The sequence below is a fragment of the Caldisphaera sp. genome (genome assembly GCF_046536515.1).
In the GTDB taxonomy this organism is placed as follows: domain Archaea; phylum Thermoproteota; class Thermoprotei_A; order Sulfolobales; family Acidilobaceae; genus Caldisphaera.
On the sequence record NZ_JAWDMQ010000006.1, the window covers coordinates 1 to 47851 of the forward strand.

56 protein-coding genes, 2 tRNA genes and 1 pseudogene are annotated in these 47851 nt (G+C 31.9%); 21 read left to right on the forward strand and 38 right to left on the reverse strand.

Annotated elements, in window-relative coordinates; all coding sequences use genetic code 11:
• Positions 1-263 precede the first annotated feature (263 nt).
• On the forward strand, positions 264-920 hold the full coding sequence (locus tag RXO53_RS01740; protein WP_410712554.1) for a phosphatase PAP2 family protein: 657 nt from the start codon (positions 264-266) through the stop codon (positions 918-920).
• 8 nt (positions 921-928) lie between these two features.
• Here the strand turns inward: RXO53_RS01740 and RXO53_RS01745 are convergent, their stop codons facing one another.
• A complete protein-coding gene (locus tag RXO53_RS01745) occupies positions 929-2710 on the reverse strand; it encodes an APC family permease (RefSeq protein WP_410712555.1) in 1782 nt (593 codons plus the stop codon).
• A gap of 268 nt (positions 2711-2978) precedes the next feature.
• On the opposite strand from RXO53_RS01745, the gene RXO53_RS01750 reads away from it, so the two are divergent.
• On the forward strand, positions 2979-4178 hold the full coding sequence (locus RXO53_RS01750) for an acyl-CoA dehydrogenase family protein (RefSeq protein ID WP_410712556.1): 1200 nt from the start codon (positions 2979-2981) through the stop codon (positions 4176-4178).
• A 56-nt stretch (positions 4179-4234) separates the two neighbouring features.
• Here the strand turns inward: RXO53_RS01750 and RXO53_RS01755 are convergent, their stop codons facing one another.
• The gene (locus RXO53_RS01755; protein WP_410712557.1) at positions 4235-5008 is read right to left on the reverse strand and encodes a DUF2192 domain-containing protein; all 774 of its coding nucleotides are present in this window, start codon (positions 5006-5008) and stop codon (positions 4235-4237) included.
• A 303-nt stretch (positions 5009-5311) separates the two neighbouring features.
• On the opposite strand from RXO53_RS01755, the gene RXO53_RS01760 reads away from it, so the two are divergent.
• From RXO53_RS01760 to RXO53_RS01785, 6 genes are all read left to right on the forward strand, one after another.
• Positions 5312-5899, forward strand: a complete 588-nt coding sequence (locus tag RXO53_RS01760) for a stage II sporulation protein M (protein WP_410712558.1) — start codon at positions 5312-5314, stop codon at positions 5897-5899.
• Between the two features lie 12 nt (positions 5900-5911).
• Complete coding sequence (locus RXO53_RS01765) at positions 5912-6652, forward strand: hypothetical protein (protein WP_410712559.1); 741 nt, start codon at positions 5912-5914, stop codon at positions 6650-6652.
• A complete protein-coding gene (locus RXO53_RS01770; protein ID WP_410712560.1) occupies positions 6636-7334 on the forward strand; it encodes a 3,4-dihydroxy-2-butanone-4-phosphate synthase in 699 nt (232 codons plus the stop codon). The genes RXO53_RS01765 and RXO53_RS01770 overlap by 17 nt, the downstream gene beginning before the upstream one ends.
• Positions 7335-7356: 22 nt before the next feature.
• Positions 7357-7773 carry a riboflavin synthase gene (ribC, locus tag RXO53_RS01775; RefSeq protein WP_410712606.1) on the forward strand — a complete coding sequence of 139 codons (417 nt, stop codon included), beginning with the start codon at positions 7357-7359 and terminating at the stop codon, positions 7771-7773.
• Positions 7774-7901: 128 nt separating this feature from the next.
• Positions 7902-8348, forward strand: coding sequence for a DUF2286 domain-containing protein (locus RXO53_RS01780; protein WP_410712561.1), 447 nt, complete (start codon positions 7902-7904; stop codon positions 8346-8348).
• A 22-nt stretch (positions 8349-8370) separates the two neighbouring features.
• Positions 8371-8970, forward strand: coding sequence for a MarC family protein (locus tag RXO53_RS01785; protein ID WP_410712562.1), 600 nt, complete (start codon positions 8371-8373; stop codon positions 8968-8970).
• A gap of 69 nt (positions 8971-9039) precedes the next feature.
• On the opposite strand, the gene RXO53_RS01790 is transcribed toward RXO53_RS01785, so the two are convergent.
• On the reverse strand, positions 9040-9897 hold the full coding sequence (locus tag RXO53_RS01790) for a transposase (protein WP_410712563.1): 858 nt from the start codon (positions 9895-9897) through the stop codon (positions 9040-9042).
• 38 nt (positions 9898-9935) lie between these two features.
• The gene (locus RXO53_RS01795) at positions 9936-10403 is read right to left on the reverse strand and encodes a hypothetical protein (protein WP_410712564.1); all 468 of its coding nucleotides are present in this window, start codon (positions 10401-10403) and stop codon (positions 9936-9938) included.
• Between the two features lie 258 nt (positions 10404-10661).
• Here RXO53_RS01795 and RXO53_RS01800 point away from each other — a divergent pair, with 258 nt between their 5' ends.
• Positions 10662-11063 (forward strand): translation initiation factor IF-5A, encoded by a 402-nt coding sequence (locus tag RXO53_RS01800; RefSeq protein ID WP_292321032.1) that lies wholly within the window; start codon positions 10662-10664, stop codon positions 11061-11063.
• Here RXO53_RS01800 and RXO53_RS01805 read toward each other — a convergent pair.
• Positions 11060-11839 carry a GTPase gene (locus RXO53_RS01805; RefSeq protein WP_410712565.1) on the reverse strand — a complete coding sequence of 260 codons (780 nt, stop codon included), beginning with the start codon at positions 11837-11839 and terminating at the stop codon, positions 11060-11062. The genes RXO53_RS01800 and RXO53_RS01805 overlap by 4 nt on opposite strands.
• A 209-nt stretch (positions 11840-12048) precedes the next feature.
• Between RXO53_RS01805 and RXO53_RS01810 the strand changes: the two genes are divergently transcribed.
• Complete coding sequence (locus tag RXO53_RS01810) at positions 12049-12993, forward strand: transcription initiation factor IIB (RefSeq protein ID WP_410712566.1); 945 nt, start codon at positions 12049-12051, stop codon at positions 12991-12993.
• Here RXO53_RS01810 and RXO53_RS01815 read toward each other — a convergent pair whose 3' ends face one another.
• On the reverse strand, positions 12994-14829 hold the full coding sequence (locus RXO53_RS01815) for an aldehyde ferredoxin oxidoreductase family protein (protein ID WP_410712567.1): 1836 nt from the start codon (positions 14827-14829) through the stop codon (positions 12994-12996).
• Positions 14830-14993: 164 nt separating this feature from the next.
• On the opposite strand from RXO53_RS01815, the gene RXO53_RS01820 reads away from it, so the two are divergent.
• From RXO53_RS01820 to RXO53_RS01835, 4 genes are all read left to right on the forward strand, one after another.
• A complete protein-coding gene (locus RXO53_RS01820; RefSeq protein WP_410712568.1) occupies positions 14994-15428 on the forward strand; it encodes a DUF2153 family protein in 435 nt (144 codons plus the stop codon).
• A gap of 44 nt (positions 15429-15472) precedes the next feature.
• Complete coding sequence (locus tag RXO53_RS01825) at positions 15473-15748, forward strand: 30S ribosomal protein S25e (RefSeq protein WP_410712569.1); 276 nt, start codon at positions 15473-15475, stop codon at positions 15746-15748.
• A gap of 79 nt (positions 15749-15827) precedes the next feature.
• Positions 15828-17114, forward strand: coding sequence for an NAD(P)/FAD-dependent oxidoreductase (locus RXO53_RS01830; protein ID WP_410712570.1), 1287 nt, complete (start codon positions 15828-15830; stop codon positions 17112-17114).
• A gap of 64 nt (positions 17115-17178) precedes the next feature.
• Positions 17179-18510 carry a hypothetical protein gene (locus RXO53_RS01835; protein ID WP_410712571.1) on the forward strand — a complete coding sequence of 444 codons (1332 nt, stop codon included), beginning with the start codon at positions 17179-17181 and terminating at the stop codon, positions 18508-18510.
• 31 nt (positions 18511-18541) lie between these two features.
• Here RXO53_RS01835 and surE read toward each other — a convergent pair whose 3' ends face one another.
• A complete protein-coding gene (gene surE, locus RXO53_RS01840) occupies positions 18542-19366 on the reverse strand; it encodes a 5'/3'-nucleotidase SurE (RefSeq protein WP_410712572.1) in 825 nt (274 codons plus the stop codon).
• Between the two features lie 127 nt (positions 19367-19493).
• On the opposite strand from surE, the gene RXO53_RS01845 reads away from it, so the two are divergent.
• The 3 genes from RXO53_RS01845 (at position 19494) to RXO53_RS01855 (ending at position 22639) form a co-directional block, all read left to right on the forward strand.
• Positions 19494-19853, forward strand: coding sequence for a hypothetical protein (locus RXO53_RS01845; RefSeq protein WP_410712573.1), 360 nt, complete (start codon positions 19494-19496; stop codon positions 19851-19853).
• 44 nt (positions 19854-19897) lie between these two features.
• Complete coding sequence (locus RXO53_RS01850) at positions 19898-20923, forward strand: bifunctional phosphoglucose/phosphomannose isomerase (RefSeq protein ID WP_410712574.1); 1026 nt, start codon at positions 19898-19900, stop codon at positions 20921-20923.
• Positions 20924-21019: 96 nt separating this feature from the next.
• Positions 21020-22639 carry an HD domain-containing protein gene (locus RXO53_RS01855; protein WP_410712607.1) on the forward strand — a complete coding sequence of 540 codons (1620 nt, stop codon included), beginning with the start codon at positions 21020-21022 and terminating at the stop codon, positions 22637-22639.
• Positions 22640-22685: 46 nt separating this feature from the next.
• On the opposite strand, the gene RXO53_RS01860 is transcribed toward RXO53_RS01855, so the two are convergent.
• The 6 genes from RXO53_RS01860 to RXO53_RS01885 all read right to left on the reverse strand — a co-directional run bounded on the left by RXO53_RS01860 (position 22686) and on the right by RXO53_RS01885 (position 28708).
• Positions 22686-23426 carry a uroporphyrinogen-III synthase gene (locus RXO53_RS01860; RefSeq protein WP_410712575.1) on the reverse strand — a complete coding sequence of 247 codons (741 nt, stop codon included), beginning with the start codon at positions 23424-23426 and terminating at the stop codon, positions 22686-22688.
• Complete coding sequence (cobA, locus tag RXO53_RS01865; protein WP_410712576.1) at positions 23411-24151, reverse strand: uroporphyrinogen-III C-methyltransferase; 741 nt, start codon at positions 24149-24151, stop codon at positions 23411-23413. Before cobA ends, RXO53_RS01860 begins: the two co-directional genes overlap by 16 nt.
• Before the next feature lies 1 nt (position 24152).
• Entirely contained in the window at positions 24153-25052 is a 900-nt protein-coding gene (hemC, locus tag RXO53_RS01870; RefSeq protein ID WP_410712577.1) for a hydroxymethylbilane synthase, read from the reverse strand.
• Positions 25053-26318, reverse strand: coding sequence for a glutamate-1-semialdehyde 2,1-aminomutase (gene hemL / locus RXO53_RS01875; protein WP_410712608.1), 1266 nt, complete (start codon positions 26316-26318; stop codon positions 25053-25055).
• Between the two features lie 64 nt (positions 26319-26382).
• On the reverse strand, positions 26383-26655 hold the full coding sequence (locus tag RXO53_RS01880; protein ID WP_410712578.1) for a hypothetical protein: 273 nt from the start codon (positions 26653-26655) through the stop codon (positions 26383-26385).
• A 103-nt stretch (positions 26656-26758) separates the two neighbouring features.
• Positions 26759-28708 (reverse strand): molybdopterin biosynthesis protein, encoded by a 1950-nt coding sequence (locus RXO53_RS01885; protein WP_410712579.1) that lies wholly within the window; start codon positions 28706-28708, stop codon positions 26759-26761.
• 179 nt (positions 28709-28887) lie between these two features.
• Here RXO53_RS01885 and RXO53_RS01890 point away from each other — a divergent pair, with 179 nt between their 5' ends.
• Positions 28888-29178, forward strand: a complete 291-nt coding sequence (locus tag RXO53_RS01890; RefSeq protein ID WP_410712580.1) for a hypothetical protein — start codon at positions 28888-28890, stop codon at positions 29176-29178.
• Here the strand turns inward: RXO53_RS01890 and RXO53_RS01895 are convergent.
• The 8 genes and pseudogenes from RXO53_RS01895 to RXO53_RS01930 form a co-directional block, all read right to left on the reverse strand.
• Positions 29160-29244, reverse strand: a tRNA-Leu gene (locus RXO53_RS01895). The genes RXO53_RS01890 and RXO53_RS01895 overlap by 19 nt on opposite strands.
• A 112-nt stretch (positions 29245-29356) precedes the next feature.
• A pseudogene (locus RXO53_RS01900) lies at positions 29357-29489 on the reverse strand (IS200/IS605 family accessory protein TnpB-related protein); the annotation flags it as partial.
• A 409-nt stretch (positions 29490-29898) separates the two neighbouring features.
• On the reverse strand, positions 29899-30207 hold the full coding sequence (locus tag RXO53_RS01905; RefSeq protein WP_410712581.1) for an RpoL/Rpb11 RNA polymerase subunit family protein: 309 nt from the start codon (positions 30205-30207) through the stop codon (positions 29899-29901).
• 4 nt (positions 30208-30211) lie between these two features.
• A complete protein-coding gene (locus tag RXO53_RS01910; RefSeq protein ID WP_410712582.1) occupies positions 30212-30814 on the reverse strand; it encodes a DUF2067 family protein in 603 nt (200 codons plus the stop codon).
• 242 nt (positions 30815-31056) lie between these two features.
• On the reverse strand, positions 31057-31689 hold the full coding sequence (locus RXO53_RS01915; RefSeq protein ID WP_410712583.1) for an exosome complex RNA-binding protein Csl4: 633 nt from the start codon (positions 31687-31689) through the stop codon (positions 31057-31059).
• The gene (locus tag RXO53_RS01920) at positions 31667-32302 is read right to left on the reverse strand and encodes an METTL5 family protein (RefSeq protein WP_410712584.1); all 636 of its coding nucleotides are present in this window, start codon (positions 32300-32302) and stop codon (positions 31667-31669) included. The genes RXO53_RS01915 and RXO53_RS01920 overlap by 23 nt, the downstream gene beginning before the upstream one ends.
• Before the next feature lie 19 nt (positions 32303-32321).
• The gene (gene dph2 / locus RXO53_RS01925; protein ID WP_410712585.1) at positions 32322-33353 is read right to left on the reverse strand and encodes a diphthamide biosynthesis enzyme Dph2; all 1032 of its coding nucleotides are present in this window, start codon (positions 33351-33353) and stop codon (positions 32322-32324) included.
• Positions 33353-33877 (reverse strand): 50S ribosomal protein L16, encoded by a 525-nt coding sequence (locus RXO53_RS01930; protein WP_410712586.1) that lies wholly within the window; start codon positions 33875-33877, stop codon positions 33353-33355. The genes dph2 and RXO53_RS01930 overlap by 1 nt, the downstream gene beginning before the upstream one ends.
• Before the next feature lie 149 nt (positions 33878-34026).
• Between RXO53_RS01930 and RXO53_RS01935 the strand changes: the two genes are divergently transcribed.
• Positions 34027-35055 (forward strand): acyl-CoA dehydrogenase family protein, encoded by a 1029-nt coding sequence (locus tag RXO53_RS01935; protein WP_410712587.1) that lies wholly within the window; start codon positions 34027-34029, stop codon positions 35053-35055.
• A gap of 123 nt (positions 35056-35178) precedes the next feature.
• On the forward strand, positions 35179-35523 hold the full coding sequence (locus RXO53_RS01940) for a transcriptional regulator (protein ID WP_410712588.1): 345 nt from the start codon (positions 35179-35181) through the stop codon (positions 35521-35523).
• Here RXO53_RS01940 and tpiA read toward each other — a convergent pair.
• The 16 genes from tpiA to RXO53_RS02020 all read right to left on the reverse strand — a co-directional run bounded on the left by tpiA (position 35520) and on the right by RXO53_RS02020 (position 46666).
• The gene (tpiA, locus tag RXO53_RS01945; protein WP_410712589.1) at positions 35520-36191 is read right to left on the reverse strand and encodes a triose-phosphate isomerase; all 672 of its coding nucleotides are present in this window, start codon (positions 36189-36191) and stop codon (positions 35520-35522) included. The genes RXO53_RS01940 and tpiA overlap by 4 nt on opposite strands.
• Before the next feature lie 72 nt (positions 36192-36263).
• A complete protein-coding gene (gene fbp, locus RXO53_RS01950) occupies positions 36264-37430 on the reverse strand; it encodes a fructose-1,6-bisphosphate aldolase/phosphatase (RefSeq protein ID WP_410712590.1) in 1167 nt (388 codons plus the stop codon).
• A gap of 78 nt (positions 37431-37508) precedes the next feature.
• Positions 37509-38021, reverse strand: a complete 513-nt coding sequence (locus RXO53_RS01955; RefSeq protein ID WP_410712591.1) for a CDP-2,3-bis-(O-geranylgeranyl)-sn-glycerol synthase — start codon at positions 38019-38021, stop codon at positions 37509-37511.
• Complete coding sequence (locus RXO53_RS01960; protein ID WP_410712592.1) at positions 38012-38590, reverse strand: AAA family ATPase; 579 nt, start codon at positions 38588-38590, stop codon at positions 38012-38014. The genes RXO53_RS01955 and RXO53_RS01960 overlap by 10 nt, the downstream gene beginning before the upstream one ends.
• The gene (locus RXO53_RS01965; RefSeq protein ID WP_410712593.1) at positions 38587-39060 is read right to left on the reverse strand and encodes an uL15 family ribosomal protein; all 474 of its coding nucleotides are present in this window, start codon (positions 39058-39060) and stop codon (positions 38587-38589) included. The genes RXO53_RS01960 and RXO53_RS01965 overlap by 4 nt, the downstream gene beginning before the upstream one ends.
• 59 nt (positions 39061-39119) lie before the next feature.
• Positions 39120-39602, reverse strand: a complete 483-nt coding sequence (locus RXO53_RS01970; protein WP_410712594.1) for a 50S ribosomal protein L30 — start codon at positions 39600-39602, stop codon at positions 39120-39122.
• Positions 39599-40228, reverse strand: coding sequence for a 30S ribosomal protein S5 (locus tag RXO53_RS01975; RefSeq protein ID WP_410712595.1), 630 nt, complete (start codon positions 40226-40228; stop codon positions 39599-39601). The genes RXO53_RS01970 and RXO53_RS01975 overlap by 4 nt, the downstream gene beginning before the upstream one ends.
• Positions 40225-40842 (reverse strand): 50S ribosomal protein L18, encoded by a 618-nt coding sequence (locus RXO53_RS01980; protein WP_410712596.1) that lies wholly within the window; start codon positions 40840-40842, stop codon positions 40225-40227. The genes RXO53_RS01975 and RXO53_RS01980 overlap by 4 nt, the downstream gene beginning before the upstream one ends.
• A complete protein-coding gene (locus RXO53_RS01985; RefSeq protein ID WP_410712597.1) occupies positions 40839-41300 on the reverse strand; it encodes a 50S ribosomal protein L19e in 462 nt (153 codons plus the stop codon). Before RXO53_RS01985 ends, RXO53_RS01980 begins: the two co-directional genes overlap by 4 nt.
• Positions 41290-41703 (reverse strand): 50S ribosomal protein L32e, encoded by a 414-nt coding sequence (locus tag RXO53_RS01990; protein WP_410712598.1) that lies wholly within the window; start codon positions 41701-41703, stop codon positions 41290-41292. The genes RXO53_RS01985 and RXO53_RS01990 overlap by 11 nt, the downstream gene beginning before the upstream one ends.
• The gene (locus tag RXO53_RS01995) at positions 41703-42251 is read right to left on the reverse strand and encodes a 50S ribosomal protein L6 (RefSeq protein ID WP_410712599.1); all 549 of its coding nucleotides are present in this window, start codon (positions 42249-42251) and stop codon (positions 41703-41705) included. The genes RXO53_RS01990 and RXO53_RS01995 overlap by 1 nt, the downstream gene beginning before the upstream one ends.
• A gap of 56 nt (positions 42252-42307) precedes the next feature.
• Positions 42308-42514, reverse strand: coding sequence for a DUF5622 domain-containing protein (locus tag RXO53_RS02000; protein ID WP_410712600.1), 207 nt, complete (start codon positions 42512-42514; stop codon positions 42308-42310).
• A gap of 394 nt (positions 42515-42908) precedes the next feature.
• On the reverse strand, positions 42909-45098 hold the full coding sequence (locus RXO53_RS02005) for a CDC48 family AAA ATPase (protein WP_410712601.1): 2190 nt from the start codon (positions 45096-45098) through the stop codon (positions 42909-42911).
• A 130-nt stretch (positions 45099-45228) separates the two neighbouring features.
• Positions 45229-45768, reverse strand: coding sequence for a class IV adenylate cyclase (cyaB, locus tag RXO53_RS02010; protein WP_410712602.1), 540 nt, complete (start codon positions 45766-45768; stop codon positions 45229-45231).
• Positions 45769-45951: 183 nt separating this feature from the next.
• Entirely contained in the window at positions 45952-46383 is a 432-nt protein-coding gene (locus RXO53_RS02015) for a 30S ribosomal protein S19e (protein WP_410712603.1), read from the reverse strand.
• 160 nt (positions 46384-46543) lie between these two features.
• Positions 46544-46666, reverse strand: coding sequence for a hypothetical protein (locus RXO53_RS02020; protein ID WP_410712604.1), 123 nt, complete (start codon positions 46664-46666; stop codon positions 46544-46546).
• Positions 46667-46823: 157 nt separating this feature from the next.
• Here RXO53_RS02020 and RXO53_RS02025 point away from each other — a divergent pair.
• Positions 46824-46897 (forward strand) — tRNA-Val (locus tag RXO53_RS02025).
• A gap of 163 nt (positions 46898-47060) precedes the next feature.
• Here the strand turns inward: RXO53_RS02025 and RXO53_RS02030 are convergent.
• Positions 47061-47801 carry a zinc ribbon domain-containing protein gene (locus RXO53_RS02030; RefSeq protein ID WP_410712605.1) on the reverse strand — a complete coding sequence of 247 codons (741 nt, stop codon included), beginning with the start codon at positions 47799-47801 and terminating at the stop codon, positions 47061-47063.
• Between the last annotated feature and the right edge of the window lie 50 nt (positions 47802-47851).

Below are 47851 nucleotides of genomic sequence, written 5' to 3' on the forward strand. Positions count from 1 at the left end.
CGTGCCGTTGGGGTCGAAGGAGTCCCATGACCCACCTACCACAAGTGGGTGGTTGAGGGCTAAGTCCCTACACTTGATCATGATTGAAGATAAAATGATTGAAATGAAAGTGTAGGAACAAACGGATGACCAACATAGTAGGACCCGTAAAAGGGGTGTAACCTTCTAGATCTCAAAAAAAATCAGGGCAGGAAAAATTAGATTTGTAAATTAAAAGAGTAAGGCATTTATTATATAAAATTAAGATTTACATAGGGGAGATCATGAAAAAAATAAGGCTAGAATTATTAATTACTACAATTGTCCTAGCTTTAATTATTATCCTAGAAGAATTTAATGCTTTTTCAGCAATCAATAACTATTTTTTGTTACACATTAATTTAAAAAATAATTTAATAATAAGTATAATAACTGATACTGCAAGCCTTGAGGCTTTTATTGTTTATATGGCCATATTATATTTTGGACAAGCCATAAAAAGAAAAAGAGTTTCTAAGAACGTCGTAAGTTTTATTATAGCAATATTAGTGTCTATGATAGCTACTCTATTCATAAAAGCTTTTACTATGGTACCAAGACCTTATCAAATACAACCTCATTGGTCTATAATAACTTCAATAATAAATGCTGATTATTTTTCTTTTCCATCGGGACACACTGTTAGAGTATGGGTATTGGCTTATTATATAACATACGTCTTCGAATCAACAAAAAACACCAAAATAAAATACTTATCGTGGATCTATGCTCTAATTATTATGTATACCAGGCTCGCTCTGCAAGTACACTACTTTAGCGATTTATTAGCAGGTATTATAGTTGCTTTTTGGTCTTCATTACTCGTAATAAATTTAGAAAATGTATGGATAAAGATATATAATAAAATTTTTTATAAAATAAAAATATTAAGTATAAGATAAAAATAATTTTATTCTTCAGGCAATCCTTTATCTATTATTTCTTTTAAGTCAAGAGTTAAATATGCGGTTTTAACTCCAATGAAATAAACTACTACACTCATTAAGGCAAATACTAAATAGTCATATGGATAGGGTATAATCGGAGATGGTCCTAATGAACCGTAATATGATATTATGCCAGATAAAATATTAAATATTATTAACCACCACGTCGCTCTGACACTCCTATGATGGCTTTCTTTATATAAGTATGCCATAACTCCTATTTGAAGCAAAGATAAAAGAGTCCAATAAACTGGGAACTGACTTAAAATTCCCCATGAATATACATTGCCTGCAACAATTATAGCAAGCAATACCCATAATATTATTGATAAGATAATTACTTTTGATAACGATAAGTTTAATTTTTTCCTATAAGGACCATATAGTACTAATGGTAATCCTGCAATTACAGCTATAATTACTGTATTTATTAAAGAATAACCAGACCAATATACCAACATAGATGCAGCAATAAATCCTAATGGATACGTTATAAACCATATAGGGGCTTTATAAGGCCTTTTTAAATGTGGGGCAATATTTCTTAAGGCATGATTTGTGATTCCAACAGTTAAGTAATTATAAACAGTTAATAAAGAACTTAGACTAACGACATAATACCAACTAGGTATTGGCAATACAAAGGCAACAGCCAAGACAAATGTTATTAAAATTGCAATCCATGGTGTTTGGAATTTTTTGTGAATTCCTGCCAAAAATTGTGGTATATAGCCTACTCTTGCCATTCCATATATATTCCTAGCTGAAGATCCAGTATACACTGCTAAAGTGCCAGCTGGTGATATAGCTGCATCTATAAGCAATATAAAAGCCCATATCAATAATAGTGGTACTCCTGTTGCTACTAATTCGCTATAAAAAGGATGTGATTGCCATGCATCATATAAACCTGTCCAATTACCCGGAGTTATACCAGCTGCTGTCCAATTTATACCTCCTGTAAATGCAATTTGCAGCAAAACATATAAAATTATCACAGTTATTATAGCTATAATTGTTCCTAATGGTACATCTCTTTGTGGATTTTTTGCTTCACCTGCATATTCTAATCCTTGTCTAAACCCTTCATATGCAAAAACTACTCCTGAAGGTACCATAGCAGCAAATATTGCTGAAGTGCCGTAGGGAGCAAACCCTCCTTTTAAAGAAACTAAATTTGATGGGTGAAAATATAAAGACAAAAGAAGTATGACTGTTATTAAAGGAATTAATAATTTCCATGCTGTAATAAATCTATTAAACCATCCAAATACATTAATACCGACTAATTGGATTATAGTGAAAAGTAATATTAAACCAACAGCTAGTAAAACACCTGTCAATGTTAATAGGCCGTTAGATCCAACAAGCCCTTTTATATACGAGCTTGCATAAGTAACTATAGCTATAGCCTCTACTGATACTGTTGTAACAGCACCCAAGAAATATGCCCAAGATAATAGGTAATTACTAAATATTCCATGACTGTAATGATTATATCTAGCTAATGATCCAGAAAATGGAAATAATCCTCCTAGCTCAGCAAATCCAAAAATCATAAAAATAAAGAAAACCCCTGCTATAATCCAAGTAAAAATAGATGCTGGACCAGCGTAGTACAAAGCGCCAACGGTTGAAAATAACCATGCAGATCCTATCATACCAGTTATTGAAAGCATGAAAATGTCAGTTAATGTTAGGAATTTTCTTAATTTAACTTGAGACCCTTCACTACTCTCCCGCATTTATCTTTTTCACCGAAAGATATTTTTATAATACCTATATTTAAGTTTTTAATATCAATTTTAAATATAAATATTATAAATATATAGTTGAACCTAAATTGATTCCTTAGAATCCTTATTATTAGAAATAAGAGAAGTAATCTTTAAATTTATTAACTCTTAGAATAAAATATTAATATAGATATAAAAGATTACATATTGAATATATTGAAAATAAGCAAATATTATACCCTTTACATCTAATTTATATGGAGTGTAGGTGGTGGGTATGGTATTCCCATTCAAAAGCATAGAAAACTTTAAGATAGATATAAAGGATGAGCATGAATTATTTAGAAAATCAGTGAGAGAATTTCTAGAGAAAAACGTAGAGCCTAAATGGAAAGAAATCGAAGATACAAACCAAATACCTAAGGAAATATTTAAACTCATGGGAGAACAAGGATTCTTTGGTATAGGAATTCCTGAAGAATACGGAGGCCAAGGTGGAGGTCAATTAATGACCACTATTTTGATGGAAGAGATAGCAAGGATAGTACCAAGCCTTGCAGTTGCTGTTGGAGTAAATCACCTATTTGGAGTTCCTATATTAAAATTTGGTAGCGAGGAACTTAAGAAAAAATATATTACTCCAATAGCAAAGGGAGAAGCCCAAGGAGCCCACGCAAATACCGAACCCAGTGGGGGAAGCGATGTAGCAGGGATACAATCTAAAGCAGAAAAAGAAAACGACCATTATGTAATTAACGGAAGAAAAGTCTTTATAAGCGGAGCAGAAAAGGCAAACTACTTTATAGTTTCCGCAAGAACTAATCCTCCACAACAAAACAAAAGATGGTGGGGAATTACAGTTTTTGTAGTAGAGAAAGACTGGCCAGGAGTGAAATTGGGTCAGCATTTTAAAGTTTTAGGAATGAGAGGAGAACAGCCATATGAGGTTATTTTTGATAACGTAAAAGTGCCAATAGAAAACATCGTAGGCAAAATGGACGAAGGATTTAAGGTTATAGTATCAACGTATGATTATACTAGAATAGGCATAGCAGCTCAAGCAGTTGGTATAGCACAAGCTGCCTTTGAAAAAGCATTAAACTATTCGTTGCAAAGAGAACTTTTTGGACAACAATTAATTAATTTTGAAATGATAGATGAAAAAATTGCCGAAATGTATATGAAATTGGAAGCTTCAAGATTATTAACTTACTGGGCTGCGAGCCTTGCAGATTCTAATAGTAGCGAATTCATAATTGCCGCAAGCCTTGCAAAATCTTTTGCATCGGAAGCAGCTGAATGGATTTCAAGGCAAGCAGTACAAATACATGGAGGATATGGAGTAGATCAAGAAATGGGACTTGAAAGGTATTTAAGAGATTCTGTAATAACAACCATATATGAAGGAACTAATGAAATACAAAGATTAACAATAGCCAGAGAGCTAGTGAGACAAGCGTTTGGGCTTAAAATCTAAATATTAATAAATTTGCAAATTATTATACTTACTTTTTAATTAAAAAATTTATTGAACTAATTTTTATCGTTTCTTCCTTTTTTATTGTCAAACTTTTTAGTTTGATTATATATAAATACACGCTTTAGTACTTTTTGAGGTATATTGAAAACATCTGTTGCTATCTTAATTATATATTTATCTCTTGGCATTTGCTTTTTATCTATATTTAATTCAATAGCCAATGCTTGCTTTAAAGCTTCTTTCGTTATTCTATTTCTCACTATTCCGTCATCAATTGCCTTTGATATTTTAAACGCAGCATAAAACCTCATATATTTGTTAACTTCATTTTTCTGTTCTGGAAACGCCTTTCTAAGAGATTCAGAGAGCTTTACAACAGTTTTCTGATCTATAAAACCAAAATATTCCTTAGTCAAACCAAGCCTCATTATCTTTGCTATAGAATTCCCGTTTATATCACCAACTATAGCTAATATCTTATCTTTTACCCCATCCAAATTATCTGATAATAAAATTTCATTTACTTGATCCATTTTAATTTCTTGCCCAAATATTGAATCAAAAAGATCTGGATATTGAACTTCAAATCCCATACCATACTTACCTAATACATATAAACTTGCCATTTCTTTATCAAATATATCTTTTGGGTCTGATGCCCCCTTTATTGGCGATATTTTTTCTTTATTATATTCGTTCTTTAATCTCTCTATTATATACTGTCTAGTAACTTTTTGAGAATTATTTTCCCACATAGTTATTATATCATTCCAAAGATCCATTAATATGGATTTTCTTTTTTTTAAATCTTTACCTTCGTTATCCATTGATTACACCTTTTTTATATCATTACCTCTAACAAGAGGCTTATTTTATTCCCTACCACTTCTCTTCAACATAATATATGTTAAACAGAGCATATAAAAAATATTCACTAAAAAATACTTTTATTATAAATATAAAATTAATATATTTTAAAATTTTAATAAAATTTTTTGAAAATTTTTAAATCCTTATTAATAAGAAAAAGCTGATTGCTATAATGAAATAAAGATATAATTATAATAAGCTGGCTTTCAATTGTAAAAATTGGCAGAAAAATATTAGAAGATATTTCATAGGTGATCAGCTTGAGTTTAATAGATGAAGCTATTGATTTGCTAATAAATGAGAAAAGCCTAAGAAAGACATGGATATTGTTAATAGCCATATTTGGAATTGCAGGCATAGCAATAGTAATTTCTTATAATGCAATAATGCAATCATTTATAGGTCAATATTTACAAAGTCAAGAATCTAGTATTAGACAAATAGCCCAAAGTTTTGGAATTGGTAATAATGAGTATCTGTTATATTTTATAATATTTGGAAACAATGCCAAAACTGCTTTAATAACATGGATATCATCGATAACAATTGTTATACCTATATTAATAGTATTGTTTAATGGCGGATTAGTTGGATTTGTTCTACCTAGTGCAAATTCTAACCCTCCATTAGTTTTATTTTATTTATTAGTACCTCACGGTGTTATAGAAATACCATCCGTCACATTAGTAGCATCTACTTTTGTTTTATTAATTTCGAAAGGTCCTGTAAAGATGTATAGATACTCAATAGGAATTTTAATCATTTCTATTATAATGCTAGCAGTAGCTGCTTTTATAGAGACATTTATAACCAGAACCATAGCAGAGCTTGTTGCATCTATAATTTAAAGCTGATTCAAAATGAAATTAATAGCTTATTTCATTATTTTATTATTAACTTTTTTAGTTCCATTTACATTATTTGCAAATGCAAGCATTTCAGTATTACTTTCGAAACAGGGCACAATAAAAGAAATAAACAATAATAGCAGAACTGAGTTTAACTATGGACTATACTCAATATATTGCAATGGAATATATGAAGGTAATATTATTATAAATGGGACATATCTTACAAATATATATTTAAATAATTCAAATATACTCATAATCTTTGAAAAAGGGTTAATTACATCGATTAAAAACTTAACTTTTTATAATAATGGATCTGATGCATACCTTCTCTTATTTACAAATGATTCATCTTTAAGAATTTCTAATATAACCATTAAAAAATACGGCATTCTAAATATACCTGGCATAAATCAAACATATTATATAAACAATTCTATTATTGAAATAAACATGAATACCCCATTAAATAATTTACTTTCATTTTCTCAAACATCGTGGACAATATATCAATTTTCAGACAATGCTACCCTTTATTTAATCTTTGGAATAATCCCAGCTAATAATTATTTAGCTAATACTAGTGAAGGTTATAATATAAGTAATGTAATAATATTAAATAATTCAAATATATTAAAATTAACACAAAATAATAACAAACATTATAATATAATATATTATAGTTTGTTAGCACTATCACTTTTGACGCTAGGTGCCGCGCTGGTGACTACAAATGCAAAAAAGAAATAGCATTGAAGAAGCTATTGAAAGTTGGAAAGCAGGTAATCCTATACTGCTTTATGATTCTTCAAATAGAGAAAGTGAAATAGATATGGTATATCATGCTTCAAATGTTAATCCAGACGCTATTTATAAGTTAAGAAATGAAGCCGGTGGACTTATTTGCTTTGCCACATCGTGGGAAATAGCAAGAGGATTAGGATTGGTGTGGGGAGATGAATTAATAGCTAAAATACCAAGTTTAAAGCCTTTAACAGAAAAGCTCTTATTCTATAAAGACAGGCCAGCATTTACAATATGGGTAAATCACATTAATGTTAGAACTGGAATAAGCGATAACGATAGAGCATTGACTATGAATGAACTCTATAAAATAGTTAAGTTATATATTGAGAGAAGAAAAGAAGATGCAGTAAAGAAATTTATAGAAGAATTTCAAGCACCAGGTCATGTTCCATTATTAGCAGCTAGAGACTTAAAAGAAAGAAAGGGGCATACAGAGTTAAGCATAGCGTTATCTTTATTGGCAAAAATGGAACCAGCAACTACGTTTGCAGAAATGCTAGATTTTGGCATTTCGTTAAGTTTAGAAAAAGCTGAAAAATATGCTAGAAAAATGGGTTACGTGTTGATAAGCGGTAAAGAGGTGTTAGAAGCCTGTGAAGGAGAAAAAATGTGTAGGAGTTATTGATACAACATTTGCAAGGGTAGACATGGGATCTATTGCATTTAAGGTTCTAAAAGATATGCTCACTGATTATGTTATAATTAGACACACGGTTCCAGGAATAAAAGATCTACCTGGGGAGGCAAAAAGATTAATAGACTATGGTTGTGATGGCATTATAACACTAGGTTGGGTTGGATCCAAACAGGTTGATAAATACAGTTATATAGCTCTATCAGTTGGATTAGTTATGCTATCCATATTATCTGGAAAAATAATTATAGATGTTACAGTTCATGAAGACGAAAGCGACGACCCGAACGAATTGAAAAAAATTGCAATAGAAAGGGCCAAGGCACATGCAGAAAATCTAGCAATATTAATTAAAGAAGGAGGAGAAGGCCTAGTAAAGAAGGCTGGCCAAGGTATCAGGCAAGGATATGAAAATGCAGGACCATTATAAAACTATTAATTTTTATATCCTTTAGGACATAAATTTGATTTATAAATATTAATAATAACTAAAGTCTAGACTCTATTAAAACATTTAAACCAGCAAAACTGTATTAACGCTTGAAGAGAGTGTAAGAAATGAAAGTTATAATAATAAGATCAGAAATGGGCAAAATAGTTTCAAGTGAACTTGTGGAAGGAGAACTAGATCAAATTATTAAAAAGAAAAGCGAGGATGCAATGAAAGAATGGAATCCAGAAATAAGCGACTTTATTGTATTAAGAGATGTAAGAGAATTAGAACTTCAATTACCATTAAATCCAGAGCTTGTCGATATATTAAGAAATGTTGGTACTTTGAGCAGGACATCAGAGAAAGCTATAGCTAGGTTCCCAATTTATACAATAAGTTTTGAAAACATGATGATTGGAGAAGATAACTACGTTGAACACAAAATATATTTAATCTCTCCATATATAAATGATGATATAAAAACAGAGTTAGAAAAAGAAGCCGTTGAAATCACAAGCGAAAAGACTTCACCAGAAGGTATCGAGGAAGAAGATGAAGAAGGAGAAGAATAAACATTAAGATGGTGCCTATATTTTGGAGCTATTTAATATTAACGATTTGGTAAACTCTATTATAATGCTTTTTGTAGTTTTGGATCCTTTTACTGTAATACCGTTTTATATTCCTACAGCAAATTTATTACCAAAAGATAAGAGGCCTAAATTTCTAAGAACTTTAATACTAGCTGCAGTTTTCATGCTATTAGCATTCACAATAATAGGTGAATATGTATTTAAAATACTAGGAGTAACCTTTAATGATTTTAGAATAGCAGCAGGATTAATTTTATTAGTATATGCAATTTCTAGCCTTTTTGACATAGAAATAGGTGCTCCAAAAAATACTCCTGAGAATATTGAAAAAGAAGCCATAGTTCCATTGGCTACTCCATTATTGGCTGGACCAGGAAGTATCTCAACAGTACTATATATAAGATATTCATACGGATATCCAATAGCATTAATAAGCATATTTGTAAATATCATTCTTGCTTATTTAATTTTATATGGCGGTCAATACATAATGAAGCTTCTAGGAGAACATGGAGCTCTATTGGTGGATAAATTTATGAGCTTGATATTAGCAGGCTTTGCAATTAGTATTATAAGGGCTTCTATTATGAGTCTAATATAACAGCAAGTTGTATTTAAATCTCTGACCTCCTCCCCGCCCTGAAGGGCGAGTTTCCTGAGGTCTAGAGGGTTACACCCCTTTTATGGGTGCTACTCTGTTATGTTCTACAATAAAAGATAGGGGTTTCTTTATTGATGCTAAGACTTTACCTGCTGCTTTCTTTAATATGTTCAAAGCCCCATTTAAATCAGAATGAAGTTTATGTTTTAATGGACAACTTACTACTCCCCTAGGATTTCTTTTAACTTCTACATTATGATAAGCACAATACTTTGAGGTATTATATTCTATAACTTCATATACTTTAATGCCATATTCTTGTGCTTTAAGTTCAATTGCTGCCATTAATTTACGATAAGACCATATATTTACCGTAAATTTGTTTCCCTTTTCCTGAGAGATGTTAAATGGATAACCTAAATAAATGGTTGAAATACCTAATTCATGTAACTTCTTCATTAGGTGAGATGCTAAATTCCTATATAAATGCAAAAGTCTTTTGGTTAATTTCTTAAAAAGCCTTTTCTTCTCTTTTAATAATTCATCATATGCTTCATATTCACCAATGTTTTTTGTCTTATCCGTTAAGGATTGTACTTGTGCTATCTTCTTCTCTAAATAAAAATAGTCCTCCTTAGTCCTAACACCTTTGTAGAGAAACCATGTGCCATCGTTTAATACTACGCTTGCCAAATTATTTATACCTAAATCTATTGAAGCGACCTTGTTACATTTAGGCAATTCAACTCGTATTGCCTTCCTTTCACCATAAATAATATATTTGCTCTCCTTTCCCGTTTTAGTTTTCTCAACACCTACTTCAACAGGTATTGAAGCATACCAAGCATTTTCAGTCTCATCATAATATATCTCTAATCTACCTTGCTTACCATACCACCTTAACCTACCAGCAAAATCGATTTCCATTTTGAAATCTTTTAGAATAATTTTATGATTAACTCCATCTATTTCATATCTTGTCTAATAACAAGTAAAAGCTTTCTCTTTTTAGTATCTTTATCAATCCAATATCCTGGTGGTTTTATATGCTTAATATGATTTTGTTGTTTTCTTTTTTTCTTTATTAAAGAAAAGAAAGATGACCAAGCTTCATTATTCTTCTGCATAACTGCTTGAGCGTTAACTTTTAGCTCTTCCTTATACTTTTTGTAGTATTTGTCCCATGTTTTATTGAAGTCTACTTTCTTTTCATGAAAAAACTGTTGCCTCCTCTCATAGTTCAACTCATTGAAGAGCTTTGATGAGATATTAGCTAGCCTTCTGAGCTTCCTTTCCTGAAAACCATTTGGAAAAAGGCGGATAACATTTGTTCTCTTATTTGTATAATTAACTTCGTAGATACCTTCATCTGGTATTGCTGGAGAAATCGGCTCCCGCTCCTCATGTTTTAAGAGTTGACCAGACAAAGGCATCTGGAGAGCATCTCAAATAGAAATAGTATTTTTGATTTAAAAAATTTTACCCCGCCCCAAGAAGGGGCTAGGTTTGCTGTTCTCAATATCAATCACTATTAAACGAGCTGCAAAATCTTGTATAGACATAAAAATGGTGTTCTCATAAATTAATCCTACCTTATAGTATTTAAGGACATCTTAATAAAAAATCTAAAAGAACGTTAATTTTTAAACCAGAGATTTACATAATATTTTCGGTAAAAGGGTGAATTAAAAATGAGCGTTCAGTTTGCAACATTAGGCGACCTAAAAAAAGGAAGCTATATAGTGATTGATAATGAACCTTGCAGGGTAGTAGAAATAACAAAAGCAAAAACAGGTAAGCATGGCAGTGCTAAAGCGCATGTAGTTGCAGTTAGCTTATTTACTGGGCAAAAGAAAACTCTTGTTGCACCCACAGATACCCAAGTCCAAGTTCCAATTATAGAGAAAAAGAATGGACAAGTGCTAGCAGATTTAGGAAACAATTTACAAATAATGGATATGGAATCATATGACACGATAGAGGTTGAGAAACCAAACGACGAACCAGAGCTTTTAGAAAAACTTAAACCGGGAGTTGAAGTTGAATATTGGTTGATAATGGGTAAAGCAAAAATAGTTAGAACTAGGAGCTAGTCAGGTAAAACATAAAAATCTATTTTAGCTTTATGGTAATCCCTTATTATTGTTTTTGCCGCTTCATCTATATTGGGTTCTTTAGTTTTTTTATATAACCACATTCTTTTATAAGCAAGTTGTTCAAGTATCTTATAAGGATCCTTTTCATCAATTTTATATGCTTCTATAAAGGCTTTAGGATTATATTTTAATATCTTTTCTATAAGAGCTACTGCTGGCTTAACGGGATCTTTTAGTTCATCAACACCTTTACCTCGTATTATAGATTCAGGAAACCCTCCTTCTATTGGCATTACCCCTGGAGAATCTAAAAAGTAAATGCCATTTTTTATCTTATATAAAGTGAAAGATCTTGTATAGCCAGAACTACCTGGAATTGGACTTGTTGGTGCACTTTTCTTTCCCTTTATAGAATTTATTATGCTTGATTTCCCGGTTTTAGGATAACCAATCAATGAAACCAATGTTCCATTACCATTAGAATAACTATCTATTTTTTGTATAAGAAGAGATCTATCCTTTTTTCTCCATATGGAATAATAAATACAATCGATTCCTATAGAAGTAAATTTTTCTTTCCATTTTTCTGCTATATTATATGGAACTAGATCAGACTTATTTAATAATAGTATCAGTTTTTTATTAAATGATTCTGCCATTTCTTCAACTCTCTTGCTTCTAGTTGAAATAGGATCCCTAATATCAACTACTTCTACTACAATATCTGATCTTTTAATTGTTCTTGCTACGTCTCTCCAACTTGCTAATATCATAATAGATTCACACTTTTGTTTTCTATAAAAATATTGTAGTTATTAGAATTTATAAAAATATTTATTGTAAAGAGTTTAATATTTTGTAATTATTTAATAATTTTAAATTTAAAGAATACTCTTAACATATTATAAAAAAGATAATATTAATATATAAACTTTGCGTTATACTTATAAGTAGGAAAAGTTTAAAAGGCTTGGTGAAATGCATGTCGGAAAAGCAGGATTCTGGTAAGGATAAATCTAAGTCTAAGGTAAATTGCCCGCCTGACAAGATAATTTACGATGCTAACATGGGAGCTAGAATTTGCTTAGAAACAGGGGAAGTTATAGAAGAACAAGTTATTGGAGACGAAGCAGAATGGCGTGCATATACACCGGATGAAAAGGCAAGAAGAACTAGAGTAGGAGGACCATTATCATTAAGCAAACCAAATATGGGAGTAGATGTCTATATAGGTAGCTTCCATGAAGGGAGCGGTAAAAAGATCAGAGGCCTATCAAGAAGGATAGATATGCTAAGATTACAACGTAGTTATAGAATGGGAAGAACTCTAAGTAGTTTAGAAAAAAATATTAATCAAGCACTAAAGATATTGGATGAATTATCTACACATATGGAATTAACAAATAAGGTCAGAGAAGAAGCATCAAAAATGTATAGAGATGCTACCCAAAAGGGATTAACAAGAGGTAGGAGCATAGAAAGCGTTGTTGCTGCCACGTTATATGCTGCTTGCCGTAAACTTAGAATCCCATGCACAATTGACGAAATAGCTAAACATTTATCTATAAAGGACAATGATGTTAAAAGAGAAATAGCTAGATGCTATAGGCTTTTGGTAAGAGATCTTGAAGTCGATATACCCGTTATAGAACCAGAATTATTTGTAAATAGAATCGTTAGTGCATTAGGACTTCCTGACTATGTAACTGTAGAAGCAATAAAAATATTAAGAGATGCAAGAAGCAAAGGGACAACAGCAGGTAAGGATCCGAGCGGTTTAGCAGCTGCTGCAGTATATTTAGCTGCTCTTAAACATGGATTAAGAAGAACTCAAAAAGAAGTAGCTCACGTTGCCGGTGTTACTGAAGTTACAGTAAGAAATAGATATAAAGAAATTGCAGGAGAAGCGGCTTCTAAATTATCTTAATTAATTCAATTTAACTATTTTTTCTAACGTAGGTATGGTAAATTCTAAATTTAATTTCTTTAAAGTTTCTTTTGTTGGAACTCCATTTTTATCCCATCCTCTTAAATCATAATAATAATCTAATAACTGATTATAACCATCGTAACTTAATTTGCCACCTGCTAAAGGACCTTTAGTTAATGGTTTTTTAAACCACTTTTCAGGTGGTATATCATAAGATCTGCTCCACGCATTAAATTCTCTAATCCAAAATGCCCTAATCAAAGCATAAATTCTATCAGCAATTTCATATATAACATCATATGTGTATTTTAAGCCAGTTGCATAGCTTAATAGTAATGGGTAATGATCTAAGTTTAGTCCTATTTCAACCCATGGGAGTCTACAAGTAGTTATGCTTTCAAACATTCCTCCTCTAATTCTTTGTAATTCTATAACTTTTGCGGCCTTTTCTTTACTATATGAAAATCTATCATTTTGAACTTCCCAGCTTATGACCCAAGCATCCTTATGATGTGCACCTATAGGAGAAGTAGAGAAAGCTAATGCCATACCTGGTGCTGTATGGCAATCATAAGCGCTCGCCTCTAATCCTTTTGAATTAACTGCGAAGTCGCAACCACCAATTTTATTACAAGCATGCATTGTACCCTCTGCAAGTAAGCTGCCTAGTTCACTTTTCCTAAATGCTATTTCAGAGACCAAGTCCCTGTATAGTTTTAAATCTCCCCACTCAAGCTTTCTCCCATCAATTCCTTCTAACAAACCTTTTTGGCTTGCCTCTGTTCCCCAGCCCAATACTCCTCCTAGACTTATTGTATCAATACCATATTTATCAGCCAAAGTGTTTAAAACAGCAACGTCCTGTAATCTATTAATCCCTAGATTACTTCCCAAGATTGCAACATTTTCATAATCAAGTTCGCTTTTGTTACCTTCGGAATCTATTATTACATTTCCACACTGCATATTACAATTAGGACATCCTCTCTGATCTACTTTCAAAGATTCCATAGTATATCCGTCAATACCTTTATACTCATCAAAAACTCCCTCACTAAAGTTATATGTAGGTAAAACGCTTGCTTCTTGAGCCCAATCTATTGTTGCCATTGTACCCTCTCTCATCCAGAAATTATATCCCGGTCTTTCTCTAACTTCCTTTAAAGCCTTTGCTCCTTCTATCTTAAAATTCTTTTCATCAAATAAATCATAACCTTTAGTCCCTTTAATTACAACAGCTTTTATCTTCTTTGATCCCATAACTGCTCCAATACCAGGCCTTCCTCCGCTCCTTCCTTCTTGGCTCATTACTGTTGCAAATCTTACCAGATTTTCTCCTCCAGGACCAATTTCAACCATACCTGAAAACCTACCAAATCTTTTTCTTAACTTTTCCTCAGTTTTCCAACTATCAAGACCCCATAAATCATCAGCACTTTCAAAACTTACTTTGTCATTTTCGATATTAAGCAAAACAGGTTTTTCAGACTTACCATAAAAAACTATAGCATCAAACCCCGATTTTCTCATCTCTACTGAAAACAGCGTGCCTATATTTCCGTCTCCATAACCTCCGGTTAAGGGACTCTTTGATGCAACCTGTAGCTTTCCACTGCTTGGAATAGGCATTCCTGTTAATGGACCTATAGCAAATATCAATAAATTGTCTGGAGAAAACGGATCAACTCCGGGCTTATTATATTCCCATAAAATTCTTATCGCGAGACCTCTGCCCCCTATGTATTCCATTGCCCATTCCTTTGGATATTCTATTGTTTTTGTTTCTTTTTTGCTCAAATCTATCCACAGCATCTTTCCATTCCATCCTTTCATGTAAAACCACCAGCTATATTAAAAGGAATTGAAGATTTTAATATTTGTTTCTATAAATCAACTTTATTTCCATTTTTTATAAGTAAAATTAAAGTTTTAAAAATAACTGGGAAATATCTGAAAATAATAGGCTTAGCCTATATAAAGATATTGAGGTGCAAAAAGTGTCTCAGTACAGGCAAGATATAGGGGAATTTTTAAAGAATCTTGATAGATGGATATCTATGCAACAAGCTGTCTTAGAATCATTTAAAGACAGTTATCCAAAAGTGAGGGAGTCTGATAGACTAGATATAATAGTACATACAAGAATTGCATTTAATCATATGATAAGAACTTTAAAGGCTTTTGATGACTGGCTCCAAGATCCGTTTATTACAACTAATGCATCTAAAGACCTTTTAGTTCAGGTATGGGATCAAACAATAAATATACTACAACAGCTTATTTCTATGGATATAGGACATACATCTCAAATGAGAAAAATGTTAGACGAATTATCAAGAGATGGAAAGCTAAATCCATTAGTTGCAAGATTTAGAGAAATTGGAGAAGAAAGAAGGGAAGAAGGGAGAGGAGCAACTACTATATCATTTTAAAACTTTTTAACTCAAATTTCTATAAATTCTTTTAGGTGGTTTAAGTGTCAAAAGAAGTTGAGAAAAAACCAGGCAAACAAGCGAAAGCAAAAGAGGAAAAAAAGCAAGTAAGTGCTTTTGAAATAAGTCCTGAATTACTAGCAAAGGTTAAAAAAGATCTATCTAAGGTAAACTATATTACACCAAGCAAGCTTGCAAGTAATTACAGCATAGCTATATCAACAGCTAGAAAATTATTAAAACAACTCGAAAAAGAAGGGGTTTTAAAACTCTATTCCCCTAGCAGAAGAAATCCAGTATATATACCTAAACAAGAATAAAAAATTTTACACAATTACAAACTGGAATTTATTTATATTCTTCTTTAATTGCATTCTGCCTATGGAAGGTGTATAGTCAATGCCTGATTATGTAATAATAGGATCCGGTATAGTTGGCTTAGCAACAGCTTATTATATATCTGAGCAAGACAAGAATTCATCAATACTGATAGTTGATAAAGCTGATGGACCGGGAAGTGGGGATACTTCAAAAAGCGCTGCAGCCTTTAGATCTGCTTTTACTAGCAAACTGAATATTATGCTCTCTAAATCGAGTATAGAATTTTATTCATATTTACAAAATGTAAAAAATTTTGATCTAGGCATGAAATTTGTAGGCTATTTATTTTCTTTAGACAAGACAGGATATAATAACTTAAAAAAAGGCCTAGAGTATGCAGAAAAGCTAAACATAGAATTTTCAGAAATAGAAAGCAACTTTTTAGAAGAAAATCTTATGATTAAAACCCATGTAGAAGATAAAGAAGAATCAAGCCTAATTAATGCAGGCGATATATATAAATCGTTTTTATTTAAAAATGCAGGCATAATAGATCCAGAAAAAATAGTGGATTATTATTATTATAAACTCAAAGAAAAGAACGTGAACTTTTCTTTTGGTATTGGAATTAAAGAATTTATAATAGAACCAGAAAATCCTTTGGGCATTGAAGGAGAACCTTTTGTTTGGGAAGAAACGAAAGTTAAAGGAGTGAGATTAAATGATGGAACCATAGCAAAATCTAAAAAGAAGACGATAGCAGCTCTAGGGGCTTGGAGCAATATATATCTAAACAATATAGGTATAGATTCCTATAGTAGACCAAAGAAGAGGCAAATATTTTCAATAAGGGCTGACAATGAAGAATTGAAAAAAATATTATACGCAAATAATTTTAATAAAGAAAAATCAATGCCTTTTGTTATTATTCCTAAGGGTATTTATATTAGGCCTAACCCGTCTGAAAATACTTTTTGGATAGGTCTTAGCGATGAAATAGGAAGAAAAATTGAAGTAGAAGATAATCCTTTACCAGAGGAAAACTTCTATGTTTATAATATATTACCTGTATTATCTTTATATTTCGAACAATTTAAAGAAAAGAATCCTTACGCATCTTGGGCTGGCCATTATGATATAAGCTTTGACGGACAACCTGTTATATATGAACCCTTTGAAAGCGACCTAATAGTTTCAGCCGGTACAAGCGGGAGCGGAATTATGAAAGGAGACTCTATAGGAAGAATTACAGCTAGCCTTGCAACTGGAAAAGATTATGCTGAACTCTTCAATAAAGAGGAATTCGATGTATCGTGGTTAGGTCTGGAAAAAAGAATAATAGAAAAAGAATTTTTAATAATATAAAAATGTTCATTTTTATAGTATATCTTATTTATATTAAACACAATATAACATTATGGGGGCGAAATTGAATAACAAAAGAAATATATTATTAATAACAACAAACATAAAAGTTTTTCCAGAACCAGATATTTCGCTAAAAGATAATTATTCTTTCCATTACTTAGAGATTAAAGATTTATATTATATGGGTAAAGAGCAAATTATAAATAGGATTTTAAACTATATAAACAAATTTGATATTATAATTCTGCCAGGTAATATAATATGGGATTTTAGCGAGTTCAATGGAAAATTAGTCAAGGGAACAATGTCTCCATATTATCTATTTGATCTTCTAAAACATATAAAGCCTGAAGAGCTTAGTCCTAAGGTTAGTGCTGATAAAATTTATGGGAAAATTATTAAGCTAATTATAGAGGAAAAATTAAAAAATAGAGTTGAAAATCCATTGCTCAAAATAAAGAATCTGGAAATCTATAATTATCATCCAATGGTTTTTGCTGAAGTTTTTTTATATGGAAAAGATGGAGCAGATTATATAGTTAATATAGCAAAAAATTATATAGAAGATGGAGCAGATGCAATAATTCTTGGAGTAATGTCTTCTATATCTTATGATTACTTGAAGAAAGTAATTTATTTATTAAGTAAAACAATTCCAAACCCCATAGGATTAGATGGCAACATAGAAATTTTGAAGAAATTTAAGGATGATGTAGATATACTTATGAGCTTTTCTATGAAATCGATTTATGAAAACTTAGATTGGCTTTATGATAAAGTTTCTGTATTATTAATCAATGAAATAAATGAAAAAATTAAAAATAATATAGAAAAACTAAAAAAAGAAAAATTAAAAATAATATTAGATCCTATCGCATATCCTGCTCTAAGCCCCGGATTCTTGGATTCTTTAATAAGAGCTAGAGCACTCTCTAATTTAGGCTATCCTATAATGATTGGAATAAACAATGTAACCGAGCTAATAGATGCAGACACTACAGGCATAAATGCATTATCAACGTTTTTGTCTATAGAAGCAGGAGCAAGCATAATATTAACTGGAGAAGTTAGCGTTAAGAACAGAGGATCGGTTTTTGAAATAAAGAGGGCTATAGAAATGGCTAAAGAATCAATAATACTTAAAAAACCGCCCAAAGACACTAGTATAAACCTCTTAGCATTAAAAGAAAAAGATTGGTTAAATAACAATATAAAAATATACGGCAATAGAGATACTATAAATATAATCATAGATGAAAAAAGCATACAAATATCATGCAAGGAGGATTGTCCTATATCTAGTTTGCAACATTTAGAAAAGAAAGACCTTATAAAATTATCAATACTGATTTACAGATATTGTTCTCCTTGGTCTATGAAATGGAATTGCTAAAAACAATATTTATTTGACCTAAAGGATGACTTTAATTATTTTGTAGAATCTCTTCAATTTTATTTAATCTACCTTCTATTCTAGCAAACGCTTTACTATATGAAATTTTTTCTGGAATACATTTTATGCATAACGGTGAAACTGATATATATCCTTTTTTTACCATAACTACGTCACTTCCTTCATCTCCACCTACATAAGCCGTTTCTAAGTTGTCTGTCTTCCATCCCAAAACCTGATAAACATTTTCACTAGAATCAATTTTAACATCTATATTTGAAAGCCAAGAGAGTTTAGTTACCTTTATTCCTAACGGATTTACTGGAGGGAAGTTAATGTTAATTAAGTCTATTTCTTCTTCTTTAAAAATATCTAATAATAGGTAAGATATTTCAGCAGTTATCTTTGCTGCATTTCTTAACAAATTATCTTGTTCTTTGGTTTTTATACCTCTTAAAACACCAAAACTAGATGCAATACCCTTATAGCCTAACAAAACACCTTCTAAAGCACCACCTATTGTGCCGCTTGAAAAGAAATCCATTAAGCCCATATTTGGACCTATATTTATTCCTGACAATATCAAATCAGGTTTAACATCACCTAAAAGATATTTTATTCCTATAGCTACAGCGTCAGCTGGCTTTCCGTCAACACACCATGATTTTTTAGCATATTTTACATCACATTTTTCGACCTTAACATTAAATGAATGAGATTTTCCTGCTCCGCTAACCTGATTTTTTGGAGCTACAACATATACATCAAACCCTTTTTTGTTTAGCTCTTCTATCAAATATTTTATTCCAGGGCTTTCGATGCCGTCGTCATTAGTTATCATTACTGATCCTATCATTTTTACCACCTTTCCTTATTTGCAATAAACTAGAGTATTGCTAAATTTTTATAGTTTACCTAATCCTATTGGTAATTTGTTAAAAAATATTAGTTTCAATTAACATTTTAAGATTGAGGCGATAAAGTTGAGTCAAAAAGAGCCATTTTTATTTAAGAGCTATGAAAGGATCATAGGAATAGCCCATGATGTAAATGAACTAAAAAATGAGCTTGAAAGGCTTTCTAAAATAGATCCCAATGCAGTAAATTACCATATAAAAGAAAAGCATATAGCAATGTGGCTTTATTATATAGGTGAAAATGACCTTGCAAAAAAATTTGAGAATGTAAAAGACATAAACCAAGCGCTTTCACTTTTAAATGAAGAAAAAAGGTCAGTTCATGAACAAACTCCTCTTAAAGAAAACACAACAATTGAACAATCAAAACCTGAATCTCAGCAAAAACCAAAAAGAAGAGGAGGAAAGAAGAAAAAACTTCAATAAAAATATTTTCATATGTTTTTATTCTCTTATTTTAACATATATAAATGGGAGAAAAAATGACAGATTTCAGTAAAGAAGTTGAAGAAATGCTTTCTCTATATGATTCGTTTCCCAAGCAAATACAGGAAGGTTATAAAAAAGGGATTGAAATAAAATCGTTCGAAAGAAAATTTAAAGGAGTTATTTTATCAGGTATGGGAGGTAGTGGAGTAACAGGGGATTACATAAGAATTTTGGGATTAAACTCAAAAATTGATATTCCTATAGAAGTAGTTAAAGGGGATACATTACCTAGCTGGGTTAGCAAAGATTATTTGGTCGTTGCAATTAGTTACTCAGGAAACACTCATGAAACTCTCTCATGCGCAAGACAAGCATATAATATTGGGGCAAGCGTCATAGCTATAACTAGTGGGGGAAAATTAGAAGAGCTAGCTAAGAAAAATGGTTCACCAATTGTTTTAATAGATAAAAAATACTATCCCAGAACTGCTATAGCAGAGCTGGTCTCTTCTACATTAGGATCCTTAAAATCCCAAAACATAAACTTAATAAATGATAATGAAATTAAAGATGCTATAGAATCATTAAGAGGAACCTCTAGAGGAGAAGGGCTAAATATTGCAAGCAATATTTCTGACAAAAATCTTTACATATTATCAGGTTGTGGTCCTTATGAATTGCTAGCTAATAGATGGAGGCAAGAGTTCAGTGAAAATGCAAAAGCTATAGCTAAATCAGAGCTATATCCTGAATCAGCGCACAATGATATAGTAGTATGGCAAGTAGAACAAATGAAAAACACAGCATTCATACTATTTGCACCAGATGAAAAAGATAAGTTGTGCTTTATTCTTGCGAACCTACTAGAAGACATTTATAGAAAACAGGGATCAACTCTAATAAAAATAAATCCCAGGGGTAATAATCTATTTTCAAAGCTCATTCAAGGCACATTACTAGCAGGTTATGTATCAGTTTACTTAGCAAAGTTAAAAGGAATTAATCCTACAGATACTTCAATAACTGGGAAATATAAGGAATCGCTTGAAAAGGCTAATCTAAATTAATTAAAATTCTTACAAATAAATTAATTTTTATATATAATAAAATTTGATTTTCTCATATAAAAAATATATTAATGTTGATAATTTATTATAATGTTGGTGTATGATATAGTGCATAAAATTGGGAATGAAGAAAGCCAAGGTTTATACCAATACAAGGCAATGATTTTAGATAGCGTCCATGGATTTATACCAATAAATGCAGGCGAATATTGGATACTTCAAACTCCTTTTATGAGAAGGCTTCACAATATAAAACAACTCGGTGCTAATTACCTTGTATTTCCTTCGGCTAAACATACTAGACTTGAGCATTCCCTTGGAAGCATGCACATAGCCTCAAGAATGGCAAACAAAATTTTAAACTATGCCTTGTCGGAACATAATTCAAAACTATGTGCAGCTCTTTTTACTACTTGTAATGAAAAGGCTTACAATAGCTTTATTCAAGTAGCAAGATTAGCAGGCTTGCTTCATGATTTAGGCCATTTAGCTTTTAGCCATATGATAGAGTCCGGAATAAAAAACCTTTTAACATATTCAAACGAAGACAATAAAATAAGTGAAGCTGTTTCTGCAAAACTAAGAAATATATTGTCTATGTTGGCAGAAAAAGGGGGTAAAGTTCATGAATTCTACACATATTATTTTATAGATCAATTATCAAAAATGGCAGAAAAAACAGAATTCTCATTATTAGATGTTTCTATAAGAGCAGCAGCTGTTTCTCTATTTGATGAAAATAATAAAGAAGTATTGGACGAACTTAATTTGACAAGCGAAGCGGCACGAATAATAAAAAGTATAATCTCTAATGAAATAGTTGATGCTGATAGACTCGATTATTTACAAAGAGACGCATTAACTTCGGGTATTGTTTATGGAAACATTGATATCGATAGGCTAATTTATGGGATTAAGCTTGCAATGGATGGAGAAAAAACTTATATCACATTAGATATGAAAAGCATGCCAACGTTAGAAGATATATTTGATGCAAGATATAAGATGTATAAATCTGTTTATTTCCACCATAAATCAATTGCAATAAGCAAATCTGTAGAAAAATTCGTTAATGGATTAGCTGATGAATGGGATAATGTTAAACTGGACCTATATAAAGATATAGACCTGGCAGATTTCCTTAACCCTATAATATTATCTAATGCTATAGCTAATGATTATTATTATTTTGATGATGATGAAATGGATGTTATAATAAAGGCATCGGCAATAAAAGGTTCAACCCAAATAAAAAGGTGGGCCCTAAGTTTACTAAATAGGAGAGAACTATTACCAATATCGGTATTTAAGAGGCCGGAACAAGTTATGATAATTGCGTCCCAGATATTAGAAAAGCTTGGCAAAAAATCTTCTGGCGAAAACATAAGAAAGTTAGTTAAAGGAATAGATAGAGATAGGATAAATGATTTTGTTAGAAAAAAATTAAATATAGATTCGGCTAAGGTAGATTATTATGATGAGGAAATAATAAGTGAAGACAAAATAATGAAAATTTCAAATATATTTAATTGGAAAGAATCAATGTATATAAGGAGTTTGGTTCAAATAGGGTCAATACCGGTTTTCCTAGTTTATGTATACTCTGATGACGAAAACGACCACATAAATTTGAGAAATAAAATTAACGAAATAAGAAAGTCTGTATCTGAGGAAATATCAAATGTGTTTGAAGAAAGAGCCAAAGATGTGGACTAAACTAACCCTTTCCAGTTTATAGGAAGAGATTTTAGCTCTTACATAATTATCTTGGGAAGTTATTAATTAAGTCTATAGCAGAGCTTAACGTGTATTTTTGAGGTATTAATACATTAAATTTTGAACACATTTCTTTTAAAATGTTATAAGTTGAAGGCCCTATTGAAATTATTGTAATATCATTCTGTTTGATGTAATTGCAAAAAGCTTTTGCAATTAATGGAGATGATAACAAAACATACTGTATATTATTTTTAGTTAAAAATTCGTTTATATTTAATAAGTTTTCATAATTTATGCTTTCCTCATAGAGATTTACCTCAATAAAATTTATGCCTTTTTCTTTTAAAACCTCATTTATATCTTTTAGACCCTGTCTTGATCTAGCCAATAAAACACACTTGCTATTGATTTTAACTAATTCAACTCCCAATTCTTTTCCAGTATAGTTTTTAGGCAATAAATCAGGTTTCTTACCTAAATTTATTTCAATTGATTTAGCTGTTTCTGAACCTACCGCAGCTAATTTCTTATTATTAATCTTTTCAATTATTAAATCAAACACTTTATTGTTTTTAGCATCGTCAGCCAATATCTTCGGTCCCCTTGGACTAGTAAATACAATCCAATCGCAACTATCAACATTATTCAAGAAGTCCATTGAAGATTTATTGATTGGAATTATATTTAATATTGGCAAAAAAACTATTTCTACATTATTTTCTAATTTTTCTTTAATGTGTTTTGGATATTCTGGCCCTAAATACAAAACTAACTTTTTTTCCACAAGTTATCCCTCATATTTATAGTTTTTCCAACAATTATTATAGCAGGATTTTCTATGCCAAGCTTATCATAGCTTTCTAAGATTTCCTTAATTGACCCAGTTATAACTTTTTGATTTTCAGTAGTTGCATTAATAATGATTGCACACATTTCATCATATCCTCTTGCGTTTCCTATTTTTTCTAAATTTTCTTTTAAAGTCGAGATGCCCATCATAACAACAATTGTATCGCTAAATTTTGCTATTTCTTCAACTTTAACAGTTTTTCTACTTTTTTCTTTGGCTTCTCTGCCGGTTATAACAGAAAAACTTGATGATAAGCTTCTATTTGTTAAAGGTATGCCAGAATAAACTGATGCCCCTATAAATGAAGGGATTCCAGGTATAACTTCACATTCTATTCCATGTTTTATTACATAATAACATTCTTCCTCTCCTCTTCCAAACACATAAGGATCTCCACCCTTAAGTCTGATAACTTTTTTACCTTCTATAGCCTTTTTGACTATGATTTCATTTATTTCCTCTTGTTCCATTTCATGTTTACCAGGCGATTTTCCGGCGTATATCAGCTCACAGTCATTTCTACAATTATTTAAAATCCTTTTTGGTATTAGCCTATCATATATGACAACATCAGCTTCTTTTAAAATATTTAATGCTTTAACAGTTATTAAATCAGGGTCCCCAGGTCCTGCACCAACAATATATACCTTACCTTTCAATTCATTTCAACACCCTATCAATAATGCCATAAACAAATTCTCCTGCTTTTTTACCCAAGTTTTCTGCATTATTTAAGTTATCCTTAAATCTAATTATTTCCATAAATTTTCCATCAAATGATGCAAGCCCTACTATTATCACAATTTTATCACCATATATCATAGATACCGCGCCTAAGGGTGAACCACAGCCTGCTTTTGCTTCCTTCAAAAATTCTCTTTCAGCCAATGCCATATAATTGGTCAATTTATCTGTATAATTTGATAGATTTTTTACCTTTGAGTTATCCTTAAGCCCAACAACTGCTATTATACCTTGACCTGGCTCTGGAGGGAACGCATCTATAGGCAAAATAATTCTTTTTGGATCTAATCCAAGCCTTTTGATTCCCGATTCTGCCAATATGATATAATCATACTCATTATTATTAAGTTTCCTAATTCTTGTATCTATATTGCCCCTTAAAGGCTTAATTATCACTTTATCATTATAATGCATTAAAAACGATTTCCTTCTCATACTTGAAGTACCAACAACAGATCCTTCTGGTATTTTCCTAATATCATCCACTGCATTTTTCGAAAAAATTAAAGAATCATTAGGAACTTCTCTAGGCAATACCATTGCTATATCAAGTCTTGGATCTAAATCCCTAGGCAAATCTTTCATACTATGTACTGCTATATCAGCTTCTCCTTCAAGTACCAAATTGTTAACTTCTTTTTCAAACAAACCCTTTTCTCCTATATTGTATAAAGGTTTATCTTGAATAATGTCTCCTTTAGTTGTAACTACTTTAATTTCTAAATCAACATTTATGAACCTATTTATATAATTTTTAAACAATTCAACTTGTTTTAAACTTAACTTACTTCCCCTCGTTGAAACAGCTAATTTCAATCACGTCCCCCTAATCAGCTCAATTATTTTTTCTGCAGTATAATGTATCATATCCTCGTTATGCTCATAGCTAGTAAATATAGTCTCAAATTGACTAGGAGGTATAAACACTCCTTTAGATAAGAGCTTTTCGTGTAACATAGAATATATTTCCTTATTAGCTTTCCTTGCATCATCTGCATTAGATACTTCTTTTTCCGTAAAGAATATCTGCATCATACTTTCTACCCTATTTATGGTATATTTTATTCCATAATCAAGTAATAGTTCATTTAGAATCTTAGCTGCTTTAGATGCCTTCTCTACTGCATTGTTTTTTTCCATAAACTCCAAAGTAGAAAGACCAGCAATCATAGAAATAGGGTGAGCATTAAAGGTTCCTGCATTAAATACTTTACCTTCTGGAGTTAGAGATTCTAAAATTTCCTTTTTAGATACCACTGCCCCTATTGGGAACCCCCCTCCTATTATTTTTCCTAGAGTTACTATATCAGATTCTATGCCAAAATATTTTTGAGCCCCACCCATAGATATTCTGAAACCTGTTATAACTTCATCAAATATTAGAAGAGATCCATAATTCTTTGTTATCTTTCTAACTTCCCATAGAAAATTCTTATTTGGTTTAATAACACCCATGTTTCCTATAACAGGTTCTAAGATCACAGCAGCTATTTGATCACCATAGCTATTAAATATGGATTCTATTGAGTTTAAATCATTATATTTAGCAACTAAGGTTAATTTTGCAACATCTTCGGGCACTCCTAGACTATTTGGTACTCCGAACTCGGTTGCAGCGCTACCTGCTTGTACTAGAACGGCATCATGAGAACCGTGATAGCAACCATCAAATTTTACTATATATTTTCTATTAGTAAAGCCTCTAGCAAGCCTTATAGCCGTCATAGTAGCTTCAGTTCCAGAATTAACAAACCTAATTTTCCCTCCAGGTTTTATATAGCTTATTATTTTTTCAGCTAACTTTATCTCATTTTCTTTGGGAACACCAAATAACCAACCCTTATCTAACTCTTCTTTAATTTTATTTAACACATAATCATTAGAATGACCTAATATAAGCGGCCCATAACCTAATACATAATCTATTAATTTATTTCCGTCTTCATCATAAATGTATGCTCCTTTACTATATTTAACGAAAAAAGGATATGGCTTTACTGCAGCTCTAACTGGGCTATTTACTCCACCTGGAAAAACTTCTTTAGCTCTTTCATATAGTATTTTGCTTTTGTCAGACAATATTATACACCTATTAACTTTGTTAACTAAAAATGTATTAAATATTAATAATCTGGCAAAATTTAATTTATTCAAATTTGCTTATTATATCAAACACTTTCTTTACTAATTCTCTTCTAGGCATAACACCTAAATCTATATCTTTAATTAATTTTGATATTTCTTCGGGGTTTTCAGATAAAAGCAATGAAAAACTACCTATCCATGAATTTAGTTTTATAAGCTTTTTCATGTAATTCGATATTAAAACAGGATCTCTTGTTCCGATTTTTTCCGAAATAGCTATTATTAATGCCATTGGTCTTTCTTTCTGTAATTCCCAAGATGGCTCATCTAACATAATTTTACCCTAGCTAGCAGTATGTGTATTACTTTATTTTAGTTATCTAATTCAATAATACCTAATTGGTTATTTAAAACATTATTTTAAGAAAAATTAAATTCTATGGATAGATTCTATTTCCGCTTTCCTTTAAAGCTTTATATCCTGGAAGTCTTCTTTCAAGCTCTTTGAAGAATTCATCATTTCTAAGCGTTTCAATAAATTTTTCAACATATTTGTTTTCTAATTTATCCTTTCTCACAACGAAATCATAAATTTCATAACCTATTGGTATAAAATCTAAATTAAAAGTTTCAGCCATATATCTTAAAGACATTCCGGCGTCAGCCCTACCTTGTAAAATTGCTGTTGCTACAGCAGAATGAGTCTTAACTTCATACATATAACCTCTTATAATTTTTTCTGGATTTATAACTCCTAAATCTTTTAATAACTTATCTAATAAAACTCTAGTCCCCGAACCTTTGTTCCTATTTATTATAACTACATCATCCCTAAGAAAATCTTTAACTCCATTTATTTTCTTGGGGTTTCCTTTTTTAATTAGTATTCCAACTTCTCTTGAATACCCTCTATATATGTATACTTTATCCTCTAAACTCATTATCTTTGGTATGTGTATATTATAATTCATAGTACTTTCATCAAGAAGATGAGATCCTGCTAAATCAGCATCACCTCTCTTAATAGCTTGCCACCCTCCCATAGAACCGACATTTATTATTCTAGTATTTTGTATTTTAGATATCCCAAGAACAACCTCAATCCCAGGGCAATTGCTACCAATTATAGTTAAACTAGGAGGTTTAATTGAGGATGAAAATAAATAAACATCAACATCTTCATTTTCTTCAAAGTACTCCCTGTTTTCCTCTGCAACTATGTAACCATCAGAAATGCTAATTCCAGCAATGGAACCGGAACCACTTAATATTGGATAGGCACTTAGGCTATCTTTATTCCATACCAATTGAACTGGTATTAGCTCGGTAAACCCTCTACCAGCATTTAATCTGAAAGGAATCTTAGCCTTTACTTTAGACTTTTCGGAATCCTTTTTACCCATCATTTTTCTAACTACTGGCTCAACAATGTTATATAGGTTCATCATAGCAGATAATGGAAATCCAGGAAGACCAAATAAAATTTTCTTATCTAAAACCGCTATAGCAGTTGGCTTGCCAGGCCTTGACTTTAATCCGTGTACTATAATTTTAGCTCCAATATCATTAAAGACTTTATATATCATATCGCCATAACCTGCTGACGTACTACCTGTCGTTATTAAAATGTCAGCTTCATTTAAACTATTTTCTATTTCTTTTTTCATCTTTTCATAATTATCTGGCAATATACCTTTAAAATAAACTTCGGAGCCTAGCTCTTTCAGCATTGATGTTATTACATAACCGTTCGTATCGTAAACTTTTCCATGAGATAACATTTTTCCTGGTTCCTCAATTTCTACCCCTGTTGAATAAACAATTATTTTTGGGGGCCTGTAAACCTTTACTTTATTTAATCCTAAACCTGCAAAAACTGCTAACTCTCTTGGAGTTATTTGAGTTCCTTTTCTTATTACTGTATCTCCAGTTGCAATATCGCTTCCAGACATAGAAATATTTTCTCCGGGAGAAACCATTCTATACACTTTTATTTTATTCTCTTTCCTACTAACGTATTCTTCCATAACTATTGCATCAGCTCCTCTTGGTACCATTGCTCCTGTTGAGATCTGAGCAGCCTTACCTTCTTTTATTTCAACTGTTGGATTAGTTCCAACTTCAACTTTTCCTATAACCTCGAGTTCTTTTGGTTCTATTTCACTGGCCCCTGCTACGTCTATTGATCTAACTGCATATCCATCAACTGTAGATCTATCAAAGGGAGGATAGTCTATAGGAGCTATAAGGTCTTCTGCTAGTACTTTATTTACTGATTCAAATAAAGGAACCTCTATAACCCCTAAAGTATCTATACCATTTAATTCTTTTTCTATTAAATTTAATGCCTCTTCTACAGATACTAATTTATGAAATACTAGTGCCATATTTCCACCAAATAATTTAATTAAGCTCAAGACATTTATTTTTATAAACATATTTTTACACTTAGAAGCAATTTAAATTAAACTTTTTTCTCTTTTAATTTATTAAAAATAATAACAGGCAAGAGTTTTATTAATAGATTAACTACATTCCTTTAGGATAGAATCTCTGGCGAAAGAATATGAAAAAAGAGGCAAGAATTTTCATAAATAAATGTAAAGAAAACATTTGTTGCGGTATAGTATTAAGGTTTTATTCAATAGATGGTTTTGTAGTTTCTATTAATGGATGTCAAGGATTATGCGATAAGCTCAAAGAAACTGGATATTTTTATGAATTATCCTATTTTAATGGTGATTGCAATTGTGGTCTAGATAATAGCATAGAAGTAAACCAAAAATATCATTTATTTTTATTAAACTTAATCGAAGAATTTGAAAACATTTATAAAAATGCGGGGGGTGGGGTTTGAACCCACGCAGGCCTACGCCAACGGGTCTTAGGCCCGTCCCCTTTGGCCAGGCTCGGGCACCCCCGCGCATTTATACAATTATCTAGCTTACCCTTAAAGTATTTATCGTTTGTATCTCAAATAGTTTTGCATGGTTCCTGATTTCCTCTCTAAACGGTTCTTCAATGCTTTTATGTGTTTACCCGTGACGTAACTTTTCCTTACTTTTAATCTAATTCCGCCACGGGCACCCCTCTTAAGGGATCATACACAGTCACCCTTAACTCATTGGGGCTAGTCGAGGGAAACACCACTACCCTCCCATCCACTTTTTATCACTCCCACTCTTGTGAGCAGCGCTCGTCATCAGGTAGGGGGTCACCAATAAAAACTGTTTCGGTAATACTATATAAACGTAATCAACATCAAAACGATATTTAGAAGTAATTAAAAATAACTAGTAGTTACGTAGAAGTGTTACAATCTCTATAATTTACAACAGAAAGCGTCGTCCTTTAGGGCGGAGAGGAGGTCAGACCTATAAAGGGTCATCATACTGCATTTTCTTAAGACTTGGATATAGTTATTTGTGACAAAGCAAACGGCAGCCTCGCCCATCAGGGCATGGGAGAGGTCAGCTTCCTAAGGGAATGCTTTATTTAATCTTTTCAGAATTAAAACCTACTCCTAGAAGGAGCATGTTTGTTCTTTTTACAAAGAATTTTCTGTTTCGGTAAAAAATCAATCCTCTATATTTATATTCATTTCTTTTATTTTTTGAAGGTATTTATCTCTAAATTCTAAATTTATTTCTTTTATTTTTTTCAGGGCTTCAATCAGTTTTTCCTTAGGATCTATACCTTCTTCTAAATCAATATATATTATTAACTTATTCTCAAGCGGATGTGGAATCTCATAATATGCTATATTTACACCTTGCAAACCCTGCAGAACAGTCGATAACAAATTTCCTAAAGTATGATCTTCATTTTCTATTTCTACCTTATAAATACCTTGCTCAGTCTTACTAATTTTAATATTACCTACCATACTATTACACCTTGCTCATCATTTCATACGTTTCCTTCCAGCTATATTTAGTATATATCTTGTTTTTATTCTCTTCTAAAATTCCTAAACTTAATCCCTCTTGTATAAAATTATCAGCATCGCTTAAATTTTTCCCATGCATTGTTAAATAGCATGCTAAGACTTTTTTAACCGCATTGCTATAATTTTTCTGCGATACCTCTTTTAGATTTTTTTCTAAATCTTTTATTAAAGATAGCAACTTTTCCTTATTTGCAGTTGTTATTATATGAGTTTCATCAATATCCGTTTTATATCCTTGTTTACTTAAAATAAAAACCAAAATATCCAAAAAATCCTTCCCACCACTTGGATTTATATCACTTATATTGTATTTAAATCCATTAACTTTATTTTTATTAGATTCAAAAGCTAATATTTCCTTTATTTTTGACTTAATATAGTTAATATCTCTAGGAGTTATAAAGAAAATTATGATTAATTTATTATCTTCTATTCTAATTAATGCCTCCTGGCTCGATATAACCTCATTAATTTTCCTGAAAATGATCTCAGCATCGTATCCCTCCTTTAGGCTAAAAACTAATTTCTTTTTTATATTTTTCACCTTTCTGCACCTGAGACCTCATTTGTAAGGATGGTAAATTAAGCATAAATACATTTCAAACATAAAATGCTTTGTTATGTTACCTAAAGTAAAATAAATAAGGCTATAAACATAGCCCATGCCTCTCGTTAAGGCATGGATCATGGTATGTAAACAACTTGAAAAAAGAAGAATTTTTTTCCGTGAAAGGACTGGAAACTCCAAAGCTCCATTCTTAAGGGCAGGTAGTTTACTAATTACACCTACGGTGGTATCATTATTGTTTTTTTCATACCTATCTTTAATAGTTTAGAAGTAGCCAAATTTGATATTTTCCTTTTTTCAACATTACCACATTTTGGGCATTTAAGCTGGTCGTTATTAATTGGAGCCATTATTTCTCCGCATTTAGAGCACATAGAATATATAACACCAAACTGAGGCCCTTTTAATGATAGGTTAAATGGATTTGTTGAACTGATAACTTTAGCTAATATAATATCACCAGGCTTCACTATATCCATTAAGTCATTATATTTATCGACGCCAATTTGATTTGAGAGAATCGCGCCAGATAATGGACTTGAAAATTCATGTTCCCACTTAGGCCTTGGATATAAAACTATAACGCCAAATATGTCGACAAATATTATATTTTCTTTTACAGATGATACTGAACATAAAACAATGCTGTTTTTCTTAGGTATCTTTATTTTTTTATGAGAATTTACAGAAACAGTCTTATTGTTAAGATCTATAGCTATTTTTCCTAATAAAGATGATCTTAAAAATCCTGTTTCTTGATCTATATACACTCCGTCTCCTTCAACAAACTCTTCCTGCTGAGCCACTATTTCTCCTGGAACTACTATATCATTTTTCAAAGAGAACGACATCTACTTTTACCCTCCTTATTCTGCTCTTATGATGTTCCATTGAAGCTGGTATTGGGAATTCTCTAGTGTTTATTAATCTCAACCTATACCCCCACCTATAGCTTAAAGCAGAGTGGAAATTTAAATTTCCAGATTTGAGAACTGAATAAATTCTATTTGGATACAGAGAAAAAGCGTACTCTAAAAATGTTTTATCTGCATTTCTTTTCCACACTCCAAATGGAGGATTCATAATTATTAAATCTACGGAACCCTTTTTTATTAAACCTAGGCCTTTATTAATATAAGCCTTTATTAATATAAGCCTCCCTTTTAGTCCCAAAGATTCTTCAGCATTCAAGCAATATTTGAAAAATCTTTCATCTATTTCTACACCTATAGCTTTTGATGCTCCAAATAATAAAGAGGCTAAGGCTATCCTACAAGTCCCTGAACCCAAATCAAGAACTGTTGAACCATCAATTACATTTGAAATATATGCATGATTAAGCATGTCAAAAATAATTTCTGAAGGAGTATTATATTGCTCCAATTTACGAATAGGATTATCCATTAAAGGTAATTCATTTTCTAGAAAAACCTTAACATTTTTAATTACATCCTTTTTATTCAAAACTAACACCAATATTAAGTTACCATGGAAACATATACTTGTCTATTTTTCCAGTTAAAGCCATGTAAGCTTCCCCTGGAGACAAAACAGGTTTCTCGTAATCAATTAAATCATCTATAGGAATTCTAGGACAACTAGTTATTATAAATGCATCATACCAATCATTATCTACAGATCTTAGGTTAATTTCGTTTATGTTTTCTGATGAAAGGAGAACATATTGCTTCTTAGATAGCATTTTTATTATAATGTTTAATATTGAAGGTCTATATTGGCCTGTTTTTAAACCTATTATTACTCCCCAGTGATTAGCCTCAATAGCTTTTGATATAGAAAATAACCTTTTTTTATAATATTTAGTTCCTATTGGTGTAAAGTCTCTAACAGAATTGCTATAAAGGTCTATTTGAGCTATTGGTTTTAAAGTAGCTAAATATAAACCTAGTGGATGAAATTCTCCACCTCCTAAAAATATATATCCATCAATTTTTTTGTCAAGAACTGGCCTAAAATCACAGCCTATTATTTGTCCCGGTTCATAATAAGGATATAAAGCTTTTGATTCAATAATATTATATTTTTTATCTAAAATAATATTAGAAATTTTATTATATAAGTGAGTATGCTGCGCTGTCAAAGCAATAGATATATTTTTAACATTATAATTATTTAATATTTCTAAAGCCCTTAATACAAGAGCCTCGTCTACATCTATTTTACTTAAAGCTTTAACAAACACAACTCTATTTCTTATATTATCAGGTAGAGATGAAGGAGATAAATAGTTGGGATATTCTGAATGACCTATGTGTATAATTATATCTGGGTTAAGAATAGAAAATATTTGATTATATTGTAAATCGCATGCCCCATAGATATTCTCCATATGAATTATCGGTTCGGCATTATATCTTTCCCTTATGCAATTAGCTATTACTAGAGAAAATTGTTTTAAACCATCAGGCAGTTGTATCAAAACTTTTTTGTCTTTTAAATTAATATCTGGAAAAATTAAAGTATAAGGAATCCCACAATCTAAGTTCTCAGGCATTATTGTTTCTCCGTTTTATCTTCGGATAATATAATCCTTGTTCTAAGAGGTAATTTTGAGGCCCCCCTTCTTAAAGCTTCTTTTATCTTTTCTATATCGGATTTTTTACCCCAAACTTCAATTAATTTATCCCCACTATGAACTATAGCAGCTACACCTATTGGAGTACCGAAAGAAAGTCTCATACCATCTTGCAATCTGTCTGCACCTGCAAATGCCATCATTTTATTTTCTCTTATTACCTGATGAGGATATTTTGGTATCCTCATATAATAATTAGCATCTCCGACTTCTGTTGATAAGTATTTGCTTGTCATAACTCTTGTTGCCTCTAACGCATTTGACCTTATTTGACCGATCTCTAGTGAAATTAAGTCAAGCTTGACTTCATAATTCCTTAACATTTCTTTATTTCCCATCTCAAATTTTGTTATTTTAGGTGGCGGCGCACCATGTATATACTCCTTTCTTGTATATGGTTGACTAGTTATGTGCGAATAGCATCTTCCAGGTCTCATCGGCATACTTTATCACCTACTTTATTTTTATATTCAACCCCTTTAAAAGTTTGTATTCTATTATTTAAAAATTAACAAAAAATCTCAATATTTATAAGTAATTATGGATTAAGCTTTTAATAAATTTTTACCCCTAATTAATGTGGGTAAGCTATATGCAGGAATTGCCGAAGGAAATAGAAAATTTTCTTCTAAACGATATATCAAAAATAGCTAAGGATGTTGATGAAAAAAATGAAATACCCAAAGACTTCATTGAAAATATGAGAGAAATAGGGTTATTCAGTTTAAGAAAATATGGATTAAGTGGGCTATATAGAGCCGTAAGACTGGCGTCTAGATCTAGCCCAGCTATAGCTCACGTAATAATGATTAGTGGATCTGGATCATTAAAGTCAGGAATAGACAATTCTATTTTCTCAGTTACAATAACAGAACCAGGTGGAGGAACCGATATAAAAGCAAATTTAAAGACAGTCGCAGAAGAAGACTCTGAAGGAAATGCTATCATAAATGGGGAAAAAATTTTTGGAAGTAATGCATTATATGCAGATTATTTTATAATATTGGCCCAAGGACCTCAAGGACCAACTCTTTATTTAGCTGAAAAACAAGAAAATATAAAGATCAAACCTATGGAACTGATCAGTTTTAGAGGTGCAGGTATATCGAATGTAATTTATCAAAACACTAAGGCCAGGAGAATTTCCATACCTGGAAAAGGGCTTAGAGAAGCATTAGAACTTATTAACTATGGTAGACTTGGTTATGGCTCTATAGCATTAGGAATAGCAGAAGGAGCCCTTAAAGAAGCAGGAAAATACGCATTAAGCAAGAAAATATTTGATAAAGAATTATCAGAATATCAATCTGTAAAATGGATGTATGCAGAAGTCGAAATTAAAATAAAATTGCTTGAAGCTTTTATAGATAATGCTATTCAAAAATACAATAACAATAGTTCATTAGATCCATTAGATTCTGCCATATCAAAGGTTACTGCTGGAGAATTGGCACAAAGAGCTACATGGATAGGAGTGCAATTATTGGGGGGAAGAGGGCTTAGTTATGGTACATTATTAGAGAGGTTGTCAAGGGATTCTAGGGTTTTAGACATAGGAGAAGGAGCAAGAGAAGTGTTGCTTGATTTTATAGGAGATAATGCAATTAAGAAATATAAATAATTAATAATATAAACATTTAACACTTTTTCGAATCAATAATATAAATTGAATAAATATCATTTTGTTTTTAAAAGGAAAAATTTTTAAATATTAGAAATAAGTAAATATAACTAGGTGAAAAATGTGGAAAATAATGAAGTTAAATCTATAAAGGCTTTAATTCAATGTGTATCCGTACCAGACTACGACCTTGCTGCACAAATACTTAACTACTTGCTTGATAAAAAAGAATTAAGCGTTAGAGATTTAACTAAAGTTTTAAGCGTTAGCTATCCTCTTGCTCTGAGAGTAGTAAATGATCTAGCAGGATTGGGAATTGTAGAGACTAGCAAATTAAAAGTTGAAGGAAGAGGAAGACCAAGAAAATTAGTTAAAATTAATGTTAGCAAGCTTTTAGAAATGTTGGACGGCTGTAGGAAAAATTTAGATGAAGCTGAAAAAATATTAAAACAAAAACCTAGGATTTAGATTCCATCCATAGCTTCAACAAAGTCCATTATTACTTTATTTGGATCTTTCGCTTTCATTATTGCGCTAGCTATTAGAACTCCGGACGAGCCCAACTTTATCGCTTTAACAGCATCATCGGGTATAGTTATACCGGCTCCTGCTAAAACAGGTATATCTTTAATTTTTTTAACAGCATTTACTGAATCAGTTATTATTTCGGGTTTAGCTCTTGAAACTGGTATACCAGAACCAATAAGCTCTGGAGGCTCGACTGCTATCATAGTCGGATCTAAATAAGCTAATCCAGCTGCCTCTCCAGAAGTATCTGCGCAAACTAAAGATTCTTTTCCAGTTTCTTTAATTTTCTTAACTATTTTTTCTATATCCCTATAAACAATTTTATGCTCACTATGGTTTACTAACGAGCCTTTAACTTCCAAGTACTTTAATGATTCTGAAGACAAATAACCTGTGTAAGCACCAAATTCCAATGGATCTAAATGTTGCAAAAATATATCATCATAAATGTTGTACAACTTACTTATCATAACTGATGGGACTGCTAATATTATGCGCACACTATTATATTTAGATCTTAATTTATTTGCAGTTTTTGCAATATCTAATGCAACATTATTATATGCTGTTTCATATGATTTAAAATTTATAGCAAACACATACCTCATTTTAACCACAATCTAGATAGGAAAATTTTAACTAAATATGCTTAACAGAAAAATTTATAATGAAAATTTCGCTTATAATTCCTCTAATTCATGCCTTAGTTTAGGTTTATAACCTAACTCAAAAGGCCTAAACCTTTTTTCTAATTTCTTTAATACATCAGGCAAAGTAGTGTATTCCATATCTTCTGGACCTAATCTATGTGGCATAAATGGACCGTGTCTTCTCATATATTCTGCAATAATTTGAGCTTGCCTTCTTGTTTCATCGTATGCAACATCATCAAACAAATCGCTTGGCCCTATCAAATTTCCATTTTTAATATTAAAACCAAGAGCAGCAATTCTTGGCGGTCCATCAAATCTAGTCATTTTTGCATCCTTTATTCCAACAGGCATTAATGGACCAGTATGACTTCCTCTCATCCATCCTTCTACCAAATGAGGGAATGAAAATGGCTCTAGAATTTCGCCTAAAGCTGGAAATCCGCTTTGTGCTCTGGCAATCATTACAGGATCGTCTTTTCCTATATATTTTCCTGCTATGAGACTGAGCCTTTCAGAACTAATAACAGATGCTATTTCTCCATCTTTTCTATGAACAAATTTAACAACGTACCTAGATGGTGTTCCAATTAAAGCCAATAAATCGTATAAATCTTGGGGAATACTGAAATCTATTGCTTTACCTTCATACACGTCTAATACTGTGAATATAAAACCTTCATGCATTCTAGGATCTATTACTAATCCGGCAGTATTGAATGGATCAGCAAAAATTTTATATAAAGGTAAATTAAATGCTCCAGGTTCAGTCTTGTCTGCCATAAAAATTACAACAGGTTCTGCAGGCCTCTCATTAAATTCCATTTCAGCAACTCCTGGACCCATACCTCTTATGTTACCGCTAAACGAGCTACTCAATAGATCCTGACCGGCCGCATAAAGCCCTAGATCCTTAGCTACTTTAGCCGCTTCTTCAAAAGCATTCCATGCCGTACCATGAATTTCCTTATTGTCTGTACCTTTCTTATGAGTCATTATAAGTTGAAGATCGTCACCAACTGCAGTTACATAATAATCTATTAGCAATCCACTTTTCTTAGCATCAGCTAAAACTCTTGTTGCTGCAAGCATAGTATCGGGATGAACCTTATGATGACCTGCTAGACTACCTATATCGGCCTTTATGACACTTAATGTTATCTTTTCTCCCAGTTCATGCGCCACTAAAATCACCATTAATTCTATGTTATAAATAATCCTTAAAAATCTTTCACTTTATGAAACATGCTTTAAAAATTAATTATAAATAATAATTTACCATGGAACACTCTTCAGTTTCAGCTTATATGCTGTATAGTTTGTTAATCTATGCAATGCGTAAATAATTACTGCAAAAACCAGCTCTGCATATATATTAAATGTCTTCCCAGTAAATAAATAAAGAAAAATTAAAGCTCCTACATAAAAATCAAGTTGATCTAATAAAGGGGCTGGAGCCCCTCTTTCCAAACCAATCCTCCTTTTTATAAATGATGCAGTTAAATCTCCAAGAAGGGCACCAATAGAAGCGATTAAAGCATCAATTAAAATATTATGCCAAATTATTAAGCTTTCTATGCCTCCAATTACAAGTCCTGCTATGATTCCCGATAAAAATCCTCCCCATGTTTTACCATCCCCAAAAATTCTCCTTCCATCTCTCCACCTCCTTCCCATATCAATTGGAGGAAGACCATGTATAATAACGGGAGTTCCGTTCGCTACCATTGCAGGTAATATAAACACAAATATGCTTAGCAAATCATAACCAAAGCCTGCTAAATCCATTTTACACCATCCCTTATTATTTCATACCCCAATATTAATTTTCTAGGCTTTAGTAATTTTAATTCAACTACTTTTTCATTTAACTTATTTGTGATCCCTATGGCCTTTGCCCATGGTATTATCCATGTATCCATGGACATTTTACTGCTATCAAAACCTTCTTGAGTTATTTGACCAGTTGCAAATCCACCAAAGCTGCTTAGTAATGAAGAAATTAATGATAATTCTTTTTCTGAAGTATCGTTATCATATGACCTGAAGAGATAATTTATAGAATCTATTATGATGTATTTTTTTAACTTAATACTTTCTATAATTTCTTTTAATAGCTGTTCTCTCGTAACAACTAAGTTTAAAGGAACGTTATATGCAAAGTATTTGCCATATGTAAAGGTTTGGGCTTCTGTTGCTAAAAATACAAAATCTCTTCTCTTATAAATTAAATACTTTGAAATTTCAAATGCTAAGTGAGTTTTTCCTGTTGCAGGGGGACCATATATAACTAAAAATACATTATTATCAATAAAATTTGATATAAATGGATGAAGTGCCCATTCCTTTATACTCAAGAGCTTTCCTCTTCTTCAGATACTTTTTCTACTAAAACTTCTCCTCCAGCTTCTCTTACTTTTTCAGTAGCTTTTTTTGTGGCTTCTTTAACTATAACTTTCACTTTCTCATAAATTTTACCATCGGCAATCAATTTGTCGTACCCCATTTCAGTTAAGTTTACAACGACTTTATCTCCTTCTAAGTTTCCAATTTTCTTTAAATCATATGCTAGCTCGTCTAGATCTTTAAGGCTTATTTCATTTTTCTCATGTAATAATCTGTTCCTTATTGGAACAAAGCCTTTTGCTCCATACCAATTTGGATAATATTTGAGCATCCAAGTTTTTCTATGTTTATTCATTCCAGAGCCTCCAGTACCTCCTTTGCTTCCAGATTTTCTATGCTGTCCTACTCTTCCCCATCCCATAGATCTTGTTCTGCCTCTTAATTTCCTTGATTTTTTCCTGCTTCTTGCTGTCAAAGCCATTCTGTTCACCTACTTCCAAAAAGTTATTAAAAGATTAGATTTAAAAATAAACTTGATCCTTAGGCCATCCTAAGTATAAGTTCGTTAATGGCCTTACCTCTATACCCAAGTTCTCCATTTGGATATAATTTTTTAATTGATAAATCAAATCCACCACTAGGCGGATGTAACCTGAAGAATGGCTTAATTCCTTTTTCAGCCAGCTTATTATAATGTATCTCTTCATTAATTATTTTTTCAGCCAGCTCTTCTATTCCACTCAAACCGAGTTTCTCTTTAATTACTTGATCCGTTATAGGCTTATCCCCAACGATTTTTCCTCTACGCTTTATAAGCTCTATTAACGTCTCCTTATTTATTTCCCCCCAAGTAATTGCTGACTGTCCTTCTCTTAGTATATCTTTTATTCCGTTGAGGCTTTCTGCATATAATACTGAAACAAAATTTCTCCTTAATCTTAATATATCTAAAACTTTCTCGACCTTTGGGTCAAGACCACTGGAGCCCCTAATTCTGATTATAGCATAAACCAAAGTTATCACCTAGTCCAATCCATGGGAGTTATTGTTCTAAACGTGTTCCTTAATGCCATATATGTGGCTCTCGCAAAGTTATAAGATGTCCTTGTTTCTCCAAAAGTCTTTGCCCAAACATCCTTTATGCCAGCTAAAGCTAATACTTTTTTAGCTACGTCGCCTGCAACTAATCCAGTACCCTTAGGTGCTGGCTTTAGTAATATGACTACGCTCCCACTTTTTCCAATAACCGAGTAAGGCACGCTGTGAGGCTCACCGCATGTACATTCCCAGCTACCACAACCTCTTCTTATTGGAGTTATGTTAAGCTTTGCATTTCTTATAGCCTTATCTATTGAATCTCTAAATTGCTTAGCTTTGCTTTTTCCTACTCCAACATATCCATTTTTATTACCTATAGCTACTGTCGCTCTATATCTAGCTATTCTGCCTGCGTCAGTCATTTTTTGAACCATTGTAACATCAATTATTTCAACCTGCAAATCTGGAAGAAGCACATCAACTATTTCTGGTTCTAAGATTGGCATGTTTCTCTTAAATATTTCATCGATGCTCGTAATTTTACCTTCTTTAACAAGCTTTCCTACTTGTGTTTTAGGCTCCCAAACCTCTAACATTTGAGTATTGCTCATTGCTTATCACCTGCTAAACTAATGCTACCAAAGCTACTCTTTATAGCATTCAATACCTCCTCAAAGTGCTTAGGTAGATCCTCTGGAGGCATCCTCTCCAGTTGCTTTGAGAATTGCCTTTTATAAAATTCTGGGTCGTTGTTTTTTAAATCTTGAGACCATTTAGATATACTCCCACATCTAATTCTTTCTTCATCAGGTAATACATCATCAGAATGAGGTATATTAATTCCAGCATCTAATAATCCTTTGAGAGATGCAAACACTTTACTCCCTTTAACTGGAGTTTGCAAACCTATATCTAAAACAGCCTCTTCAATCCCCTTTTGCTTTGCCCTTAATCCAGCCAAATAACCTGTTAAATAAGCTGCACAAATGTTTTTTCCATAACCTTTCCAATTATATAATTTAAATAGCTCTTTACTATGAGCAGCAGCTAATACCTTATCTCCTTTTGCATCAAAACCTATAATTTGAACTAAAATAAATTTGTTAGTTTTCCTGACAACAGCTCTAGGCTTTTGAGAAATTACTAGTCTATACCTAAGATGATAGTCTGTCTTACCTTGTCTTCTTCTTTTTAAAGCTAGCTTATACCTTGGTCCTTCTTTCATGCTTTAACACCTTTCATTAACTTATTTTCATCTATATATCTTCTCAAATCATGCAAGCTGCCAAAGGCATTACCTTTAGATAGCCTATAAAGCCTTCTATATGTCCTAGAATCAATCATTTCTTTATCTCTTAAATATTTTAAATAGGTTCTAATTTTTCTTATTCTGTTTACCCATTCCTCTTCTTCATCAACTCTAGTTTTCTTCGTGCCTTCTCTCTTACCATATCCTCTACGATGTCCTTTAACCCTTTTTATATGCCTCAACAACCACCTGTGGGAGTTTGTCTTCAATGGTATTTTCTTAATTAATCCCCTTTCTATTAATGTTCTTACATCATCTTTCGTTATTGCTTGGCTTATTTCTTCCTCATTTTCAGGATCAGGACTAATCCTAACCCTACTTTCTCCTACTTTAAGTATTTCTGCCGCGAGCCTTTTTTGAAGCTTATAATCCATATATACCACCATTAGCTACTCTAAAGCCTTTTTCTTTAGCTGTTTTAACCAGCTCCACCCTTTTCTTAAGCCCTACAGAAGAAGCTATATAAATTATATGAGCGCTGGGGCTTAACAATTCTAAGTCTCTTTTGTTAGTAATAACTACAGGGATTAATCCTGATGGATGTAATCCTCTTATAGAATTCTTATTTTTATAACCAACTTTAACAATTGGAGGATAACCCTTTCTTTGCAGCCTCATTTTAGCATCTATTCCTTTAGGTTTCCTCCAGCTATCTCCTAGCCTCTTAAATCTCCACGATAAGTATCTCATAAAATGAACTCTTCTCTTTTCTAAAATAGATTCTCTAATTTTCCTTCTTTGTTTAATTATATCCCTTGTTATTTGCTCAGAGCTCATTATTCGATCACCTCCCTAGAATAAATATAAATTCCATCCATAAACTTCCTTCTATCAAAATCTGATATCTTTGTTGCTAATTCTATGTTTGCAGCAGTTTGTGAAACCTTTTCTATATCGTTTCCTTCCAAAATTATATCAGTACCTTGGATCTTTACATTAACTCCTGGCAATATTGTTGCATATCTTGGAGATTTCTCACCTATGAAATTGCTTATTATTAATTTATTACCATCTTTTTTAACGCTTATTGGATAATGGCTATAAATTATTTTTAATTTATATCTAAAACCTTTTGTTACCCCAGTAATCATGTTTTTAACGTGAGCTATAACTGTGCCAACAGCTGCTTTTTTCTTAGCATCTGCAAAAAACGCTTGTACTATAAGATTATTATCTTTAATTTCCATGCTAATTCCTTTCATGTGAGAAAAATCTTTTTCTAGCTGGCCTTTACTTCCTTTTACTATAACCTTATTCCCTTCTAGCTTTATTTCAACATTTTTTGGGATCTCTAAGTTTCTCACAGCCAGTATTTCTTTTGCCAATGTTAGCACCTACCTATCTGCACTTCATTCTGGAGAATCAGCGTGTATAAAAATATTTAAATTCTATCTAGTTTTTCTCTGATAACCTCTAATAGATCTTCTTTTTTCATAGTTTTATAGCCTATTAGTGGCTTTCTAAACTTCCCTATAACAATTATTCTATCTGGATCTTCTTCAGGTTTTGAATTGAACAGTCTAACTTTATAATAACCCTTCTTCCTGCCCATATATATGTAAGCAAACTTTGCTTTTTTGCTGCCCATATTTTACCGCCCTATGCTTATTATCAGATAAGCATTTTTAAGCTGTTCGTATTTTAAAATTTTTTTATATTTATGGAAGTTTCCTATCTACTTCTCTCATTTTTAATTTAGAATCATTATCTAAAGCTTTTTGCATAAACCTATGTTAATATATTAAAGATTCTTGCTTATTCCTTTGATTAGTTCCTTTAAAATGCCTTTGGCATAAAAAAAACTACTTGCTGACTTATCTATTTACACATAGCATCAAAGAATATAAAAGTAATATTATGCTTAATTATTCTGCATGGTTATATCTTTATTTGATAACTATAAAAATTATTTAATAAGTATTATCTTACCTAAAGAAACCTCTGCATCCTTAGACATTATTAAATTAAAATTTGAAAAATATTTATTGAAGTGAAATCTTCTTCAATTGATTAGAAATTCTTTCATACATCATTACAACATCTCTTGATAGACTTGGAGGAACCTTCTTTAACGCTAGCTCAAAGTGTCTAAATTCAACAGGAGATACCTCCAATTTTTCCCTCAACTTTATCATGACAGCTTCTCTCACTACGGCCGCTATATCAGCACCAGTATAGCCATCAGTTATAGATGCTAGTTTTTCTATAGATACATCATTTGCCAATGGAACTTTCTTTAAATGTATCTTAAATATTTGTTTTCTGGATTCGAGATCTGGTGGAGGTACATATATAAGTCTATCAAATCTTCCTGGTCTTAATAAAGCAGGATCAATTATATCAGGTCTGTTACTAGCTGCTATTACTACAACATTTGATAAAGGTACTATGCCATCTATTTCTGTTAACATTTGGTTAACTATTCTATCAGTAACACCAGTTGTATCACTCTTAAACCCTCTTGCTGGAGCTATTGAATCTATTTCATCGAAAAACACAACTGTAGGCGCTACTTCTCTTGCTCTTTCAAATATTTTTCTTACAGCTTTTTCACTTTCTCCAACCCATTTACTTAATACTTCTGGTCCTCTTACAGTAATGAAGTTTGCCCCGCTTTCTGTTGCAACAGCTTTTGCTAGTAATGTCTTACCAGTTCCTGGAGGACCATATAACAAAATTCCTTTTGGAGGTTCAATGCCCATATCACTAAACACTTTTGGATATTTCATAGGCCATTCGACAGATTCTTTTAATTCTTGTTTAACAATTTCTAATCCACCTATGTCTTCCCAATGAACTTCAGGTACCTCTACAAAAATTTCCCTTATTAAAGATGGTTTTATTGATTTCATAGCATCTAAAAAGTGCTTCATTGATACTTCTAAGTTCTTTAATATATCAGGTTTAATTGCTTCATTTTTAGATAAATCAACTTTTCCGCTTGCCATAAATTCTCTTAATGCAGACATTGCTGCTTCTTTAACTAAAGCTGCCAAGTCTGCACCTGTATAACCATTAGTTAATTCTGCTATTTTTTCCAGCTGTACATCCTTAGATAAAGGAACATTTCTTGTATGCACCTTTAAAATTTCTGTTCTAGCCTTCTTGTCAGGAGGTCTTATCTCTATTTCTCTATCAAATCTGCCTGGTCTTCTTAATGCAGGATCTAAATCATCAGGCCTGTTTGTTGCTCCTATAACTATTACTCTACCCCTCTCTTGCATACCGTCCATCAGTGTTAATAGTTGTGCAACTACCCTTTTTTCAACTTCACCAGTAACTTCTTCTCTTTTAGGAGCAATTGCGTCTATTTCGTCAATAAATATTATAGATGGAGCATTATCTTGAGCTTCTTTAAAAACTTCTCTTAGCCTTTCTTCACTTTCTCCATAAAACTTGCTCATTATTTCAGGACCATTTATAGTTGTGAAATATGCACCTATTTCATTTGCTAATGCTTTTGCTAGTAATGTCTTACCAGTTCCTGGAGGACCATATAACAAAATTCCTTTTGGAGGTTCAATGCCAAGCCTCTTAAAGACCTCTGGATGTCTCATAGGGAGTTCTGCTATTTCTCTTATTCTTTCCTTTGCTTCTTCTAAGTCTCCTATATCCTCCCATGTTACTCTTGTTGTTCTATGGACCGGAAACTCATTTTCCTTTACCGGTTCTCTCCTTAATTCTACAACAGTTCTGTCCGTAACATACACATTATCAACCGGTTTAGTCTGTACTACAACTAATGGTATTTCTCCTTGAACTAAAACCAGTTCTCCTTGAGTTAATGGCTTTCTGATGAACTCTTCTTTTATATCAGAAGGTGATAAATAAAAATCTATAGCAAAGGGTTCAGTTTTTTCTAATGGCGCGAATACAATTTTTTCAGCCGGTTTAACATTATCTGCTTTTTCCACATCAACATAATCTCCAACGCTAACCCCAAGAGACCATCTTAAATATCCATCCATCCTTATTATTCCTGTATCTTCATCTTCAGAGTGCAAAGGCCAAACAACTGCTATTACTTGGCTTTTTTGACTTTTAACTTTAACAAAATCTCCTGTTTCTATGCCTAACTTTTTCATAGTAGCTTGATCTAGTCTTACAATTTTTCTTCCAGGCGTGTCTGATCTATAAGCTTCTGATACTAGCAATGAAACGATCTCAGACATTTGAGTCACCGAATTTCTATTAACTCCAAAAGTTATAAATATCCATATTATTATTTTAATTTTACCAATAAATTGAGAAACCAAAACAAATAATTTAAAGAGCTATAATAATATATTTTTATTGAATAAATTATCTTTTAATATTTAGTTCTTCTATTAGCTCAGCATAAGTCTTTTTTATTATATCACCATTTATATTTAGTTCACTTATTGCCTCTTTTATGTCATCTATAGATTTTCTATTAGACTCTATTTCTACAAAGCATCCTAGATTGTCTACTTTATCTAAAGTAATCAGCACATCCTTAAAGTTATAATATTTTCTAAATTTAGTTACATAAATCCCAGGTGTAAAACCTAATTTCTCAAATAATGTAATTGGATCATTGCTAACTTTTACTTTTAATTCTTCTCTCGATTTTACTAAGTCTTCTTCTTTAGACCTATTACCCTTATATGTTATTGTTTCGGGATAACCATTTACATACCTTATTCTGAGAGCCTCGTCTTTTAGCTTTAAATCTTTACAAGGATGGTTTAGGTATATGTCTTTTTCTCTCCTAGAATCTAAAAACTTAGCGCCTTTCTCAATTAATTCTTTTTCTATTTTAGACAATTCATCACAATATACCTTTATTTTAATCTCAACTTCTAAGTTCTCCTTACTCAAAGATTCCATCCAAAATAAAATATGAAGATTAACAATAAAAAATTTATCTAAGATATTAATTATTGTAATTTTTTATAAAAATTGGTCAACAACTAAATGTCATAATATTATACATAATATTATAATAAAAATTCTAATATTTAATTGCATAAACTAACAAGGGATAATAGTTATAACTTAAAATTATGAACCTATTTCTTTTAATATTTCCTTTGAAACTTCATCTATTAATCCTTGGCCAGCTGGAGAGAGCCTTCTTCCTTTACCAGGTATTGTAGTTACTAGCCCTGCTTGTTCTAATTGTTGTAATGCTTTCCTAATTATACTGCCTGAACCCCTTCTAAAATTGGGTGGCCTAGTTCCGTTCCTTTTCTTACCTCCATATATGGTTTTTAGAGTTCCGATACCTAATGGTTCCTCAGCTATGCTTATTTTCCTTAATAAAGAAGCTACCCTTGTATACCACCAGTCTTCATTAGAAGGAGGCAATTCATTATATACACCAGTCTTCATATATATGGCCCATGCAGGGATTTCTATCTTTTGCATCTTTTTTAGCCTTTCAGCTAGTTTTTCTATAAGCTTATCTGCTGGAACCTCTTTAGCTGTTACCATTTTTATACCCCTCTAGTTCCTGCAATATCCTGGATATATAAGAGTTTTTGAATTTTAACTAACTTCCTCTATGCTCAAAATATTATAATAGAATCTGACCTACTCTCCGCCCTGAAGGGCGAGGGTTTCTCTCATCTGTTCGGGATTACATCTGTCATTTTTACTCAACCTTGTATTTGGCTATATTGACTTTTCTCATACAATTTGGGCATGTTGCATAGTATTGTTTCTTACCCTTATAGACCCATACATACCCACACCTAGGACATTTAAGTTTTACCACTACTTATTACCAGATAACTAATAAGAAAATAGCCCTTATAAGCTTTTCTCATCCCCGCCTTAAAAGGCGAGGCTTTCATTTGTAAAATTTATTATACAGCAAAATAATACTAGATTTGTAAGAGTTTTTATTGCTGCATTTGATTTTCTAAAGAATAGGGCCCGTAGTCTAGGTGGTTAGGACGCCGCCCTCACACGGCGGAGGTCGCCGGTTCGAGTCCGGCCGGGCCCACTAATTTTCATAAACAAATACCTTAAATAGCAAGCATTACTATTTGATAAGCAAAAGAAAAACTCAAAGAATTGCAAAACTGACCTCCTCTCCGCCCTGAAGGGCGAGGGTTCCCCTCATCTGTTCGGGATTACATCTGTCATCTGAGGGGCAGTCGGGGTGGTCAGAGATCCCCTTTTTTGTATGCTTTCTTTTCAATGTTTAATACTGCTATTGTATCTCTATTAGCCTCAAAACCGCATTTATTACACTTCAGCTTCCTATAACCATTTTCAACAAGCTTAGAGCCACATATTGGGCATATTGACGATGTACCTTTAGGATTGATAACAATTGATGGTACTCCCTGCTTTTCACATTGCCAATCTATCCAATGCTCTAATCTTCTGTAGCTTAGAATGAGCAAAGAGACTTTGTGTTCTTTTGGAAGCTTCCTTAAGTTCTCTACTAAGTTTGTCAAGTCTTCTCTAGCTACTTCATATTGGTATTGCTTAGCTAAAGCTACTATTTCATGAGAAGTCTTTTTTGCCCAATCCTCTATAATGTTCCTAGCCTTTCCATAAAAGTATCTTACCCTTTTCCTAATGCCTCCTCTCCTAAGCCAAGCATTATATTTGAAAGAAGAGTATCTATTATGAAGGTTTTCAGCTAATTGTTTATAATGCAGAGCTCTCTCAATATGCGTTTCAAACCTATATTCGCTTTTTCTATTACCTACAACTATTTGTTTTTCATTAACATCAACAGCTAGAACGCCTTTAGGATCATACTTAGCTGGAGTAAACAAACGCTTAGATATCTTAAGAATAAACCTACCATCTTTAAGTAATAGTCTAGCCTCTTTGTTTTGGTAGCTATTATATCTCCTATCCAAGCCAATAATTTTAAGCCTATAGCCTCCCAATAGCTCTACATAATCACCTTACTATAGCTATGCTCATATGTTAACCAAAT

Excerpts from the sequence above, each read along its gene's own strand:
- RXO53_RS01740 (WP_410712554.1), top strand. The coding sequence starts at position 264 with ATGAAAAAAATAAGGCTAGAATTATTAATTACTACAATTGTCCTAGCT.
- RXO53_RS01745 (WP_410712555.1), bottom strand. The coding sequence starts at position 2,710 with ATGCGGGAGAGTAGTGAAGGGTCTCAAGTTAAATTAAGAAAATTCCTA.
- RXO53_RS01750 (WP_410712556.1), top strand. The coding sequence starts at position 2,979 with ATGGTATTCCCATTCAAAAGCATAGAAAACTTTAAGATAGATATAAAG.
- RXO53_RS01755 (WP_410712557.1), bottom strand. The coding sequence starts at position 5,008 with ATGGATAACGAAGGTAAAGATTTAAAAAAAAGAAAATCCATATTAATG.
- RXO53_RS01765 (WP_410712559.1), top strand. The coding sequence starts at position 5,912 with ATGAAATTAATAGCTTATTTCATTATTTTATTATTAACTTTTTTAGTT.
- RXO53_RS01770 (WP_410712560.1), top strand. The coding sequence starts at position 6,636 with ATGCAAAAAAGAAATAGCATTGAAGAAGCTATTGAAAGTTGGAAAGCA.
- ribC (WP_410712606.1), top strand. The coding sequence starts at position 7,357 with ATGGGATCTATTGCATTTAAGGTTCTAAAAGATATGCTCACTGATTAT.
- RXO53_RS01780 (WP_410712561.1), top strand. The coding sequence starts at position 7,902 with ATGAAAGTTATAATAATAAGATCAGAAATGGGCAAAATAGTTTCAAGT.
- RXO53_RS01790 (WP_410712563.1), bottom strand. The coding sequence starts at position 9,897 with ATGGAAATCGATTTTGCTGGTAGGTTAAGGTGGTATGGTAAGCAAGGT.
- RXO53_RS01795 (WP_410712564.1), bottom strand. The coding sequence starts at position 10,403 with ATGCCTTTGTCTGGTCAACTCTTAAAACATGAGGAGCGGGAGCCGATT.
- RXO53_RS01800 (WP_292321032.1), top strand. The coding sequence starts at position 10,662 with ATGAGCGTTCAGTTTGCAACATTAGGCGACCTAAAAAAAGGAAGCTAT.
- RXO53_RS01805 (WP_410712565.1), bottom strand. The coding sequence starts at position 11,839 with ATGATATTAGCAAGTTGGAGAGACGTAGCAAGAACAATTAAAAGATCA.
- RXO53_RS01810 (WP_410712566.1), top strand. The coding sequence starts at position 12,049 with ATGTCGGAAAAGCAGGATTCTGGTAAGGATAAATCTAAGTCTAAGGTA.
- RXO53_RS01815 (WP_410712567.1), bottom strand. The coding sequence starts at position 14,829 with ATGAAAGGATGGAATGGAAAGATGCTGTGGATAGATTTGAGCAAAAAA.
- RXO53_RS01830 (WP_410712570.1), top strand. The coding sequence starts at position 15,828 with ATGCCTGATTATGTAATAATAGGATCCGGTATAGTTGGCTTAGCAACA.
- surE (WP_410712572.1), bottom strand. The coding sequence starts at position 19,366 with ATGATAGGATCAGTAATGATAACTAATGACGACGGCATCGAAAGCCCT.
- RXO53_RS01850 (WP_410712574.1), top strand. The coding sequence starts at position 19,898 with ATGGGAGAAAAAATGACAGATTTCAGTAAAGAAGTTGAAGAAATGCTT.
- RXO53_RS01880 (WP_410712578.1), bottom strand. The coding sequence starts at position 26,655 with ATGTTAGATGAGCCATCTTGGGAATTACAGAAAGAAAGACCAATGGCA.
- RXO53_RS01885 (WP_410712579.1), bottom strand. The coding sequence starts at position 28,708 with ATGGCACTAGTATTTCATAAATTAGTATCTGTAGAAGAGGCATTAAAT.
- RXO53_RS01890 (WP_410712580.1), top strand. The coding sequence starts at position 28,888 with ATGAAAAAAGAGGCAAGAATTTTCATAAATAAATGTAAAGAAAACATT.
- RXO53_RS01905 (WP_410712581.1), bottom strand. The coding sequence starts at position 30,207 with ATGGTAGGTAATATTAAAATTAGTAAGACTGAGCAAGGTATTTATAAG.
- RXO53_RS01915 (WP_410712583.1), bottom strand. The coding sequence starts at position 31,689 with ATGTCGTTCTCTTTGAAAAATGATATAGTAGTTCCAGGAGAAATAGTG.
- dph2 (WP_410712585.1), bottom strand. The coding sequence starts at position 33,353 with ATGCCTGAGAACTTAGATTGTGGGATTCCTTATACTTTAATTTTTCCA.
- RXO53_RS01930 (WP_410712586.1), bottom strand. The coding sequence starts at position 33,877 with ATGCCGATGAGACCTGGAAGATGCTATTCGCACATAACTAGTCAACCA.
- RXO53_RS01935 (WP_410712587.1), top strand. The coding sequence starts at position 34,027 with ATGCAGGAATTGCCGAAGGAAATAGAAAATTTTCTTCTAAACGATATA.
- tpiA (WP_410712589.1), bottom strand. The coding sequence starts at position 36,191 with ATGAGGTATGTGTTTGCTATAAATTTTAAATCATATGAAACAGCATAT.
- fbp (WP_410712590.1), bottom strand. The coding sequence starts at position 37,430 with ATGGTGATTTTAGTGGCGCATGAACTGGGAGAAAAGATAACATTAAGT.
- RXO53_RS01955 (WP_410712591.1), bottom strand. The coding sequence starts at position 38,021 with ATGGATTTAGCAGGCTTTGGTTATGATTTGCTAAGCATATTTGTGTTT.
- RXO53_RS01965 (WP_410712593.1), bottom strand. The coding sequence starts at position 39,060 with ATGGCTTTGACAGCAAGAAGCAGGAAAAAATCAAGGAAATTAAGAGGC.
- RXO53_RS01975 (WP_410712595.1), bottom strand. The coding sequence starts at position 40,228 with ATGAGCAATACTCAAATGTTAGAGGTTTGGGAGCCTAAAACACAAGTA.
- RXO53_RS01980 (WP_410712596.1), bottom strand. The coding sequence starts at position 40,842 with ATGAAAGAAGGACCAAGGTATAAGCTAGCTTTAAAAAGAAGAAGACAA.
- RXO53_RS01985 (WP_410712597.1), bottom strand. The coding sequence starts at position 41,300 with ATGGATTATAAGCTTCAAAAAAGGCTCGCGGCAGAAATACTTAAAGTA.
- RXO53_RS01990 (WP_410712598.1), bottom strand. The coding sequence starts at position 41,703 with ATGAGCTCTGAGCAAATAACAAGGGATATAATTAAACAAAGAAGGAAA.
- RXO53_RS02000 (WP_410712600.1), bottom strand. The coding sequence starts at position 42,514 with ATGGGCAGCAAAAAAGCAAAGTTTGCTTACATATATATGGGCAGGAAG.
- RXO53_RS02005 (WP_410712601.1), bottom strand. The coding sequence starts at position 45,098 with ATGTCTGAGATCGTTTCATTGCTAGTATCAGAAGCTTATAGATCAGAC.
- RXO53_RS02015 (WP_410712603.1), bottom strand. The coding sequence starts at position 46,383 with ATGGTAACAGCTAAAGAGGTTCCAGCAGATAAGCTTATAGAAAAACTA.